General features: G+C 67.0%; 45 protein-coding genes, 1 tRNA gene, 4 pseudogenes and 1 CRISPR repeat array. Of the genes and pseudogenes, 31 read left to right on the forward strand and 19 right to left on the reverse strand.

All coding sequences use genetic code 11. The features are described 5' to 3' along the window. Positions 1-1013: a CRISPR direct-repeat array (repeat unit 29 nt; unit sequence GTGTTCCCCGCGTGCGCGGGGATGAACCG). A 260-nt stretch (positions 1014-1273) separates the two neighbouring features. The 4 genes and pseudogenes from ASC37_RS11230 (at position 1274) to ASC37_RS03925 (ending at position 3623) form a co-directional block, all read left to right on the forward strand. After that, positions 1274-1708 carry a phage virion morphogenesis protein gene (locus ASC37_RS11230; RefSeq protein WP_072247915.1) on the forward strand — a complete coding sequence of 145 codons (435 nt, stop codon included), beginning with the start codon at positions 1274-1276 and terminating at the stop codon, positions 1706-1708. A gap of 315 nt (positions 1709-2023) precedes the next feature. After that, positions 2024-2146, forward strand: coding sequence for a hypothetical protein (locus tag ASC37_RS11815; protein WP_267885676.1), 123 nt, complete (start codon positions 2024-2026; stop codon positions 2144-2146). Positions 2147-2232: 86 nt separating this feature from the next. After that, positions 2233-3271 (forward strand): annotated as a pseudogene (locus ASC37_RS03920) (IS5 family transposase). 118 nt (positions 3272-3389) lie between these two features. Next, complete coding sequence (locus ASC37_RS03925) at positions 3390-3623, forward strand: hypothetical protein (protein WP_055423124.1); 234 nt, start codon at positions 3390-3392, stop codon at positions 3621-3623. Between the two features lie 81 nt (positions 3624-3704). Here the strand turns inward: ASC37_RS03925 and ubiB are convergent, their stop codons facing one another. Further along, complete coding sequence (gene ubiB / locus ASC37_RS03930) at positions 3705-5231, reverse strand: ubiquinone biosynthesis regulatory protein kinase UbiB (RefSeq protein WP_055423125.1); 1527 nt, start codon at positions 5229-5231, stop codon at positions 3705-3707. Between the two features lie 108 nt (positions 5232-5339). Here ubiB and argS point away from each other — a divergent pair, with 108 nt between their 5' ends. The 6 genes from argS (at position 5340) to pdxH (ending at position 11916) form a co-directional block, all read left to right on the forward strand. Then, the gene (argS, locus tag ASC37_RS03935; protein ID WP_055423203.1) at positions 5340-7124 is read left to right on the forward strand and encodes an arginine--tRNA ligase; all 1785 of its coding nucleotides are present in this window, start codon (positions 5340-5342) and stop codon (positions 7122-7124) included. Positions 7125-7131: 7 nt separating this feature from the next. Continuing rightward, positions 7132-7749, forward strand: a complete 618-nt coding sequence (locus ASC37_RS03940; protein ID WP_082438364.1) for an SPOR domain-containing protein — start codon at positions 7132-7134, stop codon at positions 7747-7749. A gap of 15 nt (positions 7750-7764) precedes the next feature. After that, positions 7765-8403: a thiol:disulfide interchange protein DsbA/DsbL gene (locus ASC37_RS03945; RefSeq protein WP_198288995.1), complete on the forward strand. Its 639-nt coding sequence runs from the start codon at positions 7765-7767 to the stop codon at positions 8401-8403. 101 nt (positions 8404-8504) lie between these two features. Further along, positions 8505-9767 carry a tyrosine--tRNA ligase gene (tyrS, locus tag ASC37_RS03950; protein ID WP_055423127.1) on the forward strand — a complete coding sequence of 421 codons (1263 nt, stop codon included), beginning with the start codon at positions 8505-8507 and terminating at the stop codon, positions 9765-9767. Beyond that, on the forward strand, positions 9764-11260 hold the full coding sequence (locus ASC37_RS03955; protein ID WP_055423128.1) for a YifB family Mg chelatase-like AAA ATPase: 1497 nt from the start codon (positions 9764-9766) through the stop codon (positions 11258-11260). Before tyrS ends, ASC37_RS03955 begins: the two co-directional genes overlap by 4 nt. Before the next feature lie 11 nt (positions 11261-11271). Next, the gene (gene pdxH / locus ASC37_RS03960) at positions 11272-11916 is read left to right on the forward strand and encodes a pyridoxamine 5'-phosphate oxidase (RefSeq protein ID WP_055423129.1); all 645 of its coding nucleotides are present in this window, start codon (positions 11272-11274) and stop codon (positions 11914-11916) included. 17 nt (positions 11917-11933) lie between these two features. Here pdxH and ASC37_RS03965 read toward each other — a convergent pair whose 3' ends face one another. The 7 genes from ASC37_RS03965 to thiS all read right to left on the reverse strand — a co-directional run bounded on the left by ASC37_RS03965 (position 11934) and on the right by thiS (position 19224). Next, entirely contained in the window at positions 11934-13931 is a 1998-nt protein-coding gene (locus ASC37_RS03965; RefSeq protein ID WP_055423130.1) for a putative bifunctional diguanylate cyclase/phosphodiesterase, read from the reverse strand. Continuing rightward, positions 13928-14803 carry a phosphate/phosphite/phosphonate ABC transporter substrate-binding protein gene (locus tag ASC37_RS03970; RefSeq protein ID WP_082438365.1) on the reverse strand — a complete coding sequence of 292 codons (876 nt, stop codon included), beginning with the start codon at positions 14801-14803 and terminating at the stop codon, positions 13928-13930. The genes ASC37_RS03965 and ASC37_RS03970 overlap by 4 nt, the downstream gene beginning before the upstream one ends. A gap of 69 nt (positions 14804-14872) precedes the next feature. Continuing rightward, a complete protein-coding gene (locus ASC37_RS03975; RefSeq protein ID WP_055423132.1) occupies positions 14873-15481 on the reverse strand; it encodes a carbonic anhydrase in 609 nt (202 codons plus the stop codon). A gap of 14 nt (positions 15482-15495) precedes the next feature. Continuing rightward, positions 15496-17334, reverse strand: coding sequence for a signal peptide peptidase SppA (gene sppA, locus ASC37_RS03980; protein WP_055423133.1), 1839 nt, complete (start codon positions 17332-17334; stop codon positions 15496-15498). Positions 17335-17433: 99 nt separating this feature from the next. Beyond that, positions 17434-18171, reverse strand: coding sequence for a tRNA (guanosine(46)-N7)-methyltransferase TrmB (gene trmB, locus ASC37_RS03985; RefSeq protein WP_055423134.1), 738 nt, complete (start codon positions 18169-18171; stop codon positions 17434-17436). Next, positions 18168-18977, reverse strand: coding sequence for a thiazole synthase (locus ASC37_RS03990; protein ID WP_055423135.1), 810 nt, complete (start codon positions 18975-18977; stop codon positions 18168-18170). Before ASC37_RS03990 ends, trmB begins: the two co-directional genes overlap by 4 nt. Positions 18978-18999: 22 nt before the next feature. Further along, complete coding sequence (gene thiS / locus ASC37_RS03995; RefSeq protein WP_082438366.1) at positions 19000-19224, reverse strand: sulfur carrier protein ThiS; 225 nt, start codon at positions 19222-19224, stop codon at positions 19000-19002. 96 nt (positions 19225-19320) lie between these two features. On the opposite strand from thiS, the gene ASC37_RS04000 reads away from it, so the two are divergent. The 3 genes from ASC37_RS04000 to ASC37_RS04010 all read left to right on the forward strand — a co-directional run bounded on the left by ASC37_RS04000 (position 19321) and on the right by ASC37_RS04010 (position 21065). Continuing rightward, positions 19321-19929, forward strand: coding sequence for a DUF6088 family protein (locus ASC37_RS04000; protein ID WP_055423136.1), 609 nt, complete (start codon positions 19321-19323; stop codon positions 19927-19929). Beyond that, entirely contained in the window at positions 19922-20944 is a 1023-nt protein-coding gene (locus ASC37_RS04005; protein WP_055423137.1) for a nucleotidyl transferase AbiEii/AbiGii toxin family protein, read from the forward strand. The genes ASC37_RS04000 and ASC37_RS04005 overlap by 8 nt, the downstream gene beginning before the upstream one ends. A 47-nt stretch (positions 20945-20991) precedes the next feature. Further along, positions 20992-21065 (forward strand) — tRNA-Gly (locus ASC37_RS04010). Between the two features lie 46 nt (positions 21066-21111). On the opposite strand, the gene ASC37_RS04015 is transcribed toward ASC37_RS04010, so the two are convergent. Then, entirely contained in the window at positions 21112-21618 is a 507-nt protein-coding gene (locus tag ASC37_RS04015; RefSeq protein ID WP_055423138.1) for a flavin reductase family protein, read from the reverse strand. A gap of 65 nt (positions 21619-21683) precedes the next feature. Here ASC37_RS04015 and mutY point away from each other — a divergent pair, with 65 nt between their 5' ends. The 4 genes from mutY (at position 21684) to ASC37_RS04035 (ending at position 25851) form a co-directional block, all read left to right on the forward strand. Further along, complete coding sequence (gene mutY / locus ASC37_RS04020; protein WP_072247916.1) at positions 21684-22892, forward strand: A/G-specific adenine glycosylase; 1209 nt, start codon at positions 21684-21686, stop codon at positions 22890-22892. Between the two features lie 124 nt (positions 22893-23016). Next, positions 23017-23574 carry a methylated-DNA--[protein]-cysteine S-methyltransferase gene (locus ASC37_RS04025; RefSeq protein WP_055423139.1) on the forward strand — a complete coding sequence of 186 codons (558 nt, stop codon included), beginning with the start codon at positions 23017-23019 and terminating at the stop codon, positions 23572-23574. After that, positions 23567-24757: an ATP-grasp domain-containing protein gene (locus ASC37_RS04030; RefSeq protein WP_055423140.1), complete on the forward strand. Its 1191-nt coding sequence runs from the start codon at positions 23567-23569 to the stop codon at positions 24755-24757. The genes ASC37_RS04025 and ASC37_RS04030 overlap by 8 nt, the downstream gene beginning before the upstream one ends. Continuing rightward, entirely contained in the window at positions 24754-25851 is a 1098-nt protein-coding gene (locus ASC37_RS04035) for a phosphoserine transaminase (protein WP_055423141.1), read from the forward strand. The genes ASC37_RS04030 and ASC37_RS04035 overlap by 4 nt, the downstream gene beginning before the upstream one ends. A gap of 21 nt (positions 25852-25872) precedes the next feature. Here ASC37_RS04035 and ASC37_RS04040 read toward each other — a convergent pair whose 3' ends face one another. Genes ASC37_RS04040 through ASC37_RS04060 form a run of 5 tightly spaced genes read right to left on the reverse strand, consistent with a single transcriptional unit; the run spans position 25873 to position 30841 of the window. Continuing rightward, positions 25873-27033, reverse strand: coding sequence for an ABC transporter substrate-binding protein (locus ASC37_RS04040; protein WP_055423142.1), 1161 nt, complete (start codon positions 27031-27033; stop codon positions 25873-25875). A gap of 34 nt (positions 27034-27067) precedes the next feature. Beyond that, on the reverse strand, positions 27068-27988 hold the full coding sequence (locus ASC37_RS04045; RefSeq protein ID WP_055423143.1) for a branched-chain amino acid ABC transporter permease: 921 nt from the start codon (positions 27986-27988) through the stop codon (positions 27068-27070). After that, positions 27985-28830 (reverse strand): branched-chain amino acid ABC transporter permease, encoded by an 846-nt coding sequence (locus ASC37_RS04050; RefSeq protein WP_055423144.1) that lies wholly within the window; start codon positions 28828-28830, stop codon positions 27985-27987. Before ASC37_RS04050 ends, ASC37_RS04045 begins: the two co-directional genes overlap by 4 nt. Continuing rightward, entirely contained in the window at positions 28827-29984 is a 1158-nt protein-coding gene (locus tag ASC37_RS04055; RefSeq protein ID WP_055423145.1) for a MalY/PatB family protein, read from the reverse strand. The genes ASC37_RS04050 and ASC37_RS04055 overlap by 4 nt, the downstream gene beginning before the upstream one ends. Then, complete coding sequence (locus tag ASC37_RS04060) at positions 29981-30841, reverse strand: IclR family transcriptional regulator (RefSeq protein ID WP_055423146.1); 861 nt, start codon at positions 30839-30841, stop codon at positions 29981-29983. The genes ASC37_RS04055 and ASC37_RS04060 overlap by 4 nt, the downstream gene beginning before the upstream one ends. Before the next feature lie 142 nt (positions 30842-30983). Here ASC37_RS04060 and ASC37_RS04065 point away from each other — a divergent pair, with 142 nt between their 5' ends. From ASC37_RS04065 to ASC37_RS04075, 3 genes are all read left to right on the forward strand, one after another. Further along, positions 30984-31949: an MBL fold metallo-hydrolase gene (locus ASC37_RS04065; protein ID WP_028875153.1), complete on the forward strand. Its 966-nt coding sequence runs from the start codon at positions 30984-30986 to the stop codon at positions 31947-31949. An 81-nt stretch (positions 31950-32030) separates the two neighbouring features. Then, positions 32031-33704 (forward strand): FAD-dependent oxidoreductase, encoded by a 1674-nt coding sequence (locus ASC37_RS04070; RefSeq protein ID WP_055423147.1) that lies wholly within the window; start codon positions 32031-32033, stop codon positions 33702-33704. A 20-nt stretch (positions 33705-33724) separates the two neighbouring features. After that, complete coding sequence (locus tag ASC37_RS04075) at positions 33725-33958, forward strand: DUF2783 domain-containing protein (RefSeq protein WP_055423148.1); 234 nt, start codon at positions 33725-33727, stop codon at positions 33956-33958. A 15-nt stretch (positions 33959-33973) separates the two neighbouring features. Here the strand turns inward: ASC37_RS04075 and ASC37_RS04080 are convergent, their stop codons facing one another. Next, positions 33974-34882 carry a LysR family transcriptional regulator gene (locus tag ASC37_RS04080; RefSeq protein WP_055423149.1) on the reverse strand — a complete coding sequence of 303 codons (909 nt, stop codon included), beginning with the start codon at positions 34880-34882 and terminating at the stop codon, positions 33974-33976. Between the two features lie 118 nt (positions 34883-35000). On the opposite strand from ASC37_RS04080, the gene ASC37_RS04085 reads away from it, so the two are divergent. The 8 genes and pseudogenes from ASC37_RS04085 to ASC37_RS04110 all read left to right on the forward strand — a co-directional run bounded on the left by ASC37_RS04085 (position 35001) and on the right by ASC37_RS04110 (position 44119). Further along, complete coding sequence (locus ASC37_RS04085) at positions 35001-35555, forward strand: VOC family protein (protein ID WP_055423150.1); 555 nt, start codon at positions 35001-35003, stop codon at positions 35553-35555. A gap of 22 nt (positions 35556-35577) precedes the next feature. Continuing rightward, positions 35578-36591 carry a fumarylacetoacetate hydrolase family protein gene (locus ASC37_RS04090; RefSeq protein WP_055423151.1) on the forward strand — a complete coding sequence of 338 codons (1014 nt, stop codon included), beginning with the start codon at positions 35578-35580 and terminating at the stop codon, positions 36589-36591. 61 nt (positions 36592-36652) lie between these two features. Continuing rightward, positions 36653-37801, forward strand: coding sequence for an ABC transporter substrate-binding protein (locus ASC37_RS04095; RefSeq protein WP_055423152.1), 1149 nt, complete (start codon positions 36653-36655; stop codon positions 37799-37801). 22 nt (positions 37802-37823) lie between these two features. Beyond that, the gene (locus ASC37_RS04100; protein WP_055423153.1) at positions 37824-40163 is read left to right on the forward strand and encodes a cytochrome P450/oxidoreductase; all 2340 of its coding nucleotides are present in this window, start codon (positions 37824-37826) and stop codon (positions 40161-40163) included. A gap of 19 nt (positions 40164-40182) precedes the next feature. After that, a pseudogene (gene maiA, locus ASC37_RS11900) lies at positions 40183-40809 on the forward strand (maleylacetoacetate isomerase); the annotation flags it as partial. A gap of 132 nt (positions 40810-40941) precedes the next feature. After that, positions 40942-42645 carry an FAD-dependent monooxygenase gene (locus ASC37_RS04105; protein WP_176697455.1) on the forward strand — a complete coding sequence of 568 codons (1704 nt, stop codon included), beginning with the start codon at positions 40942-40944 and terminating at the stop codon, positions 42643-42645. After that, a complete protein-coding gene (locus ASC37_RS11420) occupies positions 42642-42815 on the forward strand; it encodes a DUF2783 domain-containing protein (protein WP_088178260.1) in 174 nt (57 codons plus the stop codon). The genes ASC37_RS04105 and ASC37_RS11420 overlap by 4 nt, the downstream gene beginning before the upstream one ends. An 89-nt stretch (positions 42816-42904) precedes the next feature. After that, positions 42905-44119 (forward strand): multidrug effflux MFS transporter, encoded by a 1215-nt coding sequence (locus ASC37_RS04110; protein WP_055423154.1) that lies wholly within the window; start codon positions 42905-42907, stop codon positions 44117-44119. On the opposite strand, the gene ASC37_RS04115 is transcribed toward ASC37_RS04110, so the two are convergent. From ASC37_RS04115 to ASC37_RS11985, 3 genes and pseudogenes are all read right to left on the reverse strand, one after another. Further along, a complete protein-coding gene (locus ASC37_RS04115; protein ID WP_028875147.1) occupies positions 44098-44340 on the reverse strand; it encodes a rhodanese-like domain-containing protein in 243 nt (80 codons plus the stop codon). The two genes, ASC37_RS04110 and ASC37_RS04115, sit on opposite strands and share 22 nt — an antisense overlap. A 246-nt stretch (positions 44341-44586) precedes the next feature. Beyond that, a pseudogene (locus ASC37_RS11980) lies at positions 44587-44787 on the reverse strand (transposase); the annotation flags it as partial. A 4-nt stretch (positions 44788-44791) separates the two neighbouring features. Further along, positions 44792-45172: pseudogene (locus tag ASC37_RS11985) on the reverse strand (transposase); the annotation flags it as partial. A gap of 457 nt (positions 45173-45629) precedes the next feature. Here ASC37_RS11985 and ASC37_RS04130 point away from each other — a divergent pair. From ASC37_RS04130 to eat, 3 genes are read left to right on the forward strand one after another with little or no spacing between them, the layout of a single operon-like run. Continuing rightward, on the forward strand, positions 45630-47018 hold the full coding sequence (locus tag ASC37_RS04130; protein WP_055423157.1) for an ethanolamine ammonia-lyase subunit EutB: 1389 nt from the start codon (positions 45630-45632) through the stop codon (positions 47016-47018). Next, positions 47018-47797 (forward strand): ethanolamine ammonia-lyase subunit EutC, encoded by a 780-nt coding sequence (eutC, locus tag ASC37_RS04135; protein ID WP_055423158.1) that lies wholly within the window; start codon positions 47018-47020, stop codon positions 47795-47797. Before ASC37_RS04130 ends, eutC begins: the two co-directional genes overlap by 1 nt. 3 nt (positions 47798-47800) lie before the next feature. After that, the gene (gene eat / locus ASC37_RS04140) at positions 47801-49207 is read left to right on the forward strand and encodes an ethanolamine permease (protein ID WP_055423159.1); all 1407 of its coding nucleotides are present in this window, start codon (positions 47801-47803) and stop codon (positions 49205-49207) included. A 9-nt stretch (positions 49208-49216) separates the two neighbouring features. Here eat and ASC37_RS11700 read toward each other — a convergent pair. After that, on the reverse strand, positions 49217-49398 hold a 182-nt coding region (locus ASC37_RS11700), incomplete at its 5' end, for a hypothetical protein (protein WP_218054514.1).

A 49398-nucleotide genomic window follows, 5' to 3' on the forward strand; every position in this document is an offset into this window, starting at 1 on the left:
GTGTTCCCCGCGTGCGCGGGGATGAACCGGCCTGAGGAAACGATCATTGAGGAAACGATCATGTGTTCCCCGCGTGCGCGGGGATGAACCGTCTGGCTAGTTCATTCGCCGATGTACGGCGGCGTGTTCCCCGCGTGCGCGGGGATGAACCGGAAGAAGAGGGCGAGGGCGAGGGGCTCGTTGTGTGTTCCCCGCGTGCGCGGGGATGAACCGTGCAGACAATACCGATTTTATCTGAGGCTTCCGTGTTCCCCGCGTGCGCGGGGATGAACCGCACTTGCAAATCCTGAAGATCCCTGCCTCTCCCGTGTTCCCCGCGTGCGCGGGGATGAACCGCTCACCCTGGATGGCGCGCAGCAGGCCGAGGCGTGTTCCCCGCGTGCGCGGGGATGAACCGTGGGGGCCCTACAAACTCAGCATGATCGAGACCGTGTTCCCCGCGTGCGCGGGGATGAACCGCCGTCGTAGATCGAGCGGATCACGCCCTCGCTGGTGTTCCCCGCGTGCGCGGGGATGAACCGGTCGTGGACGTGGACCATGACCGGGAGCATGGGGTGTTCCCCGCGTGCGCGGGGATGAACCAGCTGACGGTGCAGGTGCTCTAAGGATGAACCGCGTGTTCCCCGCGTGCGCGGGGATGAACCGGATGGCCTGCTGCCGGACGACCGGGAGGCGACCGTGTTCCCCGCGTGCGCGGGGATGAACCGATGTACGAGGCCGGCTGCACCTACGTGGACGCGTGTTCCCCGCGTGCGCGGGGATGAACCGCGCCTACACGATCTTGAAGACGGCCTCGGGGAGTGTTCCCCGCGTGCGCGGGGATGAACCGAGGGCGAGGGTAGGGGATAGGTGCGCCCGGCCGTATTCCCCGCGTGCGCGGGGATGAACCGGATTGCTCGAAACGCCGGAACAGGTAGAGCAGCGTATTCCCCGCGTGCGCGGGGATGAACCTCGATGGCGTGACGCGCGACGGATTCTGGGTTGGTGTTCCCCGCGTGCGCAGGGATGAACCAGGCTTATGGGTGACGAGCTATCGGCGGCTGCATCGCAAGGACGCCGTGCGAGACTCCGAAATCCGCCGGTTGCTGAATAAAGGCGGGAAGTGAGGCCGCGCCGGATCAGCCTCGCGGGGATCGCGTGGTGGACTCCCCTCCCCACCACTAGGGCCTTATGACCCCGGCGGGTGAATGTCCCCGCCAACCTTCGGTGTCCGGCGCACCTTCAGCATCTGCCGGGAGATTTTGCCGCGATCCCTTGATACCAGTATAGCACGATGATAAAGATCGAACTCGATGACCGTGAAGTCCGCCAGGCGCTCGAGCGTCTGGCGCGCCGCGTGGCCGACCTGTCGCCGGCCATGCACGATATCGGCCAGGCGCTGATGGAGGGTAGTCGCCAGCGCATCAGTGAGGGGCGCGACTGGCAGGGGCGTCCGTTCGCACCCAACAGCCCATTCACGCTGGCGAGAAAACGCGGCACCAAGCCGCTCGTCGATACCGGCAACCTCGTCGGAAGCGTGTTCCCCGCGTGCGCGGGGATGAACCGGCGAGGCAAGGCAGGCGAGGCGGGCAAGGCAAGGAAGGGGTTGTTAATCTCGCAGCAATCGACAGGGTGGCAGGCATGCTTGAATCGATCCTCTCTTATGCCAACGATCACGCTTGGGCGGGCTGGATGTTGGTGGGACTGCTGTTTGCGCCGCCCATACTGATCAGCTTCATCCAGGGGGAGCGTGGCATTTCGCCTATCGGCACGATGTTGGGTTGGTGGGCGCTTGTTTTCATCGTTGCCCTCGTGTTAGCTTAGCCGCCGCGTGCGCTTCGCCCGGCTGAAAAGCCGGGCATGGCTTGAAACGTGCCAAACTCGTGATAAGCGGCGTAGGGCTTACCAAATCCCACTGCAGCCTCGAAGGGGTCGGCTCGGTGCGTGCGCGAATTCAGCAGCTCGCCCGTACGGTAAAGGATGCTGCCGCGCCCCTTCTTGGCGCGCGGTGGTTGGTTTCAAGGGCACCCAAGGTCGGCCTGCTATGCGCGCCATCGATCAGGAGATGGAGGCGCGCATCGCGCAGCGATTCGAGGCCGAGCGCGACCCTGCAGGCCGAGTGTTCCCCGCGTGTGCGGGGATGAACCGTTCCAAAGAGCAAATTTGAGCCATACTATTGGGCACCTCGAAAAACCCCTCCACCCCCGGCCTCTGATAAAATTCCTTTGTCCTGATTCGAGAGGAGCCCGAACCATGACGCGCCGCACCGCGATCCAGCCCGACCTCTTTGCCGCAGAAGAACATCGCGCCAAGCTCGATCGCTTGGGCGACCCCCTGCAGGAGATGGACTCGGTGATCGACTTTGCGGCGCTGGCGGCGGAAGTGGAGAAGATTTTTCCCTCGAAGGATCAGTCCAAAGGCGGACGGCCGCCCTATCCGATCGAGACGATGGTGCGTATCGTGGTGTTGAAGCGTCTCTATGGGCTCTCGGACGAGCAGATGGAGTACCAGCTCCTTGATCGGACGAGTTTCAAGCGCTTTTGTGGGCTGGAGCATTCGCGTACGATTCCCGATCGCACCACGATCTGGCTCTTCGAGAACCGCATCGGAGCTGCAGGGGCGCAAGCCCTGTTCGAGGCGGTGAAGCGCCAAATCGAACGCAAGGGCTATATCGCCCGGGGTGGGCAGATCGTGGATGCGACGCCGGTAGCGCGCTCCCCGTCAGCACTTCACTCGGGAAGAGCAGGAGATCGTGGAACAACGTGCCATGCCCCGCGGGTGGAAGCCGGCCAAACGCCGTCAAAAAGACCTGGATGCCACCTGGACCAAGAAACACGGCAAGAGCTACTACGGCTACAAACTCTCGGTCTGTGTCGATCGCAAGCACAAGCTCATCCGGCGCCTGAAGACCGACACGGCCAGCACCCACGACAGCCAGCACTTCGAGGCCCTGCTCGACTCGGGCAACACCTGCCGCGACGTCTACGCCGACCGGGGCTACGCGAGCAAGGAGCGGGAAGAAGCGCTCCAGGCCAAAGGCTACCGGCCGCAGATCCAGCGCAAGGCCAAGCCCCACCGGCCACTGCCCAAGCGGCAGAAAGCGCGCAACACGCGCATTGCCCGCGTGCGCGCGCGGGTCGAGCACGTGTTCGCCGCCATCGAAGCCATGAGCGGCAAGATGATCCGCACCATTGGACAGGCCAGAGCCGACTTTGCCCTCACCCTGATGGCCGCCTGCTACAACATCCGGCGCACGGTGTGGCTCGTGAAGTCCAACGCCATCCCCTGGTGAGGCCTGCCCACGGCCGCAGTGTGCCCAAAGCGGCCGTGGGCAGGAAAAAACCGGGGCACGAGGCCGCAACGAGCGGCCAAAACGGGGGGAAATCGAGTGGAATTCAGTGCCGAATGTCATGAAGAGTCTGTTTCACCCCAAATTCCCCGGAAAACGGGGATTGATCGAGGTTCCCTATTGCCTCATGGATACCCTTCTCGCCGTCTTTGCTCTTCTTCTTGTCGCGATCGCTGCTTGGCTGCTGGCGCCAGTGCTGCCGTGGTGGGGGTTGATTCTCGCTGGCGTTGCGCTCGTTTTGCTCGTTCCTGCAGGCGTTGGCGTCGCCGCCGGGATCATTCAGAAGCGTTTTTGAGTTTTTGCGCCCAAGTTCACAGGATCCTCTGTCGCGCGCCTAGTCCGGCTGAAAACCTCTGTGCAGGTTGAAACAACGACATCACCGCCCCCACCACCACCCCGCGGCAAACGCCGTCGCCCAGAGCAACGCCCACACGAGCCGCTCGCGGCGGCGGCTGGCCGCTTCGCGTTCGGCTTGCCGCCGGCGCAGTTTTTCCCGTTCGCGCTCGGCGAGCCGCTCGCTGAGGTCGCGGTGGACGAGGCGCGGCAGCTGGGGCAGGATCTTCGCCCATTGGGGGGCTTCTTCTTCGAGCTGGCGGCGCAGCGCCCGCCAGCCGAGCTGTTCGCTCATCCAGCGTTCGAGGAAGGGCTTAGCGGTCTGCCACAGGTCGAGCTCGGGGTCGAGCTGGCGCCCCAGGCCCTCAATGTTCAGCAGCGTCTTTTGCAGCAGGACGAGCTGGGGCTGCACTTCCATCTCGAAGCGCCGGGCGGTCTGGAAGAGGCGCAGCAGGGTCTTGCCGAAGGAGATGTCCTTGAGCGGGCGGTCGAAGATGGGTTCGCACACGGCGCGGATCGCGCCCTCGAATTCGTCGACGCGCACGTGCGGCGGCACCCAGCCGGCTTCGAGGTGGGCGATGGCCACGCGCCGGTAGTCGCGCTTGAAGAAGGCGAGGAAGTTCTGCGCGAGGTAGTTCTTGTCTTCGTCGGAGAGCGTGCCGACGATGCCGAAATCGAGCGCGATGTAGCGGCCGTCGTCGGCCACGAGGATGTTGCCGGGGTGCATGTCGGCGTGGAAGAATCCATCGCGGAAGACTTGGGTGAAGAAGATCTCCACGCCCATGGCCGAGAGGCGCTTGAGGTCGATCCCCTTGGCGCGCAGCGTCTCGATCTGGGAGATCGGGGTGCCGACCATGCGCTGCATCACCATCACGTCGCGCCCGCAGTAGTCCCAATAGACTTCGGGTACGATCAGCATGTGGCTGCCGGCGAAGTTGCGCCGCAGCTGCGAGCAGTTGGCCGCTTCCCGCACGAGGTCGAGCTCGTCGTGCAGAGATTTGGCGAATTCCGCCACCACTTCGCGCGGCTTGAGTCGCCGGCTCTCGGGCCAGAGGGCTTCGAGTAGCCGCGCGGCGGTGTCCATCAGGGCGAGGTCGTGTTCGATCACCGGGGCGATGCCCGGGCGCAGAATCTTGACGGCGACCTGCGTGCCGTCGAAGAGTTCGGCGAAATGCACCTGCGCCACCGAGGCCGAGGCCACGGGGTCGCGCTCGAAGCGGGCGAACACGGATTCGAGCGGCTTGCCGTAGTGCGCTTCCAGCAGCGCGCGGGCCTGTTCGCTCGGGAAGGGGGGGACGCGATCCTGCAGGAGGGCGAGCTCGTCGGCGATGTCGGGCGGGATGAGGTCGCGGCGGGTGGAGAGCATCTGGCCGAACTTGACGAAGATCGGCCCGAGCGATTCGAGCGCCCGGCGCAGGCGCACGCCGCGGGGCACGGCGCTGCGCCGCCAGAAGAAGATTCGGCGCCACCAGCGCGTCAGGCGCCCCGAGGCGTCGGCCTGGGCGACGATCTCGTCGAGCGAGTAGGCATAGACGATCCAGAAGATGCGGGTCAGTCGCAGCAGGCGCACGGTGGGATTCGACGGGTTGCGGAATGGCCAAGGTTAGCGCAAATCGGCGCGTTTGGGGCGGGCGGGACGGCTATAATTGCAGTTCGACGAATGCAGAACCGAGTCATGATGAGCCAAGATCCCTCCCTGTCCGTGTCCGACCCCAAGGTGCTGCTCGCCGCGCTGTTGCGCCAGGCGCTGATGGCGGTCGTGCCGCAATACGCGCATCTGCCGCTCACGCTCGAACGCCCGAAAGCGGCGAGCCATGGCGACTGGGCAAGCAACATTGCCTTGCAGTTCGCCCGCCAGATCAAGCGCAATCCGCGCGAGCTCGCCCAGGAGATCGTTCGTGAGATCACGCCGCACCCTTGGGTAGCCAAGGTGGAGGTGGCCGGTCCCGGCTTCATCAATTTCACGCTCGCGCCGGCGGCGAAGAACGCAGTGGTGCCGCAGGTGCTCGCGCGCGGGGTGCGCTACGGGGCGGGGGAATCCACCGGGCGGCGCATCCTGGTGGAATTCGTCTCGGCCAACCCCACGGGGCCGCTGCACGTCGGCCACGGGCGCGGGGCGGCCTACGGGGCGGCGCTCTCGGACGTGCTCGCCTTTGCTGGCCACACCGTCGAGCGCGAGTACTACGTGAACGACGCCGGCCGGCAGATGGACATCCTCGCGCTCTCCACCTGGCTGCGCTATCTCGAGCGTTTCGGCATCCGCGTCCCCTTCCCGAGCAACGCCTATCAGGGGCGCTACGTCATCGACATGGCAGCCACCATTGCCGAGCGCCATGGCGATCGCTTCGCCAGGGTGCGCGCCGAGGACGTGCTGGCGGGTACGCCGGGAGAACCCGATCCCGAGCGCACCGACCCGCAGGCCGTGGAGCAGCGCGAGCGGCACCTCGATCAGCTCATCGCCAACGCCAAGCGCCTGTTGGGTGAGGATTACGCCTGGATCCACGAGTTCGCGCTCGCCGAACAGTTGGGCGACTGCCGTGACGATCTGGCCGAGTTCGGGGTGCGGTTCGACCGCTGGTTCTCGGAGAAGAGCCTCTACGACACGGGGATGGTCGAGCGCGCGGTGGAGACCCTGAAGCAGCGCGGCTATCTCTACGAGCAGGACGGCGCCTGGTGGTTTCGCTCCACCGACTTCGGCGACGACAAGGATCGCGTGGTGCGCCGTGAAAACGGTAGTTACACCTATTTCGCCTCCGACATCGCGTACCATTGGAACAAGTACGAACGCGGCTACGATCTGATGATCGACATCTGGGGGGCGGATCACCACGGCTACATCCCGCGCGTGCGCGCGGCGATCCAGGCGCTGGGGCTCGATCCGGAGAAGTTCGAGGTGGCGCTGGTGCAGTTCGCCGTGCTCTACCGCAATGGGGAGAAAGTGTCGATGTCGACGCGCGCCGGCGAGTTCGTCACGCTGCGCCAGTTGCGCGCCGAGGTGGGTAACGACGCCTGCCGCTTCTTCTACGTGTTGCGCAAGTGCGACCAGCACCTCGATTTCGACCTCGATCTGGCCAAGAAGCAGTCGAACGAGAACCCGGTCTATTACGTCCAGTATGCGCACGCGCGCATCTGCTCGGTGCTGCGCGAGTGGGGCGGGGCGATGGAGGATCTGCGCGAGGCCGACGCGTCGCTGCTCACGAGCGAGCCGGCGCTCGCGCTGTGCGTGCGCCTTCAGGCCTTCCCCGAAGTGGTGCAGGCGGCGGCCGCCGAGCGCGCGCCGCATCACATCGCGTTCTATCTGAAGGATCTGGCGGCCGACTTCCACGCCTGGTACAACGTCGAGCGCATCCTGGTGGAAGAAGAGCCGCTGCGCCTGGCGCGGTTGGCGCTCGCGGCGGCGGTGAAGACGGTGCTCGCCACGGGATTGGGGCTGCTGGGGGTTTCGGCGCCGGAGTCGATGTGAGGGGAAGATGATGGGGATGCCGCGGTTTCGCCGTAGAGGAGGAAAAGAGGAGGGCGGGACGCTGCTCGGCATCCTCCTCGGCTTGGCGCTGGGTGCGATTCTCGCCTTCGGCATCGCGTGGTGGTTCACCCGCAATGCCCCTTTCCCGGCGCAGACGCCGACGGACAAGAACCAGGGATCGCCTGGGGGCACGGCGCCGACCGAGACGAAGTTCGATTTCTACAAAGTCTTGCCCGAGGGTTGGGGCGGAAACGAGGCGAAAAACCAGAAACCCGCCGAACCGCCGAAGGCGGCCGAAACCAAAACGCCGCCGCAGCCGGCCACCGTGGTGCCGACGCCTCCGGTGACGCCGCAGGTCGCCGCCATCGCGCCTGAGCCGCCGAAACCGCAAGGCACGGAGCGGCTCTACTGGCAGATAGGGGCTTTCGCCACCGAGAAAGAGGCGAGTCGCGTGCGCGCCGAGCTGGCGATGGCTGGTATCACCTCTACGGTGGAACCGGCCAGGATGCCCGATGGTCGTACGCTCTACCGGGTGCGCGCCGGCCCCTACCGCAGTCAGGATGAGGCGCAGGCGGCGCGGGCCCGGCTGTTGGCGGCGGGTTATGCCCCGACGCTGGTCAAATGAGGAGCGACGAGGACGATGAAGAAAGAAAGTATCGACCGTAGGCGGTTTCTGCAGGCTCTGGGCCTGTTCGCCTTGGCCGGGGTCGGCAGCGCCGCCCGGGCCCAGGAGGGCAAGACCTTCGTGGAGCTCTCCCCGGCTCAGCCCACCCTTGCCGGCAAGATCGAGGTGATCGAGTTCTTCCACTACGGCTGCCCGCATTGCCGCCATCTCGATCCGCTGGTGGAAGGATGGAAGAAGACTTTGGGCGGAGACGTGGCGTTTCATCGCTCGCCCGTGATCTGGGGGCAGGGAGCGCTCGCGGGCCTGGCGCGGCTGTATTTCTCGCTCGAGGCGACGGGGCAGCTCGAGGCGCTGCATCCGAAGATCTTCGCGGCGGTGCAGGACGAGCGTCGTCTCGTCTACGACCGCGACGGCGCGCGCGCCTGGGTGCAGGAAAACGGCGGCGACGGCAAGGCGGTCTATGACGCCTGGACTTCTTTCGGCGTGGAGACGCGCGTGAAGGAATCCGATGCGCGCGCCCGCGCCTACAAAATCGACGGGGTGCCGACCCTGGCAGTAGGGGGGCGCTACCTCACTTCCGCCTCGCTCACGGGCAGCCACGAGGCGGCGCTCAAGGAAGTCGACCGGCTGATCGCCCAGCTGCGCCGCGGCTGAGGGGCAAGTTTCGCCCTTCGCCGCGCTTTCGTGGGAAAATCGGGGCTTTCCCATGAACGGGGCGGGGCGAATCGTCCTGCCGGCGACGAGGACGTAGACGGATGGACGTATTGGAGGATTTGCGCGCGCGCGGCCTGATCGCGCAGACGACCGATTTCCCGGCGCTGCAGCAGCGCCTGCAGGAAGGCCAAATCACGCTCTACTGCGGTTTCGACCCTACCGCCGACAGCCTGCATCTGGGGCACCTCGTGCCGGTGCTGGTGCTGCGCCGCTTCCAGCAGGCGGGGCACCGGCCGATCGCCCTGGTGGGCGGGGCGACCGGCATGATCGGCGACCCGAGCTTCAAGGCCAACGAACGCAAGCTCAATTCGCTCGACGTGGTGGCGCAGTGGAGCGAGCGCATCCAGCACCAGCTCGAGCCCTTCCTTTCCTTCGAGGGGGGCAACCCCGCGATCCTGGCGAACAACTACGACTGGTTCGGCCGCATGAACGTGCTCGACTTCCTGCGCGAGGTCGGCAAGCACTTCTCGGTGAACGCCATGATCAAGAAGGAGGCGGTGCAGCAGCGCCTGGCGCGCGACGAGGTGGGCATCTCCTTCACCGAGTTCGCCTACAGCCTGCTGCAGGCCTACGATTTCGTCGAACTCTACCGCCGCCACGGCTGCCTCTTGCAGATCGGCGGCTCGGATCAGTGGGGCAACATCACCGCCGGCATCGACCTGGTGCGGCGTCTGTGCCGCACCGAAGTCTATGGACTGACGCTGCCGCTGGTGACCAAGGCCGACGGCACGAAGTTCGGCAAGACCGAATCCGGCGCGGTATGGCTCGATCCGCGCAAGACCTCGCCCTACAAGTTCTATCAGTTCTGGCTCAATACGGCCGATGCCGACGTCTACAAGTTCCTGCGCTATTTCACCTTTCTTTCGGTCGAGGCGATCGCGGCGATCAAGGAGGAGGACCGGCAGCGCGAGCGGCCTCAGGCGCAGCGCCTGCTCGCCGAGGAAGTAACGCGGCTGGTGCACGGGCCCGAGGCCCTGCGTGCGGCCGAGCGCATCAGCGCGGCGCTCTTCTCCGGCTCGCTCGAAGCGCTCACGGAAGAAGACTATGCGCAGCTTGCGCTGGACGGCATGCCCAGCGTGGCCCTGTCGCGCGAGCAAAGCGGCCTGGTGGATGCGCTGGTGGCCGCGGGGCTGGCGAAGTCGAAGAGCGAGGCGCGCACCTTCATCAGCAGCGGCGCGGTGGCGGTCAATGGCGTGAAGGTCACGGCGCTGGACGCGGTGATCGGTGACGCCGACCGGCGCTTCGGACGCTACACGGTGCTGCAACGCGGCAAGAAAAACCACTGCCTGATCGTCTGGGGATGAACCTCGCCACGGTGCTCACGCGCGCGGCCACCGGCGTCGACACGGCGCGGGTGGCGGTGGAGGTGCATCTGGCCAATGGGCTGCCCGCATTCAACCTGGTGGGTCTGCCCGATGCCGAGGTGCGCGAGGCGCGAGAGCGGGTGCGCGCGGCGATCCTCACCGCCGGGCTGGAGTTTCCGCCGCGGCGCATCACGGTCAATCTCGCCCCGGCCGATCTGCCCAAGAGCGGCGGACGCTTCGACCTGCCCATCGCCGTGGGCCTGCTCGCGGCAAGCGGCCAGGTGCCGCCGTCGGTGCTCGCCGATCACGAATTCCACGGCGAACTGGGGCTGGACGCGAGCGTGCGGCCGGTGCGCGGCGTGCTTGCCGCGGCCCTGGCGGCGCGGCGCGAGGGAAGGCGCGTGGTGGTGCCGCGGGCGAACGCCCATGAGGCGCTGCGCGTGGGGGCGCAGACGGTGGCGGTGGCGTCGCTTGCCGAGCTCGTCGCCTGGCTGCGCGGCGAGCGCGAGCCGGCGCCGCCTGCGCCGATGGAAGAGGCCGCAAGCCCTGTCTGGCCGGACCTTGCCGAAGTCAAGGGGCAGGCAGGGGCGCGACGGGCGCTGGAGATCGCCGCGGCCGGCGGTCATTCCCTGCTCCTCTATGGGCCGCCGGGCACGGGCAAGTCGATGCTGGCGCAGCGCCTGCCGGGGCTCTTGCCGCCGATGACGGAAGAAGAGGCGATCGAAACCGCGGCGGTGTGGTCGAGCGATGGGCGCTTTACGCCGCAGCACTGGCGCGTGCGCCCCTTTCGCGCACCGCACCACAGCGCCTCGCCCGCGGCCATCGTGGGCGGTGTGGGCGGCGGCGGGGCGGTGCGCCCCGGCGAGATCTCGCTCGCGCACGGCGGCGTGCTCTTTCTCGACGAATTGCCGGAATTCGAGCGCCGGGTGCTGGAGGCGTTGCGCGAGCCGCTCGAGACGGGGCGGGTGGCGGTGGCGCGGGTGAAGGAGCGGGTGGAATACCCGGCGCGTTTCCAGCTGGTGGCAGCGATGAACCCTTGCCCCTGCGGCTACCTGGGCGATCCGTCCGGGCGCTGCCGCTGCACGCCGGCGCAGATCGAGCGCTACCACGCCAAGCTCTCCGGGCCCCTGCTCGACCGCATCGACCTGTGGGTGGAAGTGCCGCGCCTGCTGCCGGAGACGCTCGCCGCGGCCGCGCCGGGGGAGTCTTCGGCGCAAGTGCGCGCTCGGGTGCTCGCAGCGCGTGAGCGGCAACTGGCGCGCCAAGGCAAGGAGAATGCGCGCCTCTCCGGCAGCGAACTGGAAACGCACGGCAGGGCGGGCGAGCCGGCGCTGGCCTTGCTCGGGCGGGCGATGGCGCGGCTCGATCTCTCGGCGCGGGCCTACCACCGCATCCTGCGGCTCGCGCGCACCATCGCCGACCTGGCGGGCCATGAGACGATCGAGCCGGTGCACGTGGCCGAGGCCGTGCAGCTGCGCCGGCTGCCGTTCTAAAGGGAAACACCATGACGCGCATCGATCTGCGCCACGTGCGCCGCGAACACGACCGCGATACGCTCGACGAGGATCGCATCCATCCGGATCCCTTGATGCAGTTTCGCGCCTGGCTCGAGGAGGCGATCGACGCCGGCGTGCCGGAGCCGAATGCCATGACCGTGGCCACGGTAGATGAGCGCTGCCGCCCGTCGACGCGCCCCGTGCTCCTCAAGGAGGCCGACGAGCGCGGCCTCGTGTGGTACACGAACTATCTCAGCCGCAAGGGGCGCGAGCTGGAGCACCATCCCTTCGCCGCCCTGCAGTTCTTCTGGCCCGATCTGGAACGGGTGGTGCGCATCGAGGGTCGGGTCGAGAAGGTCTCGCCCGAGGAGTCGGACGCCTACTTCGCCCAGCGCCCTCTGGCGGCTCGCCTCGGCGCCTGGGCGAGCGAACAGAGCCAACCGATCGCCTCGCGCACCGAGATCGTGGAGCGAGCCGCCCGCTACGGGCTCAAGTTCGGCCTCAATCCGCCGCGCCCGCCGCATTGGGGCGGTTTTCGGCTGATTCCGGAGTATTGGGAATTCTGGCAGGGACGGCCCTCGCGCCTGCACGATCGCATCGCCTACCGCCCCGACGGCGCCGGGGGGTGGGTTCGCCAGCGTCTGGCGCCGTAGGTCATTCACGCCGCCCTTCAGAGCTCGGAGAGCGGCTGGGGTTTGTGCACCGCGTAGCCCTGCAGATAGTCCACGCCCAGCTCGCGCAGCGTTTCGATGATGGCGTCGTTTTCCACGAATTCGGCGATGGTGGTCATGCGCATGAGCCGCGCCAGGCTCACCATGGTCTGCACGATCACCCGGTCTTCGCGCCGCTCGTGCACGTGGCGCACGAACTGACCGTCGGCCTTGAGGTAATCGGCGGTGAAGCGGCGCAGATAGCCGAAGGAGGATGTGCCCGAGCCGAAGTCGTCGAGCGCGATCGCTGCGCCCAGGCCGCGCATCCGCGTGACGAAGGCCACCGCCACTTCCGTCTGCTCGATCACGGTGCTCTCGGTGATCTCGAAGACCAGACGCTCTGGCGGGATGCCGTGTTCGCGGATCAGGGCTTCGAGGTACTCGACCCAGCCTTCGTCCGAGAGCGTCTGCCCCGAGACGTTGAGGCTGATGACGTCGGCCGGCCACGGGCGATTCTCGGCGAGCCGCCGATCGAGATCCTCCATCACTTTGCGCACCATGATGCGGTCGATGCGCGGCATGAGCTGAAAGCGTTCGGCGGCGGAGAGGAATACGCCCGGCGTGAGCCGTTCCCCTCGCTCGGTGACCAGCCGCATGAGGATCTCGGCGTGCAGCCGGCCTTCGCCCACGGGAACGATGCGCTGCACCCAGGGTTCGAACGCCTCGGTGCGGATGGCGTTGAGGAGCACCGGCAGCAGCTCGATCTCACGGCGGCGCCGCTCCACCCAGGGATGGGTGGGGAGGTAATTGACGACGCGGTTGCCGCCGAGCTGCTTGGCGACGTAGCTGGCGATGTCGGCGGCGATCTTCAGGTCGGCCACGGTGGAGGGAACGCGGTCGGCGCGTACGAGTCCGATGCTCGCGGCCACCGTCAGGTTGAGGCCGTTGTCGGTGATGGGGTGCGCCAGGATCTTGGCGCCGATCTCGCGCGCGAGCGCCTCGTTGGGTGCATCCTCGCTCGTCCCCACCCAGCAGGCGGCGAATTCGTCGGCATCGTGGTGCGCGAGCACGGCCTGTTCGACGCGCGGGGGAATGATCTCTTCCATGAGGCGGGCGACGTCGCGCAGGACACGGTCCCCCGCCTCGTGGCCGCAGCTGTCATTGACGGCGGCGAAGTGGTCGAGATCGATGGCACAGACCCAGACGCGGCCGGCGTCGTACTGTTGCAGGAGTTTGCCGAGCGCTTCGTCGAAGTAGATTCGGCTGTGCAGGCCGGTGAGCGCGTCGTATTCGATGCGGTGGCGCAGCTCGTCGATCCTTGCGGCTACGGCGTCGGCGAGCGCGTTGAGACTCTGCGCGAGCACGCTCACTTCGTCGCTGCCGCTTGCCTCGGCGCGGCGTGAGAGATCGCCCGCGGCGAGCGTGCGACTCAATTCGGCCAGCGCCGCGAGCCGCTGGCCGAGCCGCCGGGCAACCCCGTCGAGCAGCAGCCCACCCAAGGCGAGGGAGAAGAGCAGGAGCAAGGCAGTACTGAGGACGAGCCGCTCTCGGCCTGTCTCGAGAGGCGCGAGCGAAATGCCCAGCACGAGACTGCCGAACGAGATGGGTTCTCCTCCCAGGGTACTGGCGATGGCGTGGTGCCAGACGCGCACAGGCTGTCCATGCCATTCGAGTTTCGCGCCTGGGGGAGGGAGGGTTTGCGTGGAATCTTGCCAGCCGTAGGTGGCCACTGGTCGGCCGTCTTCGTCGAGGACGACGGCGAAGGCGATGGTCTCGCCGGCGAGGAGCGCTTCGAGCCGATCCTGCAACTGCTCGTAGTCGTGCGTGAGCAACGCCTGACGGGCGAGGGTGTCGAGCTGGCGCGTGTAGTGCTGCGCTTCCCGCTCGGCGGCGCGCGACAGGGCCTCGTCGAGCGCACGCCAATGGGCGTAGGTGAAGCCGGCGACGATGAGGAGCAGTACGGCGCCGGCAGCCAGCAGGATCTGGAGGCGGAAGGGGATGTGGCGGTACCAGTTCATCGTGAAAGCTCCGGCGGGGAGGCATACCGTCGATCTAGGGCCGGCAGAAAAGGGGCCATCTCGGCGAAGTCGGCTTCGGTGATGGGGACGAAGCGGCGGTAACCCGTGTCCGCGAAGAAGCGGCGTCCCGCCTCGGTTTCATGGAACGAGAGGAGCGCGGCGCGAAAGCGCGTGCGCAGCGCCTCGGGCAGGGCACGTCGGGCCGCGGCCATGAGGTGCGGCACGTCCAGGCCGAAGGGGACGGCCTGCAGCGAGGGGTACCTGGCGCGAAACTGGCCATAGACCGTGTTGGCGACGATGGCGTAATCGACGCTGCCGTTGGCGAGCACCTGCATCGAGGCGCCATGTGAGGCGGTGAGCACGAGGGTGAAGTCGCGCTGCGGCACGAGTCCGAGACGGTCGAGGGTTTCGCGGGCGACGAGCGAGACGATGGAGTCCGGGTCGCCCAGGGCGATGCGCCGCCCGCGCAGCGCCTCGGCTTCGGGCGCGGGCGCGGCGTCGCGCCCCACGAGGAGTGCCGCCAGGCGCACTTCGTACTTGGCTTCGAGCTCCCAGTCGCCGCGGCTGGCGAGCCAGACGGCGACGTGCGGCGGCATGATGGCCAGATCGAATTCACCGGCTAGCAACGCCTTGGTATAGGCATCGTAGGTGGGGCGGGTGGAGAAACGCAGCGGCCGACCCAGCGCTTGGGCGAGGGTATCGAGCAGCCCTTTGTGCAAGGTGAGCAGGACCTCGGCCGTGCGAAAAGGCTGGATACCGAAGCGCAGGGGCTGCGCTTCCTCGGCGGCGCGCACGCCAGCGATCCCGCCGATCGCCAAGCCCATCAGCGATTGCATCCAGCGACGACGGGAGAGGTTCGTACGGGATTCCATGGCGGCCCAGGGGGTTTTTACGCCCCTCCATTCTAGGACCGATCAGGAAATTTTTTCCGGGAATTTTTCTCAGCCCTGCGGTCCGCGCGACACAGCGAGATCTTCGAGGAGCCCGTCGCCGACGTCGTAGATCCAGCCGTGCAGCATGGGGCCTTCGCCGCGATCCCAGGCGCGGCGGATGACGGGGTTCTGCGCCAGGCGCTCGATCTGGGTGACGACGTTGAGGCGCACGAGGCGGTTGGTGCGCTCCGGTTCGGGCAAGGCGTCGAGCTCGGCGCGGTGCTGCAGGTAGAGTTCGCGGATGGGATGCACCCAGTGCTGGACGAGCTCGGGGGCGTCGGCGCGGATGGCGGCCTTGACGCCGCCGCAGTCGGAATGCCCGACGATGAGGATGTGGCGCACTTGCAGGCGGGCGACGGCGAATTCGATGGTCGCCGCACAGCTCAGGTCGGCCGCCTGCACCTGGTTGGCGATGTTGCGATGCACGAAGACTTCGCCGGCGGTGAGTCCGATGAGTTCGTTCGCGGGCACGCGGGCGTCCGAGCAGCCGATCCAGAAGAATTCCGGCTGATGGATGTTTTTCAGGCGCTCGAAGAAGAGGGGGTCGCGCGCACGCATGGCCTCGGCCCAGGCGCGGTTGTTGGCGATCAAGGCGTCGATTTCAGGGGGACGGAGCATGGGGGATCCTTTCTTCAAGGCGCGGCGCACAGACAATGGGCATAGAGGCCGCGGCGGTCATCGAAGGCTCGAAGCAGGCGGCGCGGTTCGGCGAGCGACACGCCCGGCGGGAGCAGCCCCAGCGATTGCAGGCGGCTGTCGAACTCGTCGCTGCGCCCTTCGAAGAGCAGTTTCATGAGCACGTCGCGGGCGGAGAGCGGCGGCAGCAGCCAGCGAGCCGGCGCCTGCGGGAGCTTGGCGCGTTCGCGGGCGCGATCGAGGGCTGCATCCAGCCCGCCGAGGGTGTCGACCAGGCCGAGCTTCTGGCCCGTCTCGCCGAGCCAGACGCGTCCCTGGGCGATCGGATCGACCTCGGTTTCCGGGATCTTGCGCCCCTCGGACACGACGGCGAGGAATCGGCGGTAGCCGTGTTCGATCTCGGCTTGCACGGCGCGGGCCACGGGATCGGCGAGCGGCACGCGCGGGTCCAGCCCGTCGGCGAAGGGCCCGGTCTTGACGCCGTCGGTGTGCACGGAGAGTTTGTCGAGCAGCCCCGCCGCTTCGGGGAAGAGGGCGAAGATGCCGATGGAGCCGGTGAGGGTGAAGCGGTCGGCGAAGATTTCGTCGGCGGCCGAGGCGATCCAGTAGCCGCCGGAGGCGGCCGTGCCGCTCATGGAAACGATCACGGGCTTGCCGGCTTCCTTGACGCGCAGCACGGCACGGCGGATGCGCTCGGCGGCGAAGGCGCTGCCGCCGGGGGTGTCGAGGCGCAGCACCACGGCCTTGATGGTCTCATCCTCAGCCGCCTCGTCGAGCCGATCGACGATGCTGTCGGCCGAGGCCATGCCGTCGCGCGGCGGTCCGTCGATGAGGGTGCCCTGGATGGGCAGCAGGGCCACCACCGGGGCTTTGGCGGCGGGCAGGGCCGGCGCGGTGGCGTACAGATAATCGTCGAAAGCCACTTCTTCGGCCTGGTTTCCTTCGCTCCCATACCGTTCGAGGAGCCCGTCGTGCCAGTCTTCGTAGCCTTGGAGCTGGTCGACGAGGCGCTCGGCCTGGGCCGCCTTGGCCGAGTCGCCTTCGTGTGCGGCGAGCACCTCGTCGTAACGCTCGCTGTAGCGGCGCAGCACGGCAGGCGCGAGCGAGCGATCGCGGGCGAGGTCGTCGAGCAGGCGCTGCCAGATGCCGCCGATCAGGTCTTGGGTGACCTCGCGCTCTTCGGGCGACATGTCGTTGCGCGTGAAGGGTTCGACGAAGGACTTGTGCTTGCCCACGCGGAAGGCGTGCACCCGCACGCCGAGGCGGTCGAACGCGTCGCGGAAATAATTCTGGGTGACGGCCACGCCCGGCAGCAGCACCATGCCCTCGGGGTCGAGCGTGACTTCTTGCGCCGCCGCAGCGAGGTAGTAGGCTTTCTGCGGCAGAACGTCGCCGTAGGCGTATACCGGCTTACCGGCCTGGCGCAGCCGGGCGATCGCCCCGCGCAGCTCTTCGATTTGGGCAAGCGATGCTCCGCCCAGGCGGCTGAGGTCGAGCGCCACCGCGAGCACGCGCTCGTCGCGGCAGGCGCGATCGAGCGCATCCAGCACGTCGCGCAGCACAAGGGGAGCCGGGCCCGGTTCGAGCGAGCGCAGTGAACGCAGCCCGTCGGGCAGCGGCGGCTGCTCTACGAGGTCGCCGTCGAGCGCGAGCGTGAGTACGAAGCGCGGCGGCAGCTTGAGGACCGGTTCCCATTGGCTGATCAGCAGTGCCGCGACGAAGACGAGCACCGCGAGGCCGATGGCGATCCGGCCAAGGAATTCGACGAGGCGCAGCGGCAGCAGGATCAGCCAGCGCAGCGCCCGCCACAGGGCGCGAAAGGGGCGAAAACTCATGGTTGGACTCCTCCCTGCGGACGGGGGGATGGGCAATGGAAGTTCGGACACCGCGTCACGCGCACGGATCGCTGCCTGGTGTCGTGCCGGGAGGTTCGCTCATTCATGGGCGGGTGCTTGCATGGGCGGCGCTTCGGCGCGGCGGCGATAGACGAAATCCCACACGCCATGCCCCAGGGCGCGGCCGCGGCGCTCGAACTTGGTCTCGGGGCGCCAGGAAGGCCGCTCGGTGGGATCGGGGTGGATCGATTCCAGGCGCGGTTCGGCCGAGAGCACCTCTTCCATCCATTGGGCGTATTCTTCCCAGTCGGTGGCGCAGTGCAGGTAGCCGCTGGGAGCGAGCCGCTCGGCGGCTAGCGCAACGAAGCCGGGCTGGACGATGCGGCGCTTGTGATGGCGCTTTTTCGGCCAGGGATCGGGGAAGAAGAGGTGGATGCCGGCGAGCGTTCCCGGGGCGATCATGTGTTCGAGCACTTCGAGCGCGTCGTGCTGGATGACGCGCAGGTTGGTGAGCCCCTGGGTCTCGATGAGGTTCAGGAGATTGCCCACGCCGGGACCGTGCACCTCCACGGCGAGGAAATCGCTGCCGGGGTTGGCGGCGGCGATTCTGGCCGTGGTCTCGCCCATGCCCGCGCCGATCTCGAGCACGAGCGGGGCGCTGCGGCCGAAGATGCTGGGCGCATCGAGGGGCTCGGGGCGATAAGGAAGGCCCCAACGCGGCAGCAGGGTGTCGAGGGCGCGGCGCTGCGCCTCGGTAAGCCGCCCCTGGCGCAGCACGAAGGTGCGGATGCTGCGGGTGGAGAGATGCCCGCGCTCTGCGTCGAGTGCCTGCGTCATGGCGTGGGCCTGCCGATGACGCCGGTGAGCGGCGAGCTGGGGTCGGCGGCGTAGAACTTGCGCGGCATGCGCCCGGCGCGGTAGGCTTCGCGCCCCGCTTCCACCGCCAGACGCATGGCGCGCGCCATGCGCACCGGGTCGCCGGCGTGCGCGATGGCGGTGTTGGTGAGCACGCCGTCGCAACCCAGCTCCATGGCAATGGCCGCGTCGGAAGCCGTGCCTACGCCCGCGTCGACGATCACCGGCACGCGGATGCGCTCGAGGATGAGGCGCAGGTTCCAGGGATTGAGGATGCCCATGCCCGAACCGATGAGGGAGGCGAGCGGCATGATGGCCACGCAGCCCATCTCTTCGAGCAGCTTCGCCTGGATGGGATCGTCGGAGCAGTAGACCATCACTTGGAACCCTTCGGCCACCAGCCGCTCGGCGGCTTTGAGCGTTTCGGGCATGTTGGGATAGAGCGTTTCGGCATCGCCCAGCACTTCGAGCTTGACCAGGGTGTGCCCGTCGAGGAGCTCGCGCGCGAGCCGTAGCGTGCGCACGGCCTCTTCGGCCGTGTAGCAACCGGCGGTGTTGGGCAGAAGAGTGAAGCGCTCGGGCGGAAGGTAGTCGAGGAGATTGGGTTCGTCCGGGTTCTGGCCGAGATTGACGCGGCGGATCGCCACGGTGACGATCTCGGCGCCGGAGGCTTCGATCGCCTCGCGCGTCTGGGTGAAGTCGCGGTATTTGCCGGTGCCCACCAGCAGGCGGGAGCGGAAGCGGCGGGCGCCGAGCGTGAGGAAGTCGGTATCTTCGGGTTCGGTCATGATGGGATCGGGAAGGAAGGGTTTAGCCGCCGCCCACGGCGACCACGATTTCGAGCACGTCGCCTTCGGCGAGGGTGGTTTGGGCGTGGAGGCTGCGGGGGACGATCTCGCCGTTGCGCTCGACGGCGACGCGCTTGCCCGCCCAGCCGCGGGCGGCGAGCAGCTCGGCGATCGTCGTACCGGCGGACAGGGTGAGGCGCTCGCCGTTGACGCGGCAGGTGAGGGTTTGGGGGATTTCGTCAGGCATGGTGAAAAGTTTAGCACGGTCGACTGGAGACTTTTTGCAGGATTGCTTTTTGTTGGATATTTTGCTATTTTTTCTGACACGAAGGGATTCCTTGCCATGAACACCGCACAAGCCATCCGCGAGCGTATCGCTGCCCAGCCTGCAGAAGAACCATTCACCCCCGCCCTGTTCGCGGGCTTGGGGTCGCGCGCGGCCATCGACCAGACGCTGATGCGCTTGACCCGGCAAGGGGTGATCGAGCGCATCGGTCGTGGGCTCTACATCGTTCCCAAGGTAAGCCGGTTCGGACTCAAGAGCATGCCCTCGCCCGAAGCGGTGGCCAGGGTGGTAGCCGAGGGCGCCCCCATCGAAGTCCATGGGGCCGAAGCGGCCCGGCGTTTTGGGCTCAGCACGCAGGTTCCAGCTCAACCCGTTTTCTACACGACAGGCTCTTCGCGCACCGTGCGCTTGGGCAATCTGCGCGTGCGGTTGCAGCACGTGGCGGCACGCAAGCTGGTGCTTGCCGGGCGTCCGGCAGGGCAGGCCTTGGCTGCCTTATGGTATCTCGGGCGAGAGCACGTGAGTCCGGACACCATCGAGCAGATTGCCGCCAGACTGCCGCCCGACGAGTTCGAGGCGCTACGCCGTGTCAAGTCTTCGATGCCGGCCTGGATGGTCGAAGCGCTGCGCCGCTACGAAGAACGCAGCGCACAGTCCCATGGCTGAATCGTACTTTGCGCTATCTCTTGACGATCAGGCCGACCTGCTGCGGGCCTTGGCGTCCCGGATGGGTCGTCGCGCCGAGATTCTCGAAAAGGATCTCTGGCTGTGCCAGGTGCTCGGCATTCTCTTTCGGCTGCCGTGCCGCAAGTCCATGGCATTCAAGGGCGGAACTTCGCTCTCCAAGGTCTACAAAGTCATCGAGCGCTTTTCGGAAGACATCGATGTCACGATCGACTACCGTAGCCTGATCGCGGATGCGCCCGACCTGGAATCGATCACCACCAACAGCCAGCGCCGCAAGCTGTCTGATACCTTACAAGCGGCACTCGCGGCGCACGTGCGCGACGATCTGTTGCCCGCGTTGCAGTCGGCGCTTGCCTCGTCATTGCCCGGTCATCCCCTCTCTTTTCAGCTGAGCGAGGACGCCGAGAAACTGTGGGTGTTCTACCCCAGTGCTGTCGAGAAGGCGGATGCTTATGTGCGTCCGAGCATCTTGATCGAGTTTGGCGGCCGCAACTCGACCTGGCCTCGAGCACCACAGACGATCGTGCCCGATATCGCGAAATATGTCCCCGGCCTGGATCTGCCGCGGGCGCAGGTGGTTGTGTTGTCGGCCGTGCGTACCTTTTGGGAAAAAGCCACCCTGATCCATGTCGAATGCCACCGGCCACAGCCCCGGGCCGGAGCCGAGCGGCTCTCGCGCCATTGGTATGATCTGGCTTGCTTGGCCGATCATGAGATCGGCCGACAGGCCGTGGAGGATATGGGCTTGCTACGGGACGTCGTGCGCCTCAAAGCCACGTTTTACCGCAGCAGCCACAGTCATTACGAACGCTGTACTGCGGGAGGATTGCGCCTCGTCCCGCCCGAGCCCCTTCTCGGGGCGCTGCGGCGAGACTATCAGGCAATGCGGGATGCACAGATGTTCTACGGAGAGTCCTGGGCGTTCGAGGCGATCATCGAGCGGCTTCAAGCACTGGAAGACGAGATCAATCGTCGGGTGTCCGCAAGCCTTTGATCGAGCTTGCGCCGACGGCAGGCGCTCGGCTATAATTCACCGGATTCGCGGGTGTAGTTCAATGGTAGAACGGCAGCTTCCCAAGCTGCATACGAGGGTTCGATTCCCTTCACCCGCTCCACGTTCCTGCGTACCTTACAAGCCCGGCCTGCGCCGGGTTTTTTCGTCTACGGGGCGAGTTCCCGATAGGCCCCGCCGAAGAAGACGAGCGGCTCGCGTGGATAGGCTGCGTGATGGCATACTTCGGCCAGAAACAGCAGGTGATCGCCGCCGTCGTGGCGTATCGCGTTGCGGCATTCGAAGTGGGCGCAGGCCCCGACGAGCAAGGGCGAGCCGAAAGGTCCGGGAAACCATTCTACGCCCGCGAAGCGGTCTTGCGCCGGGCCGGCGAAACGATCCGACAGCGCGCGCTGTCCGGCAGCGAGGAGCGAAATGCCGAAGTGGGACGCTTCCTCGAACCACGGCAGCAGGCTCAGGCGCCGCGCCAGGCTGAAGACGACGAGCGGCGGCTCGAGCGAGACCGAGTTGAACGAATTGATGGTCAGCCCCAGGGGCGCCCCGTCGGGCGCGCGCGTGGTCAGCACGGCAATGCCGGTGGCGAACTGTCCCAAGGTGCGGCGCAGTTGCCGCGCATCCAGTATCGCAGGGGGCGAGACGGCGTGCGTCGAATCCATCGTGAGAACCCTCGTCTCCGGCATCGACCGGGTACATGAAACCGAAACGCAAATGTAACGCAGAAATGACGACAGACCAAGACTTCGTTGATTGCCCGAAAAATTCGCTTTGGGGCGGGAGCGACGCGATCTTCGCCGTCCGCCTGGTGGATTGGCAGCGGCGCTGTGGCCGGCGCGATCTGCCCTGGCAGGGGAACGACCCGTACCGCGTGTGGCTCTCGGAAGTGATGCTGCAGCAGACGCAGGTGCGCACGGTGCTGCCGTATTTCGCCCGCTTCGTGGCGCGCTTTCCCACGGTGGAGGCATTGGCGGCGGCGCCGCTCGACGAAGTGCTGGCGCTGTGGAGTGGGCTGGGCTACTACGCCCGCGCGCGGCACCTGCACGCGGCCGCCCGCCTGTGGGTGGCGCGCTGGCCGCGTTCCTGTCCCCGGGGGGCGCAGGAATGGGTGCAGCTGCCGGGCGTGGGACGCTCGACGGCGGCGGCGATCGCGGCTTTCGTGCAGGGCGAGCGGGTGCCGATTCTCGATGGCAACGTGCAGCGGGTGCTGTGCCGCCTCTTCGCCGTGGAAGAAGACCCGCGCGCGGCGGCCACGGCGGGCCGGCTGTGGGATCTGGCCCAGTCCCTGCTGCCGCACGATTCCGACGACATGCCAGCCTATACCCAGGGCATGATGGACCTGGGCGCGCTGGTGTGCACCCGGGCGCGGCCGCGGTGCGACGTGTGTCCGGTGGTCGATCTGTGCGCCGCGCACTGCCTGGGAATTGCGGCTGAACTGCCGCGCAAGCGGGCGCGCGCGCCGGTGCCGGAGCAGGACCTGCGCTGGGGCTGGTACGAGGAGGACGGAGCGGTCTGGCTCGTGCGCCGCGCGCCGCAGGGCATCTGGGGCGGGTTGTGGTGTCTGCCGCAGGAAGACCAGGCCCCGCCTGGCGCATGGCGCGCAGCCGGAGAGATCGCCCGGCTCACCCACCGCCTGACGCATTTCACCCTGAAGATCACCGTGACGCGCTACCTGCCCCAGGCGCCACGGGCGGTGGAACCCGCTGCGGCATGGGGAGAAGAGGCGCGCTGCCTTGCGCCCGCCGACGCGCTGGCGTTGGGGGTGCCGCAACCGCTGCGGCGGCTGCTGGAGCGGGCGGTAGATTCGCTGGCCGAGTCCGGTAACGAAGGCGAACGCCGCATCGGCGTGGCCAAGGGCAAGTTTGAGGTTCTGGAGCGCATCGACGGGCACGACAAGGAAATCGAGCGTCTGCTCCGGGGAGGGGGAAAGCCATAACGCGATGCGGCAGGGATCGTGCTATGTTCGTACGAATGAAGGAGCCGATCATCCATGGTCTGGCGTGGCGTATTGAGTAGGGAGCGCGCGGCGCGCAAGAATATGTGGCTCAAAGGAGGGAGTGATGCAACAATCCGATCCGGCCTTTCTCTGCCTGTCGCCGCCCTCGTTTCGACAGCGCCATGCCGGCGTGCCCCTGCGCTACGGGGTGATCGGCTCGCCGTTCGGGGCGCTCTTGCTGGCGCTCGCGCCGGATGGGGTGTGCCGCGCGGAGTTTCTGGAGGAGGGCGAGTCGCCGCAGGATAAGCTCGGCACCTGGCAGGCGCGCTGGCCGTGGGCCCTCTGGGCGCCGCTTGCCGCGGCCGAATGCGCGGCGCTGGAAGAACGGTTCCTAGCGCGGAACCTGCCGGTGGCGGTGGAGGGCACGCCTTTTCGCGGCCTGCTGTGGCGCACGCTGCGCACGTGCACCGCTGCCGGGCAGACGTGCTCGTATGGCGAGCTGGCGGCGCGGCTGGGCCCTCCGCGCCTGGCGCTGGCCGTGGGGCAGGCGCTGGCGGCCAATCCCGTGGCCTGGCTCATCCCCTGCCACCGGGTGCTCGATGCCGGCGGCGGCCTGCGCGGCTTTCGCTGGGGGCTCGAGCGCAAGCGGGCGATGCTCGAGTGGGAGGGGAAGAGTGTCTGAACCGCAAGCAGGCTATCTCGGCCTGGCGCCCTTTCTGCGCGCGAGCCTGGGGGAGGGGGATCTGCCGGCGCTCGCCCGGCAGTGGCTCGATCGGGCCGGACGGGAGGACACGGCGGCGGCGTGGATGAACCTTGCCACGGCGCTCTTGTGCCTGGGGCAGACGCAGACGGCGCTCGCGGCCCAGCGCGAGGCGCTCTCTCGCGCGCGCACCTATGCGCTGCCGGGGCCGGACGAGCCGGCGCCGCGGCTCTTGCTGCTGGCGCTGCCGGGGCCGCTGTCGGCGAATACGCCGCTCGACTGCCTGCTGGAGGGGCAGGGGCTGCAGCTGGTGGTGCATTTCGTGGACCCGGCCGTGCCGCTTGCCGAGGCGTTGCCGGAGCACGACGCGCTGATGCTGGCGATGGGGGTGAGCGAGGCGGCGTTGCCGGTGCTCGCGGCGCTGCAGGAGCGGCTCGCCGGCTGGCCGCGCCCGGTGTTGAACCCGCCGGCGGCGATCCGGCGCACGGAGCGTGCGACGCTGAGCCGCCTGCTCGCGGACGCGCCGGGGGTGCTCATGCCGCCGACGCGGCGCGTGCCGCGCGCGCTCCTGGAGTCGGCCGCGGCGGCCGGTGCCTGGCCCGAGGGGCTGGAGGCGCCGCCTTTTCTGCTGCGTCCGCCCGATTCGCAGGGCGGGCATGGTCTGGCGCGCATCGACACGGGCGAGGCGCTCGCCGCGTATCTGGCGGCGCAGCCGGAGGGGGAGTTCTTTCTCACGCGCTACGTCGATTATGCCGGGCAGGACGGGCGCTTTCGCAAGATTCGCGTGGCTTTGGTCGGAGGACGGGTTTTTCCGGTGCACCTGGCGGTGTCGGAGCACTGGATGGTGCATTACGTCAATGCCGGCATGTACGGCGATGCCGCCAAGCGGGCGGAGGAGGCGGCGTTCTTTCGCGCTTTCCCCGAGTTCGCCCAAAGGCATGCGCCGGCGTTCTCGGCGCTCTCCGAACGGCTGGGGCTCGATTACGTGTGCGTGGATCTGGCCGAGACGGCCGATGGGCGGCTGCTGATCTTCGAGGCCGATCCGGCGATGGTGGCGCACGCCATGGAGCCGGGGGCGGAATTCGCCTACCGGCGCGAGGGGATCGCGCCGCTGCGCGAGGCCTTCGTCGGCTGGGTGCGGGCGAGGAGGGAGGGGTGGGGATGACGCTGTCGGCGAACGCGCGCAATTTTTCCGGCGGACCGGGGGCCTTGCCCGAGACGGTGCTTGTGCAGTTGCGCGAGGCGATGATCGCGGTGCCGGAGGTGGGGCTGTCGGTGCTGGGCATCAGCCATCGTTCGGACTGGTTCGCGGCGGTGGTGGCCGAGGTGGAGGTGCGGCTCAAGGCGCTGCTCGCGCTGCCGCCGGATTTTCACGTGCTGCTGCTGCAGGGCGGCGGCACGCTGCAGTTCGCCATGGTGCCGCTCGCGCTCGCGCGGGGCGCCGACGTGCCGGCGGAGTATCTGCACACGGGCTATTGGAGCGGCAAGGCGATCGCCGAGGCGAGGAAACTCGCCCCGGTGCGGGTGGTGTGGAGCGGCGAGGACGAGGGGTTTTCCCGGCTGCCGGACGACGAAGAACTCGTCTTCGATGCGCGCGCACCCTATCTGCACGTGGTGACCAACGAGACGGTGGAGGGGCTGCAGTTCCACCGGACGGTGGGGCTCGAGGAGGTGCCGCGGGTGGCGGACATGTCGTCCGACTTTCTCTCGCGCCCCTTCGATGCCGGGCGCTATGCGCTCATCTATGCCCATGCGCAGAAGAATCTCGGCCCGGCGGGGGTGACGGTGGTACTGGTGCGCGAGGCGGTGCTCGAGCGCGCCCCGGAGGGCTTGCCGGCCATGCTGGACTACCGCGCGCAGGCGCAGGCGCATTCCATCCTCAACACGCCGCCGGTGTTCGCCATCTATGCCGTGCTGCTGGTGCTGCGCTGGCTCATGGACGAGATCGGCGGGCTCGAGGCGATGGCGGCGATCAATCGCGCCAAGGCCGAGCGGCTCTATGGGGTACTCGACGCGAGCGAGGGTTTCTACCGCCCGCGGGCGCGGCGCGCGGATCGTTCGCTCATGAACGTGGTCTTCGATCTGCCGAGCGAAGCGCTGCGCGCGGCCTTCCTTGCCGAGGCGAACCGGGCGGGCTTTGCCGGCTTGGCCGGGCACCGCGCACTGGGCGGCATCCGTGTGTCGATCTACAACGCGGTGACGCTGGAGGCGGTCGAGGCGCTCGCTGACTTCATGGAGACGTTCCGGCGGCGGCATTAGGCAGTTCGGCCGGAGCGCGGCTCATTCGCTCGGCCCGTCCAGGCGCTCCAGCGACACCCAGCGTCCGTGCTCGATGCGGGTGAGTTCGCCGCCCGTGCGCTGACCGAGGTGGTCGGTGGGCGAGAAGCGGTAGCGCGGGCTGCCGAATAGGTCTCCGGGATAGTCGAGCCGCTCGAGCGCTTGGGCGATCGCTTCCGGCGTGGGCTCGGTCGCTGTGGCGATGGCGAGCACCAGCAGTTCGGCGGCGACGTAGCCCATGGCCGACCAGACGTTGGCTTCCGTTCCGTAGCGGGCGCGGTAGGCGTCGAGCCAGGCGAGCAGCTCGGGCGAGGCGCCCTCGCGATAGGGGATGCGGATGGGGTTGGTGACGCCGTAGAGCCCCTCGACGGCGGCTCCGCCCAGGGCGTGCGTCTGATCCGAATAGGCCGAGGCCGAGGTGAGGAAGAGCGGCTTCCAGCCCATCTCGCTGGCCGTGCGCAGCAGGGCGACGGTTTCGCGCACCAGCGTGCCCAGCGTCACCAGTTCGCAGCCGGCCTCGCGTAGCCGCGCGATTTGGCCGGTGAAGTCGGTGGCGCCGCGCGCGTGCCGCGCTTCCTGGGTGAGGGAAAGCCCGGCGCGCTCGAGCCCGGCGCGCACGCCCGCGCTCACTTCTTCGCCGAATTCGTCGTCCTGAACCAGGGTGCACACGCGTCGCACCTGGGGATGGCGGCGCAGCACGGCGCGCACGGCGGGGTCCATGTAGCTGCGATAGGGCGCGTAGATCTGGAATTTCAGCGGATGCAGCGGCGCGTAGGTGGCTTCGTGCGGCGAGAAAGGGAAGAGATGCAGCCGGCCACGGCGCAGGATCTCGGGCATGGTCGCCAGCACCACCGGCGTGCCCAGGTTCGAGAGGAAGGCGATCGCGCCGTCGCGTTCGGTGAGCTTGCGCGCCGCGAGGATGGCGCGCTTGGGGTCGTAGCCGGTGTCTTCGACGAGCAGGCGCAGGGTGATTCCCGGCAGTTCGCCGCGTGCGTTCGCTTCGGCGAAACGCATTTCCATGCCGTTTTTCACCGGCACGCCCAGGAGCGCCGCCGGCCCCGAGAGATCGAGCAGCGCGCCGACGGTGAGCACCCGTTCGGCAGCGCGTACCGGGGCCATGGCCAAGGCGAGGAGGGCGATGACGGCAAAGAGGCGGGTGCGCATGATCTTCCCCGAACTTCTTCGAACGTCTGCAATTTTAGTTCATTTTACGAAAAACCGCGACGAAGACGACGGCCAGCCCCAGCACCAGGGGATCCCAGCCGCCGAGCGCGCCGACGAGGGGGCGCAGGCGGTCGGCGAGCTCGGGCAGGGCGACGAAGGCAAGGCTCGCGAGGATGATCCCGGCCGGATGGCGCAGGCCGCCGAGAAAGGCGATGACGAGGAGTTCGAAGGAGAGCGGAAGGGCGAACTGTTCCGGACTGATGAAACCCAGCGTCTGCGCGTAGGCCGCCCCGCCCAGCCCGCCGCACAGGCCGGAGGCGACGAAGGCGAGTTGGCGCAGACCGCCCACGTCCAGGCCGAGCGCGAGTGCTGCCTCCGGCGCCTGGGCAAGCGCACGCCAGGCGCGTCCGAGGGCGGCGCGATCGAGCCGGTACAGCAGCAGCACGGCAAGGCCGAGGCAGAGCGTGGAGAAAGCGAGCGCGACACTCGCCTCGTCGAAGGCGCTCAGGGCTGGCAGGGCGACGAAGCGGCCGGCGGTACCGCCGGTGAAGGCGACGGCGCGCATTGCCAGCACTTCGGCGATGACGGCGCAGGCCATGCTCGCGAGCGCGAGCGGCAGGCCCGAGAGGCGGCGCGCCGGCAGCGCCATGGCGGCTCCGGCGAGCGCCCCGGCCGCGGCGGCGGCCACGAGCGCGAGCGGCAGCGAGCGGGGGGCGAGGGCGGCCCAGGTGTAGGCGCCGGCGGCCATCGCTGCGCCTTGCCCGAGGCAGACCTGGCCGGCGCGCCCCTGCACCAGGGCGAGCCCTAGGGCGGCGGTGGCCATGGCGCCAGCAAGGGCGAGCAGATGGGCGAGATAGCGCGCCCCGCCGCTAGCCCCGAGCGCGCCCACGGCGAGCACGAGGAGGACGGCGAGCAGCCGGGTGCGCTGGCGAGGATCCAGGAGGAAACGGCTCATGGCGCCGCCACTCGTTCCCGCGGCAGGGCGAGCAAGGCGGCGATGAGCACGAGCTGCAGCAGCAGCTCCTTGCCGCCGGGGGGGAGTTGCCAGGCGGCGAGCGCTTCGAGCACCCCGAGCGCCACGCCGGCGGCGAGCACCGCGGGGCCCGGCTTCATGCCGCCCAGGACGGCGGCGGGAAAGGCGTTGAGCGCGAGGCTGCCCAGCTCGGGATGCACGAAGGTGACGGGGGCGGATGCAAGCCCGGCCGCCACGGCGAGCGCCGTGCCCACGCCCCAGGCTTGCCGCCGCAGCCGGGCGACGTCGATGCCGAGCCGCTCGGCCGTCACGGCATCTTCGGTGCTCGCGCGCACGCGCCGTCCCCAGTCGGTGCCGCGCAGCAGCAGGGCAAAGGCCGCGGCCACGCCGGCGGCGGCGAGCATCACCGCCCATTGGCGCGCCGCCAACCCCAGCCAGCGCCCCTCGCCCACCCAGTCGAAACGGTACCAGCCCTGGGTGGCGGCCGGCAGGCTCAGGAGCACGCCGCGCAGCGCGAGCGCCAGACCGAAGGTGGCGAGCGTCGCCACCCAGGGCGCACGCGTGCGCACCGGTTCGAGGGCGCAGCGCGCCGCGAGCGCCCCGAAGGCGTAGCCGGCGGCGATCGCTCCGAGGGCGGCGAGCGCGAGCGGTGCCCCCAGCGCCGCAAGCCCCACCGCCACGTAGGCGCCGGCCGCCATCGCTTCCCCCTGCATGAAGGAGAGCACGCCGGTGGCGCGATAGAGGAAGACGAGGGAGAGCGCCGTCAAGCCGTAGAGGCAGCCCTGGGCGGCACCGCCGAGCACGACCTCCGGCGCGAGGCTCATGGCCGTTGGCGCGCGGCCTCGACCGCCCGGGCAAAGCGCCTCAGCCCCTCGGCGAGCCGCGAGCGCGGGCAGCCGAGATTCAGGCGAACGAAGCCGGGAGCGCCAAAGGCCGCGCCATCGGAAAGCCCCAGGCCATGGGCTTCGAAGTGCGCCGCCGCATCCTCGAGCCCCAGTTTGCGAACGTCGATCCACGAGAGGTAGGTCGCTTCCGGCTCGGCCACCGGTAAATCCAGTGCCCGGATCGACTCCAGGGCAAACGCCATGTTTCCACGCAAATACTCGAGGAGCGCCTCGCGCCAGGCCCAGCCGTCGCGGTAGGCCGCCTCGGTGGCGACCAGGCCGAAGAGGTTGGGCGAAGAGGGGATGCGCCCGCGCAGCGCCCGGCGGTAGCGTGCACGCAGCGCCTCGTCCGGGATCACGGCGAAGGCGCATTGCAGCGCCGGGACGTTCCAGGTTTTGGAAGGGGCGAAGAGGGTGATCGTGCGCGCGGCCACTTCGGGGGCCAGCGTGGCGATGGGGCGGTGGCGCCGCTTGCGCGTGAGCACCAGCCCGGCGTGGATGTCGTCGCTCACGAGGATTGCGCCGTGGGCGAGCGCGAGTTCCGCCAGCCAGGCCAGTTCTTTTTCGTCCCACAGCCGCCCCGTGGGATTGTGCGGGTGGCAGAGCAGCAAGGCGCCGACGTCGCCCGGCGCAAAGGCCGCGACCATGGCCGCCTCGTCGTGCACCCAGCGCCCCTTGGTGCACACCAGATCGACCGCGCGCAAGCGCTTGCCGACGTTGGCCGGCGCGGCGAGAAAAGGCGGATAGACCGGCGTGTGCGTGACGATGACCTCCCCCGGAGCGATGGCGCAGCCGAAGTGAAAGCCCGGGATCACCCCCGGCAGCCACACGAGCCATTCGGGGGCGATCGCCCAGCCATGATCGCGCTCGATTCCGGCACACACCGCTTCCACGAGCGAAGGCCAAGGGTCGGTGTAGCCATACACCGGGTGCGCGAGCCGGCGTGCCAGGGCCTCACGGATCTCGGGCGCGACGGCGAAGTCCATGTCGGCCACCCACATGGGAATCACGTCGCGCCCGGCGTAGCGCCCCCATTTCTCGCCGGGGATCGTTGAGCGGTCGGGAGCGGCGTCGAAGTCGTAGGCGGGGCTCATGCGGCGGGCTCCTTGCTTGGCACCGCTCCGGCGGTCTCTTCGGCCTGAGGCGGTTTGCCGCCGATGCGCGCGGTGATGTCGGCGACGGCGCGGCGCATGGCCTGAGCGAGCGGCCCTTCCCAGGAAGCGTCGAAACGGCTCTCCGGGCCGAGCATGGTGAGCGCCAGCGTCAGATGCCCGAAGGCGTCGAACACGGGGGCGGAGAAGGCATTGATGCCCGGGATCGGATGGCCGAGCACGCGCGCCATGCCGTGGCGGCGCACTTCTTCGAGCGTCTCGTTGACGAAGGACCGCGACAGACGCAAAGGCTCGCGCCCGCCCGAGAGACGTTCGAGCTCGCGCTCGATGAGCGGGCGGGTGAGGCGCGCAGGAAGATAGGCGGCGAAGACGCGGCCGGTGGCGGTGGTGAGCAGCCCCATCACGGTGCCGGGGCGCATGTTCACGTGGATGGCGCGGGCCGATTCCTCGATGGCCACCACCGTGGCGCCGACGTTGCCCCACACGGCAATGGCCACGTTCTGTTCGGTCTCGTCGGCGAGGCGGGCGGAGACTTCCACGGCCGCACGCAGCGGATTGAGACCCTGCAAGGCGGTGAGCCCCAGGCGCAGGGCGAAGGGGCCCAGTTTGTAGCGACCGGTGAGCGGATCCTGCTCCACCAGGCCGAGTTTGCCGAAGCTCACCAGATAAGGGTGGGCCTTGGCCGGGGACATGCCGGCAGCCGCGGCCAGATCGCGCAGCATCATCGGCGCACCATGCGCTTCCAGCGCGGCGAGCAGCGCCCCGCCGACCTCGATCGACTGGATGCCGCGGCGCTCGCGCACGCCGTTCTCCGGCGCGAGGGGTTCGTTTCGTTCCATGCGGATCTCGTGTAGTCAAACGCGCTTCGGGCATCAATCATAGCCCGAAACGTTGGCATGATCGAAATTCACCATGAACGAATCGATTGACACATGATGAATCACGTGCCAAGATAAAACGCATCGACAGGAGGAGCGATCCATGAATGCCAAAGCCTTTGCCTCGGTGGCCGACCTCGAAGAGAAACCGGTTTCGTTCGAACGCCTCTCCGAACACGCCTGGGCCTACACCGCCGAAGGCGATCCGAACACCGGCGTGGTGATCGGCGACGACTCGGTGATGATCATCGATGCCACCGCCACCCCCGTGATGGCCAAATCGGTGATCGCCAAGGTGCGCGAGGTCACCGACAAGCCGATCAAATACGTTGTGCTCACGCACTACCATGCGGTGCGCGTGCTCGGCGCTTCCGGCTATCGCGACGAGGGACTGGAACACATCATCGCCAGCTATCCCACTTACGAGCTCATCCGCGAGCGCGGCCAGCAGGACATGGAATCCGAGATCGGGCGTTTTCCCCGGCTCTTTCGCGCGGTGGAGAGCATCCCCGGTCTCACCTGGCCCACGCTCACTTTCAAGGAAGAAATCACCCTGTGGATGGGCTCGCTCGAAGTGCGCATCCTGCATCCGGGTGCCGGGCACACCAAGGGGGACACGGCGGTCTGGCTGCCGCAGGAGCGCGTGCTCTTCTCCGGCGACCTGATCGAGGCCGAAGCCGCCTGCTATACGGGCGATGCCTACCTTGCCGACTGGCCGGCCACGCTCGATCGGCTCGAAGCGCTGCAGCCGGCCAAAGTGGTGCCGGGGCGCGGGCCGGCGCTCAAGGACGAGGCGGCGGTGCGCGCGGGGTTCCAATACACGCGCGACTTCGTCACCACGCTCTATCGCTGCGCCCAGGAGGCGGTGGCGCGCGGCTACGATCTCAAGAAAACCATGGAATACACCCGCAGCGTGATGGACCCGAAGTTCGGCCACGTCTTCATCTACGAGCATTGCCTGCCGTTCGATGTCACCCGTGCCTATGACGAGGCGAGCGGCATCCGCGATCCGCGCATCTGGACCGCCGAGCGTGACCGGCAGATGTGGCACGCGCTGCAAGAAGGCTGAAACGGGAAAAGCAGAGGCGCGGCCACGCAGCCGCGCCCGCGAGAGACGAGGGCGAAGACCACGCCAAAGGAGGAGGAAACCGTGCTGAAAACATATCAGTATCCCAAGTTCCCGTTCGTGCGTCCAGCCGAGCTGGATTCCCCGCAAACCCGGCACGTGCCGGTGATCGTGGTCGGCGCTGGGCCGGTGGGCCTGAGCGCCGCCATCGATCTGGCGCAGCGCAACATCCCGGTGGTGGTGCTCGACGAAGACGACACCGTGAGCATCGGCTCGCGCGGCGTGTGCTATGCCAAGCGCGCGCTCGAGATCCTCGACCGCTACGGCGTGGGCGAGCGCGTGGTGCAAAAAGGTGTGTCGTGGAACGTCGGCCGCACCTTCTTTCGTGACGAGGAAGTCTTTCGCTTCAACCTGGTGCCGGAGCCGGATCATCACCGTCCCGGCATGGTGAACCTGCAGCAATACTATCTCGAAGAATACCTGATCGACCGCGCCCGCGAGCTACCCAACATCGATCTGCGCTGGAAGAGCACCGTGATCGGTGTCACGCCCGGCGAAGACGCCGTCACGGTGCGCGTCGAGACACCCGCCGGGGCCTATGCCCTGTCCTGCGACTGGCTGATCGCCGCCGACGGTGCGCGCAGTCCCATCCGGCGCATGCTCGGCCTGGACATCGAAGGCAAGATCTTCATGGACCGGTTCCTCATCGCCGACGTCGTCATGAAGGCCGACTTCCCGCCGGAGCGCTGGTTCTGGTTCGACCCGCCGTTTCACCCCGGTCAGTCCGTATTGCTGCACCGCCAGGCCGACGACGTGTGGCGCATCGACTTCCAGCTCGGCTGGGACGCCGATCCGGAGGAAGAGAAGAAACCCGAGCGCGTCATCCCCCGCATCCGCGCCATGCTCGGTGACGACCGCGAATTCGAGCTCGAATGGGTGAGCGTCTACACCTTCCAGTGCCGCCGCATGAAGCGCTTCAACCATGGGCGCGTGCTCTTCGTCGGCGATTCGGCGCACCAGGTCTCGCCCTTCGGGGCGCGTGGCGCCAATTCCGGCATCCAGGACGTCGACAACCTCGGATGGAAGCTCGAACTGGTGATGCAGGGCAAGGCGCCCGCGGCCCTGCTCGATACCTATAGCGACGAGCGCACCTATGCTGCCGATGAGAACATCCGCAACTCCACGCGCTCGACCGACTTCATCACCCCCAAGGGCAACGTCAGCAAGACGTTCCGCAATGCCGTGCTCGGTCTGGCCCGGCACCACCCCTTCGCCCGGGGGCTGGTCAATTCCGGCCGGCTGTCGGTGCCCTCGTTCTATGTCGACTCCCCCCTCAATACGGCCGATGCCGACGCCTTTGCCGGCCGCATGGTGCCCGGCGCGCCGATGGACGATGCCCCCGTGGCCGCTGCCGGCGGCGGCTCGCCCTGGCTGCTGCCGCACTTCGGTCAGGGCTTCCGGCTCATGATCGCACTCGACGATGCGGCCGCCCTCGATGCCGCCACGGCCGAAGGGCTCGCCGCCCTGCGCCGTGGGGCGATTCCCGCCGAGCCGATCGTCGTTGCCCGCGAAGGCGCCGCCCCCGGCGGCATCGAGACCCTGCACGACGTCAAGGGCCGAGTGCGCGAGCGCTACGACCTGCAGCCGGGCACCGTCTATCTCATTCGCCCCGACCAGCACGTCGCCGCCCGCTGGCACCGCTTCGACCCTGCCGCGATCGAGGCCGCGCTTCGCCGTGCCAGCGTCCAGGGCGCCTGAACGCAAGAGAGGAGGAGAGGATGATGATCAATCTGGAATACAATTTCCGCGAACCGCGCACCCGCACTTTCTACGGATATGAAGCGGGTGATGCTTTCTACGAAGCGCTCATCGAGGCGCACCGCGATCTTGACGAGGAGCAGAGCGCTCTGGTGAACGCCCGCCTCGTGCTGCTGCTCGCCAACCACGTCGGCGACGTCGATCTGCTGCGCGAGGCGATCCGGCTCGCGCGCGAAGACGTCACGGGCGGCTGAGGCGCGTCCGGGGCATCACGCCCCGGGCCCTGTGCCGTTGCCGACGAAGTGCCGCAGATGGGTGCGGAACGCCTCGGCGGCCGGAGACAACGCCCGGCCATGCCGCGTGAAGACGAAGAATCGGCGATGCACGTCCGGTTCGGTCAGGCGCCGCATCTCCATGCCATAGCGGCGCACCATCGGCTCGGCATAGGAGACGCAGATCGTCACGCCCAGGCCGATCGACACCATGGCGAGCGCCGTCGACATGAAGGCCACGGTCGTATCCGGATGCAGATCGAGATCGCGCACCACCTCGTGCAGGTCCCGCGAGAGTTTCTCCGTGAATTGCCCCTGCAAGGTGATGAGAGGAAACTCCGCCAGCCGCCGCCACGGCACTACCTCCTGCGCCGCGAGGGGATGGCCCGGTGGGAAGACGGCGTGAAAGGGCTGAACGAACAGGAGCTCCGCCTCGATTTCGCCGGGTACGTCCCGCTCCGGCCCCACGCCCAGATCGGCTTCGCCCGAGAGCACGCACGACGGGACCGATTCCACGCCGCAGTCGATGAGGCGGATCGCCACGTGCGGAAACTCGCGCGTGAAGCTCGCCAGGACTTCCGGCAGCAGGGTGGCCGCCATCAACTGCGGCGCGGCGATGCGCACGATGCCGCGCTTGAGCGCTTTGAGCGTGGCCACCTCGTGCAGCACGGCGTCCAGATCGGCCAGGATTTTCTCCACCAGCGGATAGAGTTCGCGTCCGACCTCGGTGAGCTTCACCCGCCGCGTGTTGCGATCGAAGAGCTGCACGCCCAGCGCGTTTTCCAGCTCCTTGATCGAACCGCTCAAGGCCGACTGCGTGGTGTACAGGTGTTCGGCGGCGACGGTGAAACTGCCAAACCGCGCGACCGCGAGGAAGGCGCGCAACTGGCGCAGGGTGACATTCATCGTCCCGTCCGATAAATCGATCGAAAAAAACCGATGAAACTATAAGTTTTTCGGCAATACAATGCAAGCATGACTGATGGCCGGAGGAGTCATCCGGCCCTACACGGAGGAAGACGCCATGGCACTCATCCAGAAAATCCACCACGCCGCCTATCGCTGCAAGGACGCCCTCGAAACCGCCCGCTGGTATGAAAAATACCTTGGCATGAAACTGATCCTGTCGATCGCCGAAGACCAGGTCCCCTCGACGAAAGAGCCGGATCCGTACATGCACATCTTTCTCGATGCCGGAAGCGGCAACGTGCTCGCCTTCTTCGAGCTGCCCACGCGGCCGCCGATGGGCCACGATCCCAATACGCCGGCCTGGACCCAGCATCTCGCGCTCGAGGTTGCCTCGATGGAAGACCTGCTGGCGACGAAAGAGCGGCTCGAGGCCGACGGCATCGAAGTGATCGGCCCGGTCGATCACGCCCTCTTCCAGTCCATCTACTTCTTCGATCCGAATGGCCATCGCCTCGAGCTCGCCTGCAATACGCTACGACCGGGCATGCTAGAGGCGCTCGACGAGGTGAAATGGGAGATGCTTGAGGAGTGGTCGAAGACGAAGAAAGCGCCCAAGCATGCGCGCTGGATGCACGACGGCCGCTACAAAGAGATGTTCCCGCTCGCCTGAATCCTTTGGAGATTTCCGACCGATGAAACTCGCCACGCTCAAAAGCGGCGGGCGCGACGGCACGCTCGTCGTCGTCAGCCGTGACCTCGGCCGCTGCTACCCCGTCGGCGCCATCGCCCGCACGCTGCAGGAGGCACTCGATCGCTGGGACGAAGTACGCGACGATCTGGCGCTCGTCGCCGAGTTGCTCGAACGCGGTGCCCTGAAGGACGCCCGTCCTTTCGACCCCGCCGCCTGCCACAGCCCGCTGCCGCGCGCCTACCAGTGGGCCGACGGCTCGGCCTATCTCAACCACGTCGAGCTCGTGCGCAAGGCGCGGGGGGCCGAAGTCCCCGCCTCGTTCTACGACGACCCGCTGATGTACCAAGGGGGCTCCGACAGTTTCATCGGACCGTGCGACGACATCGTCGCCGACGAATCCTGGGGGATAGACTTCGAGGCCGAAGTGGCGGTGATCACCGGCGACGTGCCGATGGGCATCGACCCCAAGGCCGCGCTCGAAACGATCCGCCTCGTGCTGCTCGTCAACGACGTCACCCTGCGCAACCTCGTGCCCGGCGAGCTCGCCAAAGGCTTCGGTTTCTTCCAGTCCAAGCCCGCCTCCAGCTTCAGCCCGGTGGCGGTCACCCCCGACGAACTGGGCGAGGCCTGGCGCGACGGCAAGTTGCACCTGCCGCTCGAAGTCCAATACAACGGCCGCCCCTTCGGCCGGCCGAACGCCGGCGTCGACATGACTTTCGACTTCGGACGCCTCATCGCGCATGCCGCGAAGACGCGCGAGATGGAGGCCGGCAGCATCGTCGGCTCGGGCACCGTCTCCAACAAGCAGGGCGGACTCTACGGCTCCAAGATCGAGAACGGCGGCGTGGGCTACTGCTGTATCGCCGAGGTGCGCATGTACGAGACCATCGAATCGGGCGCCCCACAGACGCCTTTCATGCGCCATGGCGACACGGTCGAGATCGCCATGCACGACGCGAGCGGCGCCTCGATCTTCGGCAGCATCCGAAATCGGGTGAGGGGGCTGGGACGATAAACCAGAAGGAGTTGTTCAACGAATCGGCCCTCCCGAAGAGGGGGTGTAGAGGAGACAAACGATGGGAAAAACGATAGCCTTGGCCTTGGCCGCAGTGCTGGGATTCACGAGTTTCACCGCAATGGCGCAGGTGAAAATTGGTGTGACGTTTTCGATGACAGGGCCACTTGCCTCGTTGGGAATTCCACCGAAGAACACCCTGGAATTGCTGCCGAAGGAAGTCGCCGGCCAGCGCATCGACTACGTGATACTCGATGACGCCTCCGATCCCACGCTCGCGGTGAGCAATGCCCGCAAGCTCATCGGAGAGAACGGCGTCGATGCCATCATCGGGGGCAGCAACACCCCGACCTCACTCGCCATCATCGACGTGGTGGCCGAGAACAAGGTGCCGATGCTCTCGCTCGGGGCGAGCGACCGGATCCTCTCGCCCATGGATGAAAAACGTCGCTGGGTCTTCAAGCCGACCCAGGATGACGGGATGATGGCCCGGGCCATCGCCGAGCACATGGCGGCACAAGGCATCAAGACGGTCGGCTTCATCGGTTTTGCCGATGCCTACGGCGAGAGCTGGTACCAGAATTTCAGCGCCACGGCCGAAAAACATGGTCTCAAACTCGTCGTGAACGAGCGCTACAACCGTACCGATACCTCCGTTATGGGGCAGGTGATGAAAATGCTGGCTGCCAATCCGGGCGCGATCCTCGTGGCCGGCGCCGGCACTCCTGCCGCCTTGCCGCAGAAGACGCTGAAGGAACGAGGGTACAAAGGGTTCTACTATCAGACTCACGGTGTGGCCAACAACGACTTTCTGCGCGTATGCGGGCGCGACTGTGAAGGAACTTTCCTGCCAGCGAGCCCGGTGGTCGTGGCGCCGCAATTGCCTCAGGAGCATCCGGTCAGAGCGAGCTCGATGGCTTACTACGGTGCGTACGAGGAGAGATTCGGCAAAGGATCGGTCAGCCAATTCGGCGCCTATGCCTGGGATGCGTGGAAACTGATCGAGGCTGCCCTCCCTGCCGCATTGCAGAAAGCCAAACCCGGTACGCCGGAATTCCGCGCCGCTCTGCGCGATGGGATCGAGGCGACGAAAGAGCTTGCGGCAGCCAACGGCGTCTTTACGCTCTCACCGCAAGATCACCAAGGACTGGACGATCGGGCGCGCGTCATGGTGCGCATCACCAACGGTGGCTGGCAATACGTGCGCTGACATCGGCGCAAGGAGAAGAGCCATGGAAACTGAACTCAAGGAAACGGCACGCGGGACCTGTCCCGTCGCCCATGGTGGGCAGAGCTCTGTGGGCGGCTGCCCCGTGCATCGTCTGGCAGAGGACTTCGATCCATTCCAAGACGCTTATATGGCCGATCCGGCGCAATTCGTTCGTTGGGCACGCGAGCAGGTACCCATTTTCTACGCACCAAAGCTCAACTATTGGGTGGTGACACGCTACGACACGATCAAACAGATCTTCCGCGATCCGGTCACCTTCAGCCCATCCAACGTCCTGCAATCCTTCGCCCAGCCTTCTGCCGAAGTGCGCCAGGTACTCGAGCGTTACGGCTACGCTTTCAACCGCACCCTGGTCAATGAAGACGAGCCGATGCACCTGGAGCGGCGGCGCGTGCTGATGGAACCCTTCGCCTCCGAGCACCTGGCGGAACACGAGCCGATGGTGCGCGAGCTGGTGCGCCGCGCCGTTAATCGCTTCATCGACACGGGGCGAGCCGACCTCGTCGATCAAATGATATGGGAAGTTCCTTTCACCGTCGCCCTGCACTTTCTCGGAGTGGATGACGACGACCGGGAGAAGATGCGCCGTTTCGCCATCGCCCACACCGTGAATGCTTTCGGTCGGCCTTCTCCCGAAGAACAGCTCGCTGTGGCCGAGACGGTAGGGCAGTTCTGGCAGTTTTGTGGGGAAGTGCTTGAGAAGATGCGGCGCACTGCTGATGGTCCTGGCTGGATGCGCTATTCGATCCGCCAGCAAAAGCTCTATCCTGACGTCGTCACCGATTCGTATCTGCACTCGATGATGCAGGCGATCATCGTCGCGGCCCACGAGACGACGGTGTTTGCCACCACTAACGCCCTCAAGACTCTGCTGGAGCACGAAACCGTCTGGCGCGAGATCTGCGCCGATCCTTCCCTCATCCCAGCGGCGGCCGAAGAATGCCTGCGCTACAACGGGCCGGTGGCGGGGTGGAGGCGCCGCACCACGCGGGAGGTGGAAGTGGAGGGAGTGCGCCTGCCGGTCGGGGCAAACATTCTCATGGTCGTCGCCTCGGCCAACCACGATTCCGCGCATTTCGACGATCCAGAGTTCTTCGACATTGGCCGCAGCAACGCCTCCGAGCATCTCAACTTTGGCTATGGGGCGCACCAGTGCCTCGGCAGGAACCTCGGTCGGATGGAAATGCAGATCATGATCGAGGAACTCTCCCGCCGCTTGCCGCACATGCGCCTAGCCGAGCAGCGGTTCGACTACCTGCACAACGTCTCCTTCCGCGCACCGCGTCATCTGTGGGTCGAATGGGATCCAGCACAGAATCCTGAACGGCGCGATCCCGACATCTTGCGTCTGCGCCAACCCGTACGCATCGGGCCCCCACGGGCGAAGGATGTCGTACGGACCATGGAGGTCGCGGCGGTGGAGCGCCCCTCGGAGGACATCGTCGTCCTGCATCTGACACGCCCCGACCGTCGTCCTTTGCCGCGCTGGTCTCCCGGCGCGCACATCGACATCGAATGTGGCGAGCCTGACCGGTCGCGGCAGTATTCCTTGTGTAGTGATCCGGAGAATCGCGACGCATGGCGGGTGGCAGTGCAGCGTGATCCCGCTAGCCGCGGCGGCTCGCGCTGGATCCACGAAGAGGTGCGTCCGGGCATGTTGCTGCGTGTGCGGGGACCGCGTAACAGCTTCCGGCTCGACGAGCATGCCCCTCGTTACCTCTTCTTGGCCGGTGGCATCGGCATTACACCCATCATGACGATGGCTGCGCGGGCAAAGGAACTCGGCACGGACTATGAACTGCACTACAGTGTGCGCTCGCGAACTTCACTCATCTTCGTTGACGAACTGCGCCAGATCCATGGCGATCGACTCCATGTCTATGTCAGCGAGGAGGGGGTGCGAAACGATTTGGCCGCGCTGATCCGGCGCGCGAGCGCCGGCACACAGATTTACGCCTGCGGACCGCAACGCATGCTCGATACCCTGGAGCGTCTCATCGAGAATCGCCCCGAGGTCACGCTGCGCGTCGAACATTTCTTCGGCGAACCCTCGCACCTCGACCCAGCGAAGGAGCGACCGTTCCAGGTCGTCCTGCGCAATTCCGGCCTCACGGTGGAAGTTCCGGCCGACAAAACCTTGCTCGAAGTCTTGCGCGCCTACAACATCGAGGTGCAGAGCGATTGCGAGGAAGGTCTGTGTGGCACCTGTGAAGTCTCGGTCGTCGAAGGTGAAGTCGACCATCGCGACAGTGTACTCACCCGCGCCGAACGGCGCGAGAACCGGCGCATGATGTGCTGCTGCTCGCGTGCCAAAACCGAGCGTCTGGTACTCGATCTGTAATCTTCCTGCCGGGAAAGCTATGAAACTCTACACCTACTTCCGGAGTTCCGCTGCCTATCGCGTGCGCATCGCGCTGGCGCTCAAGGGGCTGGACTATGAGGCGGTGCCGGTGCATCTGCTGCGCGACGGTGGCGAGCAACACCGGCCGGAATACCGGGCGATCCATCCCGGGGGATTGGTGCCGGCGCTGCAGACCGACGGGGGCGAAGTGCTGGTGCAATCGCTGGCCATCATCGAATACCTCGAAGAAACCCATCCCGAGCCGCCCCTGCTGCCGCCCGACCCGCTGGGGCGGGCGCGAGTGCGCGGTCTGGCGCTGACGATTGCCTGCGATACGCATCCGCTCAACAACCTCGGCGTGCTGCGCTACCTCACCGAGCGGCTCGGCGCGAGCGAGGAGCAGAAACTCGACTGGATCCGGCACTGGATCGAGCGGGGGCTTGGCACGTTCGAGCGCTTGCTCGACGATCCCCGCACCGGCCGTTTCTGCCACGGCGACACGCCCACGCTGGCCGACTGCTGCCTCGTGCCACAGGTCTTCAACGCCCGACGCTACGAGTGTTCGCTGGAAGCGTTCCCACGCATCCGCGCCGTCGTCGAAGCCTGCGAAGCATTGCCGGCGTTCCAGGAAGCAGCTCCGGCCCGTCAGCCGGATGCACCGCAGCCTGCCTCAGGGCAGCGCTGTCATCCCAATCAGGGCGGCGCAGACCGCCCGTCTGCGGAGCGCCCGGTCGTGCGCTCCCGGAGTTCCTTTTTCGGCCGCACCGGGGAGGGGGAGATGCATCAGCCGAACGATGAACCGCGCAAGTCCGTCTATTATCGCTACCAGGTCTTCCCGCCTTATCTGCCCCGCGAAACCGAAGCCCGCCAGAAAGTGGTCATCGTTGGCGCTGGGCCCGTGGGAATGACGCTGGCGCTGCTGCTCGCCCGCTACCGCGTCCCCAGCGTCATCCTCGACTCGGAAGTGCAGGTGAGCGAGGGCAGCCGCGCCATCGTCTATACGCGCCGCTCGATGGAGATCCTGCAGCAGGCGGGCGTGGCGCGCCGCATCGCCGAAATCGGGCTGCCGTGGCGCTTCGGCAACTCCTACTATCGCGGGCAGCGGGTATTCCGCATGGAGGCGCCGCACGACGAAGACAGCCGTTTCTACCCCATGATCAACCTGCAGCAGCAATACCTCGAAGAGTTTCTTCTCGAGGAGGTGTGTCGCAGCGGCCTCGTCGAAGTGCGCTGGGGCAACAGGCTCATCGGTCTGAGCCAGTGCGACGACGGGGTGGAGGCGCGCATCGACACGCAGCTGGGGGAATATACCCTCTCGACCGACTGGCTCGTCGCCGCCGACGGTGCCCGCTCGAGCGTGCGCAGCCTCCTGGGGCTGTCGCTGGTCGGGGATTCCTACACCGGGCGCTTCGTGATCGCCGACATCAAGATCGACCTCGATCTGCCCACCGAGCGGCTCGCCTTCTTTGATCCCGAATGGAATCCCGGCAACACCGTGCTGATGCACCGCCAACCCTTCGGCATTTGGCGGATCGACTTCCGCCTGCCGGAGGGCGAAGAGCCGGAGGAAGCGCTGCGCTTCGAGGTGCTCGCGGCGCGCATCGACGCCCATCTCCGGATGATCGGCTACGAAGGCAAATCCTGGGAACTCGACTGGTGCTCGGTCTATTCCGCCCGTGCCCTCACCCTTGAGGACTACGTCCATGGCAACGTCGTCTTCGTGGGCGACGCGGCGCACGTGCTGCCCATCTTCGGCGTGCGCGGCGCGAACACCGGCTTCCAGGACGCGTTCGACCTCGCCTGGAAACTCGCCTTCACGCTATATGGCTGGTCCGACCGCTCCCTGCTCGCCTCCTATTCCGAGGAACGCGTCGGTGCCGCCAAAGAGATCATCGAAGAGGCCGGGCGCAGCACGCGCTTCATGACGCCGCCCACCACGGGCCATCGCACGATGCGCGACGCCGTGCTGTCGCTGTCGATCGAGAACGGTTTCGTCGGGCCGCTCTTTCACTGGCGCACGTCGCGCCCGCACGTCTATGCGCACTCGCGCCTCAACGCGCGCGACGACGATCAGGCGCTTTTCCTCGAAGGGCCAGTCGACGGCGCGCCGATCCCCAACGTCAAGCTCGGGCTCGATGATTTCCTGCTCGATCACTGGGACGAATCGATCCACCTGCTCGTCTTCACCGAACGTGAAGCGCTGCCAGCCGACGTCACGGCGCTGCTGCAGCGCCTGCGGGCGCGGGGCGTGCCGCTGCGGCTGCTCGCCATCAGCCTCGGCCGGGACCACGTCGAGGGCGCCGACCTGACGCTGCCCGATCCCGAGGGCCGCTGCTGGCGCAAATACGGCGCAAGTGTCGACGGCGCGACCTACCTCGTGCGTCCCGACCAGCACGTCGCCGCCCGCTGGGGCAACTGCGCCGTTCATCGCATCGCCCCCGTCCTGGAACGGCTCGTCAACCGCTTGGGAGAGTCCGCATGAACATCGCCGATCTGGAACGAATCTACGACCTCCTGGCCGAGGCGATCGACGCCGTCCCCGAAGACAAGGTCCGCCTCTTCCTCGCCAAATTCGCCCTGCTCGCCGCCCATGCGCTGGATGATGCGCAGCAGGTGGCCGCGCTCATCGAAAACGCCAGGACGGATTTGTGAAGGAAGGGGCGAGAGGGCGATATCCTTGTTCGTGGCGGGATAATCTTGTCTGGACAGCAAGATCTTCCCGCAAACGAAACGGAACGCCGATGACCGAACTGCAAACCGTCGTCCTGCTCTCCCTCCTGCTGGGGCTGCAGCCGATTACCACCGACCTCTATCTACCGGCCCTGCCGGGGATCACCGCCAGTCTGGGGGCGAGCGTGGCGCAGGCGCAGCAGACGCTGGCGGCGATGCTCTTTGCTTTCGGCGTGGCGCAGCTCTTCTGGGGACCCTTGTCGGATCGCTTCGGGCGCAAGCCCATCCTGCTCGCGGGGCTGAGCCTCTACGTGGCGGCGGCACTGGGCTGCACTTTCGCTACCTCCATGGCGCAGCTGCTCGGCTGGCGCGTGGTACAAGGGGTGGCGCTGGGGGCGTCGGTGATGGCGGGGCGGGCGATCGTGCGCGACCTGCACGATCCCCTGGCCGGGGCGAAGCTCTTGAGTCGCGCCTTCTCCGGCCTCGGGCTCCTCGCCTGCCTCAGCCCCCTGGTCGGCGGGGCGACGGTGCGCGTCCTGGGCTGGCGGGCGACCTTCTTCGTGCTGGCCGTGGCGGGGGCGATCACACTGGCGCTCACTTGGCGCATCTTTCGCGAGACGCTGGCGCGGCGCAACCCACACGCCCTGCGCCCGGCGGCGCTGCTGCAGGCCTGGCGCGAGGTGCTGGGGCACCGGGATTTCTGGATCTTTACCTTGCTCGCCTCATCTTCCTACGGTGGGCTCTTCACCTTTCTCGCCAGTTCTTCCTTCATCTTCATCAATTTCTACCGGTTTTCACCCACCGAATACAGCCTGGTGATGCTCGCCAGCGCCACCTCCTATCTCTGCGGAACGGTGCTGTGCCGCCGCCTGCTCGGGCGCTTCGGGCTGAGGCGCACGGTGCAAGCGGGCGGTATGCTCTCCTGCGCGGCGGGAGTGGTGATGGTGATCCTGCTGCTGATCGGGCGAGGCGGGCCGATGGGATTGCTCCTGCCGTTCTGCGGCTTCATGATCGCGCATGGCATCCATCAGCCGTGCGGCCAGAGTGGGGCGGTCGGCGCGTTTCCGCGGGCGGCGGGCGTGGCCTCCGCCCTGAGCGGGTTCGTGATGATGTCGATCGCCTTTCTCACCGGGGTGGTGCTCGGCATGCTGGCGCGCGACATGCCCTGGCCCTTCGCCGGCCTGGTCGCCTTCTGGGGGGCGATGCTCTTCGTGCTCGCTTTCGCCTTCGTGCCCCGTTCCCGGCTCGTGGCCGGTGAATCGGCTCAGGCCGAACGCGCTGGCTGATACACCGCCACTTCCAGCCCGCGCGCGGCGAGCGCCCGGCCGTGCCACTGGCTCAGCAGGCCGCGGTCGCAGTAGAGCAGATAGCGCCGCGCCTCGGGTAGCTTCGCTTCGCGCAGGGCGAAGAAGGGAATCGCCAGGTCGGCTTCGGGCAGCGGCGCTTCGTCGGCGAGTTCGGGGGGGCGGATGTCGATGAGGATCTCGCCCGGAGATTTCTGCGTCACGATGTATAGTGGCCACCGAAATCAAGACACTGGGGAACCTCGATCAACCCCTATTTTCCGGGAAACTCGCGGTGAAACAGACTCTTCATGACACTCGGCACTGAATTCCACTCGATTTCCCCCCGTTTTGGCCGCTCGTTGCGGCCTCGTGCCCCGGTTTTTTCCTGCCCACGGCCGCTTTGGGCGCACTGCCGCCGTGGGCAGTCCTCACCAGGCGATGGCATTGGACTTCACGAGCCACACCGTTCGCCGGATGTTGTCGCAGGCAGCCATCAGGGTGAGGGCAAAGCCGGCTCTGGCCTGTCCGATGGTGCGGATCATCTTGCCGCCCATGGCTTCGATGGCAGCGAACACGTGCTCGACCCGCGCGCGCACGCGGGCAATGCGCGTATTGCGCGCTTTCTGCCGCTTGGGCAGTGGCCGGTGGGGCTTGGCCTTGCGCTGGATCTGCGAACAGGGCTTGCGCCCCTGCCGGTCCGATGCGGTTTTCGAACAACCAGATCGTGGTGCGATCCGGAACCGTGCGCGAGTGCTCCAGCCCACAGAAGCGCTTGAAGCTCATCCGATCGAGGAGCTGGAACTCCATCTGCTCGTCCGAGAGCCCGTAGAGGCGCTTCAGTACCACGATGCGCACCATCGTCTCGATCGGATAGGGCGGCCGTCCGCCTTTGGACTGATCCTTCGAGGGAAAAATCTTCTCCACTTCCGCCGCCAGCGCCGCAAAGTCGATCACCGAGTCCATCTCCTGCAGGGGATCGCCCAAGCGATCGAGCTTGGCGCGATGTTCTTCTGCGGCAAAGAGGTCGGGCTGGATCGCAGTGCGGCGCGTCATGGTTCGGGCTCCTCTCGACTCAGGACAGAGGAATTTTATCAGAGGCCGGGGGTGGAGGGGTTTTTCGAGGTGCCCCATATGATCCCGCATCAAGCTGGTGCAGGCTACGGGGCATGATGAACCCTGATGGTGCGTCGCTGTGACCGTAGCCCGGGGGAGATCTTCCTGTAGGGCAAACCAAGTTCGGCCCCGCCTATGTCCGCCAGGAATTTCCTCGTTTCACCGAAGACCCACTCCGGCTCGAAACCGCTCCCTTCAGGGGAATGATCGGCTGCGAGAGCGGCGTAAGCGCTTCTCTTCTGCGCTGTTTCCCCGGTGTCGGGCGCGGATCCACGCCGCTCGATGAAGTGCATCCCGGCTCGCTGCGGCGAAGATGGCACGAACATTGCTTTTCTTCTACCGGCTCGCAGTTTCGAGTCGTTCTTCCCTGTAATCGACAACCGCGAGGATCATGCCCATGTCCGCCTATGCCATCACCCTGGGGCATCACCGTTACCGTTTCGACGATCTGCGCGCCGTCATGGCCTGCGCCTCGCCGCGGCGTTCGGGCGACGAACTGGCGGGATTGGCGGCGGAAAGCGCCGAGCAGCGCATGGCGGCCCGCATGGTGCTGGCCGATCTTCCCCTGTCCGTGTTCCTGGCCGAGCCACTGATCCCCTATGAAACCGACGAGGTCACGCGGCTGATCTTGGACAGCCACGATGCCGCCGCCTTCGCGCCCGTCGCTTTCATGACGGTGGGCGGGTTCCGCGACTGGCTGCTGTCCTACGATGCCGACACCGAGGCGCTTTCCCGCCTTGCCCCCGGCTTGACCCCGGAGATGGTGGCCGCCGTCAGCAAGCTGATGCGCAACCAGGATCTGGTGACGGTGGCGGCCAAGACCCAGGTGGTCACGGCCTTTCGCAGCACTGTAGGGCTTAAGGGGCGGCTATCCAGCCGCTTGCAACCCAATCACCCCACCGACGATCCCACCGGCATCGCCGCCTCGACCCTGGACGGCCTGCTGTTCGGCATGGGCGACGCGGTGATCGGCATAAACCCCGCCACCGACAGCGTCTCGGCCTGTATTACCCTGCTGGAACTGCTGGATTCGGTGCGTCGCAAATTCGACATTCCCACCCAGTCCTGCGTGCTCACCCATGTCACCAACACCATCCAGGCCATCGAGCGCGGCGCGCCGGTGGATCTGGTGTTCCAGTCCATCGCCGGGACCGAGGCCGCCAATGCCGGATTCGGCGTCACTCTGGCGGTGCTGAAGGAGGCGCGCGAGGCGGCGCTGGCGCTTAAGCGCGGCACGGTGGGCGACAACGTTATGTATTTCGAGACCGGTCAGGGCAGCGCGCTGTCGGCCGGCGCCCATCACGGCGTCGACCAGCAGACCGTCGAGGTTCGCGCCTATGCCGTCGCCCGCGCTTTCAAGCCCTTGCTGGTCAATACGGTGGTGGGTTTCATCGGGCCGGAATACCTGTGCGATTCCAAGCAGATCATCCGCGCCGGGCTGGAAGACAATTTCTGCGGCAAGCTGCTGGGTCTGCCCATGGGCGTGGACGTCTGTTACACCAACCACGCCGAGGCCGACCAGGACGACATGGACGTGCTGATGATCCTGTTGGGCAATGCCGGGGTGAACTTCCTCATCGGCGTGCCCGGCGCTGATGACATCATGCTCAATTACCAGAGCCTGTCCTACCATGACATCCTGGGGCTGCGGCATCTGCTGAAGCTGAAGCCGGCGCCGGAATTCGAAGCGTGGCTGGAGCGCATGGGCATGCTGGACGACCAGGGGCGGGTGCCGCCGTTGGACGATCACAGCCGCCCCATGACCCGTCTCTTGGGGGCGTCGTGATGAGCACCGGCGTCACCCGCGATCCCTGGGCGCGCTTCCGCGCCGCCACCCGCGCCCGCATCGGCCTGGGCCGCGTCGGCGACGGCCTGCCCACCCGGGCGCTGCTGGATTTCCAACTGGCCCATGCCCGCGCCCGTGACGCCGTGCACGGCGCGGTGGATTTCGATGCCTTGGCCGCATCGCTGGGGCGCGCCGTGGTGCATGCCCACAGTGCCGCTCCCGACCGCGCCACCTATCTGCGCCGCCCCGACCTCGGCCGCCGCCTCGACGGCGCAAGCCGCGCCGCCTTGGCGAAAGGCGACTGGGACGCGGTGTTTGTGATCGCCGACGGGCTGTCGGCGGCGGCGGTCACCGACCACGCGGCGGCCATGGTGCGGGCGGTCATCGACCGGCTGCCGGGCTGGCGGATCGCCCCGGTAGTGCTGGCTCGCCAGGGCCGCGTCGCCCTGGGCGACGAGGTGGGCGAGGCCATGGGCGCCGCCATGGTGGCGGTGCTGATCGGCGAGCGGCCCGGCCTGTCGGTGGCCAACAGCCTGGGCGCTTACCTCACCTGGGCGCCCCGGGTGGGGCGCAAGGATTCCGAGCGCAACTGCATTTCCAACATCCACGCCGACGGCCTGACCGTCGAGGCGGCCGCCGACCGGCTGGCCGGACTGATGGCCGAGGCGCGCCGGCTGAAACTGACCGGGATCAATTTGAAAGAGGACGCAGTGCGCCTGGACGCACCGCATGGGCAAGGAAACGCCCTCGTGCATCAACAACGGGGAAAGGGGTCTTAGAGCATGTCCGACACTTCGAAACCGGCTCTGAAAAAGAGCCTGAGTGGCCTTCATCTGTGGGGCATCGCCGTTGGCCTGGTCATCTCGGGCGAGTATTTCGGCTGGAGTTATGGCTGGGCCCAGGCAGGCACGCTGGGCTTCCTGGTGACGACGATCCTGATCGCCGTCATGTACACCACCTTCATCTTCAGCTTCACCGAGCTGACCACCGCCATCCCCCATGCCGGTGGGCCGTTCGCCTATGCCTACCGTGCCTTTGGGCCGCTGGGCGGCTTCGTCGCCGGCTTCGCCACCCTGATCGAGTTCGTGTTCGCGCCGCCGGCCATCGCGCTGGCCATTGGCGCCTACCTCAACGTCCAGTTCCCGGCGCTCGACCCGAAGCTGGCGGCGGTGGGCGCCTATGTGGTGTTCATGGCGCTCAACATCGCCGGGGTAACCATCGCCGCCAGCTTCGAGTTGTTCGTCACCGTTCTCGCCATCATCGAGCTGCTGGTGTTCATGGGCGTGGTGTCGCCCGGCTTCGACTGGGCAAATTTCGTCGCCAAGGGGTGGGCCGGAGAAGAGGTGTTCACCTCTACCTCCATCGGCGGCATCTTCGCCGCGATCCCCTTCGCCATCTGGTTCTTCCTGGCGATCGAGGGCGCGGCCATGGCCGCCGAGGAAGCCAAGGATCCCAAGCGCACCATTCCGCGCGCCTACATCGCCGCCATCCTGACCCTGGTGGTCCTGGCCTTCGGGACCATGATCTTCGCCGGTGCCGTGGGCGACTGGAGCGCGCTGTCCAACATCAACGATCCGCTGCCCCAGGCCATGAAGGCGGTGGTCGGCGAAAGCAGCGGCTGGCTGCACATGCTGGTGTGGATCGGTCTGTTCGGGCTGATCGCCTCGTTCCACGGCATCATCATGGGCTATTCCCGCCAGATCTTTGCCCTGTCTCGCGCCGGCTTCCTGCCGCCGGTGTTCGCCAAGGTGCACGAAAAGCGCAAGACCCCGCATTGGGCGATCATCGCCGGCGGCGTGGTCGGCATCGCCGCCATCTTCTCGGATGAGCTGATTTCGATCGGTGGCCTGCCGCTGACCGCCAACATCGTCACCATGTCGGTGTTCGGCGCCATCGTCATGTATATCATAAGCATGGCCAGCCTGTTCCGCCTGCGCCAGAGCGAGCCGGCGCTGGATCGCCCCTACAAGGCGCCGTTCTTCCCGGTGTTCCCAGCCATCGCGCTGGTCACCGCGCTGATCGCCCTGGCGGCCATGATCTATTACAACCTGATGATGTTCGGCCTGTTCGTCGCCCTGTTCGCCATCGGCTTCCTGTTCTACCGCTTCACCGCCGACCTGCGGGATGGCGCCGAAGGTGACGACCTGCTGGAAATCGCCCAGGTGGAAGCCCGCAGCATGGCGGACTGATCGCCGGGTTCATGTGGGGAAGAGGCCATCGCCATGGGTGGTGGCCCCACTTTTGGGAACCTCGATCAACCCCCGTTTTCCGGGGAATTTGGGGTAAAACAGACTCTTCATGACACTCGGCACTGAATTCCACTCGATTTCCCCCCGTTTTGGCCGCTCGTTGCGGCCTCGTGCCCCGGTTTTTTCCTGCC

Origin of the sequence: Tepidiphilus thermophilus, from assembly GCF_001418245.1 — a bacterium.
GTDB classification, from domain to species: Bacteria; Pseudomonadota; Gammaproteobacteria; order Burkholderiales; family Rhodocyclaceae; genus Tepidiphilus; species Tepidiphilus succinatimandens.

Excerpts from the sequence above, each read along its gene's own strand:
- ASC37_RS04025 (WP_055423139.1), top strand. The coding sequence starts at position 23,017 with ATGCAACAATCCGATCCGGCCTTTCTCTGCCTGTCGCCGCCCTCGTTT.
- ASC37_RS03970 (WP_082438365.1), bottom strand. The coding sequence starts at position 14,803 with ATGGAATCCCGTACGAACCTCTCCCGTCGTCGCTGGATGCAATCGCTG.
- ASC37_RS04005 (WP_055423137.1), top strand. The coding sequence starts at position 19,922 with ATGGCTGAATCGTACTTTGCGCTATCTCTTGACGATCAGGCCGACCTG.
- eat (WP_055423159.1), top strand. The coding sequence starts at position 47,801 with ATGTCCGACACTTCGAAACCGGCTCTGAAAAAGAGCCTGAGTGGCCTT.
- trmB (WP_055423134.1), bottom strand. The coding sequence starts at position 18,171 with ATGACGCAGGCACTCGACGCAGAGCGCGGGCATCTCTCCACCCGCAGC.
- thiS (WP_082438366.1), bottom strand. The coding sequence starts at position 19,224 with ATGCCTGACGAAATCCCCCAAACCCTCACCTGCCGCGTCAACGGCGAG.
- ASC37_RS04095 (WP_055423152.1), top strand. The coding sequence starts at position 36,653 with ATGGGAAAAACGATAGCCTTGGCCTTGGCCGCAGTGCTGGGATTCACG.
- ASC37_RS04015 (WP_055423138.1), bottom strand. The coding sequence starts at position 21,618 with ATGGATTCGACGCACGCCGTCTCGCCCCCTGCGATACTGGATGCGCGG.
- ASC37_RS04035 (WP_055423141.1), top strand. The coding sequence starts at position 24,754 with ATGACGCTGTCGGCGAACGCGCGCAATTTTTCCGGCGGACCGGGGGCC.
- eutC (WP_055423158.1), top strand. The coding sequence starts at position 47,018 with ATGAGCACCGGCGTCACCCGCGATCCCTGGGCGCGCTTCCGCGCCGCC.
- ASC37_RS04040 (WP_055423142.1), bottom strand. The coding sequence starts at position 27,033 with ATGCGCACCCGCCTCTTTGCCGTCATCGCCCTCCTCGCCTTGGCCATG.
- ASC37_RS03945 (WP_198288995.1), top strand. The coding sequence starts at position 7,765 with ATGAAGAAAGAAAGTATCGACCGTAGGCGGTTTCTGCAGGCTCTGGGC.
- ASC37_RS03955 (WP_055423128.1), top strand. The coding sequence starts at position 9,764 with ATGAACCTCGCCACGGTGCTCACGCGCGCGGCCACCGGCGTCGACACG.
- ASC37_RS04055 (WP_055423145.1), bottom strand. The coding sequence starts at position 29,984 with ATGAGCCCCGCCTACGACTTCGACGCCGCTCCCGACCGCTCAACGATC.
- ASC37_RS04090 (WP_055423151.1), top strand. The coding sequence starts at position 35,578 with ATGAAACTCGCCACGCTCAAAAGCGGCGGGCGCGACGGCACGCTCGTC.
- argS (WP_055423203.1), top strand. The coding sequence starts at position 5,340 with ATGAGCCAAGATCCCTCCCTGTCCGTGTCCGACCCCAAGGTGCTGCTC.
- ASC37_RS03965 (WP_055423130.1), bottom strand. The coding sequence starts at position 13,931 with ATGAACTGGTACCGCCACATCCCCTTCCGCCTCCAGATCCTGCTGGCT.
- ASC37_RS04085 (WP_055423150.1), top strand. The coding sequence starts at position 35,001 with ATGGCACTCATCCAGAAAATCCACCACGCCGCCTATCGCTGCAAGGAC.
- ASC37_RS04050 (WP_055423144.1), bottom strand. The coding sequence starts at position 28,830 with ATGAGCCTCGCGCCGGAGGTCGTGCTCGGCGGTGCCGCCCAGGGCTGC.
- ASC37_RS04080 (WP_055423149.1), bottom strand. The coding sequence starts at position 34,882 with ATGAATGTCACCCTGCGCCAGTTGCGCGCCTTCCTCGCGGTCGCGCGG.
- ASC37_RS04075 (WP_055423148.1), top strand. The coding sequence starts at position 33,725 with ATGATGATCAATCTGGAATACAATTTCCGCGAACCGCGCACCCGCACT.
- ASC37_RS11420 (WP_088178260.1), top strand. The coding sequence starts at position 42,642 with ATGAACATCGCCGATCTGGAACGAATCTACGACCTCCTGGCCGAGGCG.
- ASC37_RS04110 (WP_055423154.1), top strand. The coding sequence starts at position 42,905 with ATGACCGAACTGCAAACCGTCGTCCTGCTCTCCCTCCTGCTGGGGCTG.
- ASC37_RS04000 (WP_055423136.1), top strand. The coding sequence starts at position 19,321 with ATGAACACCGCACAAGCCATCCGCGAGCGTATCGCTGCCCAGCCTGCA.
- pdxH (WP_055423129.1), top strand. The coding sequence starts at position 11,272 with ATGACGCGCATCGATCTGCGCCACGTGCGCCGCGAACACGACCGCGAT.
- sppA (WP_055423133.1), bottom strand. The coding sequence starts at position 17,334 with ATGAGTTTTCGCCCCTTTCGCGCCCTGTGGCGGGCGCTGCGCTGGCTG.
- ASC37_RS11230 (WP_072247915.1), top strand. The coding sequence starts at position 1,274 with ATGATAAAGATCGAACTCGATGACCGTGAAGTCCGCCAGGCGCTCGAG.
- ASC37_RS03990 (WP_055423135.1), bottom strand. The coding sequence starts at position 18,977 with ATGACCGAACCCGAAGATACCGACTTCCTCACGCTCGGCGCCCGCCGC.
- mutY (WP_072247916.1), top strand. The coding sequence starts at position 21,684 with ATGACGACAGACCAAGACTTCGTTGATTGCCCGAAAAATTCGCTTTGG.
- ASC37_RS03940 (WP_082438364.1), top strand. The coding sequence starts at position 7,132 with ATGATGGGGATGCCGCGGTTTCGCCGTAGAGGAGGAAAAGAGGAGGGC.
- ASC37_RS04065 (WP_028875153.1), top strand. The coding sequence starts at position 30,984 with ATGAATGCCAAAGCCTTTGCCTCGGTGGCCGACCTCGAAGAGAAACCG.
- ASC37_RS03975 (WP_055423132.1), bottom strand. The coding sequence starts at position 15,481 with ATGCTCCGTCCCCCTGAAATCGACGCCTTGATCGCCAACAACCGCGCC.
- ASC37_RS04130 (WP_055423157.1), top strand. The coding sequence starts at position 45,630 with ATGTCCGCCTATGCCATCACCCTGGGGCATCACCGTTACCGTTTCGAC.
- ASC37_RS04100 (WP_055423153.1), top strand. The coding sequence starts at position 37,824 with ATGGAAACTGAACTCAAGGAAACGGCACGCGGGACCTGTCCCGTCGCC.
- ASC37_RS03925 (WP_055423124.1), top strand. The coding sequence starts at position 3,390 with ATGAAGAGTCTGTTTCACCCCAAATTCCCCGGAAAACGGGGATTGATC.
- ASC37_RS04105 (WP_176697455.1), top strand. The coding sequence starts at position 40,942 with ATGCATCAGCCGAACGATGAACCGCGCAAGTCCGTCTATTATCGCTAC.
- ASC37_RS04060 (WP_055423146.1), bottom strand. The coding sequence starts at position 30,841 with ATGGAACGAAACGAACCCCTCGCGCCGGAGAACGGCGTGCGCGAGCGC.
- ASC37_RS11815 (WP_267885676.1), top strand. The coding sequence starts at position 2,024 with ATGCGCGCCATCGATCAGGAGATGGAGGCGCGCATCGCGCAGCGATTC.
- tyrS (WP_055423127.1), top strand. The coding sequence starts at position 8,505 with ATGGACGTATTGGAGGATTTGCGCGCGCGCGGCCTGATCGCGCAGACG.
- ASC37_RS04045 (WP_055423143.1), bottom strand. The coding sequence starts at position 27,988 with ATGAGCCGTTTCCTCCTGGATCCTCGCCAGCGCACCCGGCTGCTCGCC.